Source organism: Solibacillus sp. FSL W7-1324 (genome assembly GCF_038008025.1).
In the GTDB taxonomy this organism is placed as follows: Bacteria; Bacillota; Bacilli; order Bacillales_A; family Planococcaceae; genus Solibacillus.
The window spans coordinates 2880514-2938184 of record NZ_JBBOYH010000001.1 but is presented as its reverse complement, the minus strand read 5'-3'; the positions used below and the strand labels follow the sequence as shown (position 1 = coordinate 2938184).

65 protein-coding genes, 1 pseudogene and 1 riboswitch (1 of these 67 running past the window's edge) are annotated in these 57671 nt (G+C 35.9%); of the genes and pseudogenes, 39 read left to right on the top strand and 27 right to left on the bottom strand.

The features are described from left to right. Positions 1–128 carry the 3' portion of a RidA family protein gene (locus MKY71_RS14670; protein WP_340733116.1) on the top strand. It extends 256 nt beyond the left edge of the window, so only the last 128 of its 384 coding nucleotides appear in the window; its start codon lies off the left edge, out of view; it ends in the stop codon at positions 126–128. A gap of 83 nt (positions 129–211) precedes the next feature. Next, complete coding sequence (locus MKY71_RS14665) at positions 212–1189, top strand: alpha/beta fold hydrolase (RefSeq protein WP_340733115.1); 978 nt, start codon at positions 212–214, stop codon at positions 1187–1189. Positions 1190–1582: 393 nt separating this feature from the next. Here MKY71_RS14665 and MKY71_RS14660 read toward each other — a convergent pair whose 3' ends face one another. Continuing rightward, the gene (locus tag MKY71_RS14660) at positions 1583–2557 is read right to left on the bottom strand and encodes an Abi family protein (protein WP_340733113.1); all 975 of its coding nucleotides are present in this window, start codon (positions 2555–2557) and stop codon (positions 1583–1585) included. Between the two features lie 542 nt (positions 2558–3099). Here MKY71_RS14660 and MKY71_RS14655 point away from each other — a divergent pair. Continuing rightward, complete coding sequence (locus MKY71_RS14655; protein ID WP_340733112.1) at positions 3100–3609, top strand: sigma-70 family RNA polymerase sigma factor; 510 nt, start codon at positions 3100–3102, stop codon at positions 3607–3609. Next, positions 3596–4702, top strand: a complete 1107-nt coding sequence (locus MKY71_RS14650) for a hypothetical protein (RefSeq protein WP_340733111.1) — start codon at positions 3596–3598, stop codon at positions 4700–4702. Before MKY71_RS14655 ends, MKY71_RS14650 begins: the two co-directional genes overlap by 14 nt. On the opposite strand, the gene MKY71_RS14645 is transcribed toward MKY71_RS14650, so the two are convergent. Then, positions 4608–4925: a hypothetical protein gene (locus tag MKY71_RS14645; RefSeq protein WP_340733110.1), complete on the bottom strand. Its 318-nt coding sequence runs from the start codon at positions 4923–4925 to the stop codon at positions 4608–4610. The two genes, MKY71_RS14650 and MKY71_RS14645, sit on opposite strands and share 95 nt — an antisense overlap. Beyond that, positions 4903–5112 (bottom strand): hypothetical protein, encoded by a 210-nt coding sequence (locus tag MKY71_RS14640; protein ID WP_340733657.1) that lies wholly within the window; start codon positions 5110–5112, stop codon positions 4903–4905. The genes MKY71_RS14645 and MKY71_RS14640 overlap by 23 nt, the downstream gene beginning before the upstream one ends. Before the next feature lie 538 nt (positions 5113–5650). Between MKY71_RS14640 and MKY71_RS14635 the strand changes: the two genes are divergently transcribed. Beyond that, on the top strand, positions 5651–6397 hold the full coding sequence (locus MKY71_RS14635) for an ABC transporter ATP-binding protein (RefSeq protein WP_340733109.1): 747 nt from the start codon (positions 5651–5653) through the stop codon (positions 6395–6397). After that, positions 6394–8352, top strand: coding sequence for an ABC transporter permease (locus MKY71_RS14630; RefSeq protein ID WP_340733108.1), 1959 nt, complete (start codon positions 6394–6396; stop codon positions 8350–8352). Before MKY71_RS14635 ends, MKY71_RS14630 begins: the two co-directional genes overlap by 4 nt. A gap of 2 nt (positions 8353–8354) precedes the next feature. Here the strand turns inward: MKY71_RS14630 and MKY71_RS14625 are convergent, their stop codons facing one another. From MKY71_RS14625 to MKY71_RS14610, 4 genes are all read right to left on the bottom strand, one after another. Then, entirely contained in the window at positions 8355–9350 is a 996-nt protein-coding gene (locus MKY71_RS14625) for a sensor histidine kinase (protein ID WP_340733107.1), read from the bottom strand. Beyond that, positions 9347–10021 carry a response regulator transcription factor gene (locus tag MKY71_RS14620; protein ID WP_340733106.1) on the bottom strand — a complete coding sequence of 225 codons (675 nt, stop codon included), beginning with the start codon at positions 10019–10021 and terminating at the stop codon, positions 9347–9349. The genes MKY71_RS14625 and MKY71_RS14620 overlap by 4 nt, the downstream gene beginning before the upstream one ends. Positions 10022–10205: 184 nt before the next feature. After that, a complete protein-coding gene (locus MKY71_RS14615) occupies positions 10206–10823 on the bottom strand; it encodes a GGDEF domain-containing protein (RefSeq protein WP_340733105.1) in 618 nt (205 codons plus the stop codon). Positions 10824–10929: 106 nt separating this feature from the next. Continuing rightward, the gene (locus MKY71_RS14610; protein WP_340733104.1) at positions 10930–11403 is read right to left on the bottom strand and encodes a DUF2062 domain-containing protein; all 474 of its coding nucleotides are present in this window, start codon (positions 11401–11403) and stop codon (positions 10930–10932) included. A 259-nt stretch (positions 11404–11662) separates the two neighbouring features. Between MKY71_RS14610 and MKY71_RS14605 the strand changes: the two genes are divergently transcribed. The 5 genes from MKY71_RS14605 (at position 11663) to MKY71_RS14585 (ending at position 16366) form a co-directional block, all read left to right on the top strand. After that, positions 11663–11920: a UDP-glucose 6-dehydrogenase gene (locus tag MKY71_RS14605; protein WP_340733103.1), complete on the top strand. Its 258-nt coding sequence runs from the start codon at positions 11663–11665 to the stop codon at positions 11918–11920. Between the two features lie 288 nt (positions 11921–12208). After that, complete coding sequence (locus MKY71_RS14600; protein WP_340733102.1) at positions 12209–13729, top strand: AbgT family transporter; 1521 nt, start codon at positions 12209–12211, stop codon at positions 13727–13729. A gap of 69 nt (positions 13730–13798) precedes the next feature. Continuing rightward, positions 13799–14992: an amidohydrolase gene (locus tag MKY71_RS14595; protein ID WP_340733101.1), complete on the top strand. Its 1194-nt coding sequence runs from the start codon at positions 13799–13801 to the stop codon at positions 14990–14992. Between the two features lie 536 nt (positions 14993–15528). Then, the gene (locus MKY71_RS14590) at positions 15529–15681 is read left to right on the top strand and encodes a YrzI family small protein (protein WP_339173212.1); all 153 of its coding nucleotides are present in this window, start codon (positions 15529–15531) and stop codon (positions 15679–15681) included. 310 nt (positions 15682–15991) lie between these two features. Then, positions 15992–16366: a hypothetical protein gene (locus tag MKY71_RS14585; RefSeq protein WP_340733100.1), complete on the top strand. Its 375-nt coding sequence runs from the start codon at positions 15992–15994 to the stop codon at positions 16364–16366. An 83-nt stretch (positions 16367–16449) separates the two neighbouring features. On the opposite strand, the gene MKY71_RS14580 is transcribed toward MKY71_RS14585, so the two are convergent. Together MKY71_RS14580 and MKY71_RS14575 are read right to left on the bottom strand one after the other, a co-directional pair. After that, positions 16450–16740, bottom strand: coding sequence for a hypothetical protein (locus MKY71_RS14580; RefSeq protein ID WP_340733099.1), 291 nt, complete (start codon positions 16738–16740; stop codon positions 16450–16452). Between the two features lie 126 nt (positions 16741–16866). Beyond that, positions 16867–17687 (bottom strand): annotated as a pseudogene (locus MKY71_RS14575) (tyrosine-type recombinase/integrase). A 688-nt stretch (positions 17688–18375) separates the two neighbouring features. On the opposite strand from MKY71_RS14575, the gene MKY71_RS14570 reads away from it, so the two are divergent. After that, positions 18376–18720: a hypothetical protein gene (locus tag MKY71_RS14570; protein ID WP_340733098.1), complete on the top strand. Its 345-nt coding sequence runs from the start codon at positions 18376–18378 to the stop codon at positions 18718–18720. Positions 18721–18784: 64 nt separating this feature from the next. After that, a complete protein-coding gene (locus MKY71_RS14565; RefSeq protein WP_340733097.1) occupies positions 18785–19765 on the top strand; it encodes a ketoacyl-ACP synthase III in 981 nt (326 codons plus the stop codon). 321 nt (positions 19766–20086) lie between these two features. On the opposite strand, the gene MKY71_RS14560 is transcribed toward MKY71_RS14565, so the two are convergent. Beyond that, positions 20087–20401 (bottom strand): helix-turn-helix domain-containing protein, encoded by a 315-nt coding sequence (locus MKY71_RS14560; RefSeq protein ID WP_340733095.1) that lies wholly within the window; start codon positions 20399–20401, stop codon positions 20087–20089. A gap of 196 nt (positions 20402–20597) precedes the next feature. On the opposite strand from MKY71_RS14560, the gene MKY71_RS14555 reads away from it, so the two are divergent. The 3 genes from MKY71_RS14555 to MKY71_RS14545 all read left to right on the top strand — a co-directional run bounded on the left by MKY71_RS14555 (position 20598) and on the right by MKY71_RS14545 (position 23576). Beyond that, positions 20598–21341, top strand: coding sequence for a DUF6973 domain-containing protein (locus MKY71_RS14555; protein WP_014822440.1), 744 nt, complete (start codon positions 20598–20600; stop codon positions 21339–21341). Between the two features lie 143 nt (positions 21342–21484). Beyond that, on the top strand, positions 21485–21880 hold the full coding sequence (locus tag MKY71_RS14550) for a hypothetical protein (protein WP_014822441.1): 396 nt from the start codon (positions 21485–21487) through the stop codon (positions 21878–21880). A 616-nt stretch (positions 21881–22496) separates the two neighbouring features. Next, complete coding sequence (locus tag MKY71_RS14545) at positions 22497–23576, top strand: S-layer homology domain-containing protein (protein WP_340733094.1); 1080 nt, start codon at positions 22497–22499, stop codon at positions 23574–23576. Between the two features lie 102 nt (positions 23577–23678). On the opposite strand, the gene MKY71_RS14540 is transcribed toward MKY71_RS14545, so the two are convergent. The 3 genes from MKY71_RS14540 to MKY71_RS14530 all read right to left on the bottom strand — a co-directional run bounded on the left by MKY71_RS14540 (position 23679) and on the right by MKY71_RS14530 (position 26148). Next, positions 23679–24188, bottom strand: coding sequence for a hypothetical protein (locus MKY71_RS14540; RefSeq protein WP_340733093.1), 510 nt, complete (start codon positions 24186–24188; stop codon positions 23679–23681). A 246-nt stretch (positions 24189–24434) separates the two neighbouring features. Continuing rightward, positions 24435–25613 (bottom strand): anti-sigma factor family protein, encoded by a 1179-nt coding sequence (locus tag MKY71_RS14535; protein WP_340733092.1) that lies wholly within the window; start codon positions 25611–25613, stop codon positions 24435–24437. Beyond that, the gene (locus MKY71_RS14530) at positions 25603–26148 is read right to left on the bottom strand and encodes an RNA polymerase sigma factor (RefSeq protein ID WP_340733091.1); all 546 of its coding nucleotides are present in this window, start codon (positions 26146–26148) and stop codon (positions 25603–25605) included. The genes MKY71_RS14535 and MKY71_RS14530 overlap by 11 nt, the downstream gene beginning before the upstream one ends. 463 nt (positions 26149–26611) lie before the next feature. Between MKY71_RS14530 and MKY71_RS14525 the strand changes: the two genes are divergently transcribed. The 5 genes from MKY71_RS14525 to MKY71_RS14505 all read left to right on the top strand — a co-directional run bounded on the left by MKY71_RS14525 (position 26612) and on the right by MKY71_RS14505 (position 30500). Then, the gene (locus tag MKY71_RS14525; RefSeq protein WP_339173200.1) at positions 26612–26812 is read left to right on the top strand and encodes a hypothetical protein; all 201 of its coding nucleotides are present in this window, start codon (positions 26612–26614) and stop codon (positions 26810–26812) included. A gap of 241 nt (positions 26813–27053) precedes the next feature. Beyond that, the gene (locus MKY71_RS14520) at positions 27054–27542 is read left to right on the top strand and encodes a magnesium transporter (protein ID WP_340716287.1); all 489 of its coding nucleotides are present in this window, start codon (positions 27054–27056) and stop codon (positions 27540–27542) included. A gap of 551 nt (positions 27543–28093) precedes the next feature. Then, positions 28094–29332: an IS110 family transposase gene (locus tag MKY71_RS14515; protein ID WP_340716285.1), complete on the top strand. Its 1239-nt coding sequence runs from the start codon at positions 28094–28096 to the stop codon at positions 29330–29332. A gap of 427 nt (positions 29333–29759) precedes the next feature. Then, positions 29760–29987: a hypothetical protein gene (locus MKY71_RS14510; RefSeq protein WP_339173198.1), complete on the top strand. Its 228-nt coding sequence runs from the start codon at positions 29760–29762 to the stop codon at positions 29985–29987. Between the two features lie 333 nt (positions 29988–30320). Continuing rightward, positions 30321–30500 (top strand): aspartyl-phosphate phosphatase Spo0E family protein, encoded by a 180-nt coding sequence (locus tag MKY71_RS14505; protein ID WP_339195828.1) that lies wholly within the window; start codon positions 30321–30323, stop codon positions 30498–30500. Between the two features lie 538 nt (positions 30501–31038). Here MKY71_RS14505 and MKY71_RS14500 read toward each other — a convergent pair. Then, positions 31039–31245, bottom strand: coding sequence for a hypothetical protein (locus MKY71_RS14500; protein WP_340733090.1), 207 nt, complete (start codon positions 31243–31245; stop codon positions 31039–31041). Between the two features lie 242 nt (positions 31246–31487). Between MKY71_RS14500 and MKY71_RS14495 the strand changes: the two genes are divergently transcribed. The 3 genes from MKY71_RS14495 to MKY71_RS14485 all read left to right on the top strand — a co-directional run bounded on the left by MKY71_RS14495 (position 31488) and on the right by MKY71_RS14485 (position 33230). Continuing rightward, a complete protein-coding gene (locus tag MKY71_RS14495) occupies positions 31488–31910 on the top strand; it encodes a hypothetical protein (RefSeq protein WP_340733089.1) in 423 nt (140 codons plus the stop codon). Positions 31911–32230: 320 nt separating this feature from the next. Beyond that, positions 32231–32788 carry a hypothetical protein gene (locus MKY71_RS14490; protein WP_340733088.1) on the top strand — a complete coding sequence of 186 codons (558 nt, stop codon included), beginning with the start codon at positions 32231–32233 and terminating at the stop codon, positions 32786–32788. A 256-nt stretch (positions 32789–33044) separates the two neighbouring features. Next, entirely contained in the window at positions 33045–33230 is a 186-nt protein-coding gene (locus MKY71_RS14485) for a hypothetical protein (protein WP_340733087.1), read from the top strand. Positions 33231–33471: 241 nt separating this feature from the next. Here the strand turns inward: MKY71_RS14485 and arsC are convergent, their stop codons facing one another. The 3 genes from arsC to MKY71_RS14470 are packed head-to-tail and all read right to left on the bottom strand — an operon-like array spanning position 33472 to position 35485. Further along, the gene (arsC, locus tag MKY71_RS14480; protein WP_340733086.1) at positions 33472–33885 is read right to left on the bottom strand and encodes an arsenate reductase (thioredoxin); all 414 of its coding nucleotides are present in this window, start codon (positions 33883–33885) and stop codon (positions 33472–33474) included. A 20-nt stretch (positions 33886–33905) separates the two neighbouring features. Beyond that, a complete protein-coding gene (locus MKY71_RS14475) occupies positions 33906–35195 on the bottom strand; it encodes an arsenic transporter (protein WP_340733084.1) in 1290 nt (429 codons plus the stop codon). Beyond that, positions 35183–35485, bottom strand: a complete 303-nt coding sequence (locus MKY71_RS14470) for an ArsR/SmtB family transcription factor (RefSeq protein WP_339173184.1) — start codon at positions 35483–35485, stop codon at positions 35183–35185. Before MKY71_RS14470 ends, MKY71_RS14475 begins: the two co-directional genes overlap by 13 nt. 514 nt (positions 35486–35999) lie before the next feature. Here MKY71_RS14470 and MKY71_RS14465 point away from each other — a divergent pair. Together MKY71_RS14465 and MKY71_RS14460 are read left to right on the top strand one after the other, a co-directional pair. After that, a complete protein-coding gene (locus tag MKY71_RS14465; protein ID WP_339195817.1) occupies positions 36000–37148 on the top strand; it encodes an asparaginase in 1149 nt (382 codons plus the stop codon). A 597-nt stretch (positions 37149–37745) separates the two neighbouring features. Then, on the top strand, positions 37746–38180 hold the full coding sequence (locus MKY71_RS14460; RefSeq protein WP_340733083.1) for a GNAT family N-acetyltransferase: 435 nt from the start codon (positions 37746–37748) through the stop codon (positions 38178–38180). A gap of 340 nt (positions 38181–38520) precedes the next feature. On the opposite strand, the gene MKY71_RS14455 is transcribed toward MKY71_RS14460, so the two are convergent. Then, positions 38521–38979 carry a hypothetical protein gene (locus tag MKY71_RS14455; RefSeq protein ID WP_340733082.1) on the bottom strand — a complete coding sequence of 153 codons (459 nt, stop codon included), beginning with the start codon at positions 38977–38979 and terminating at the stop codon, positions 38521–38523. A gap of 152 nt (positions 38980–39131) precedes the next feature. Between MKY71_RS14455 and MKY71_RS14450 the strand changes: the two genes are divergently transcribed. After that, complete coding sequence (locus tag MKY71_RS14450) at positions 39132–39656, top strand: tubby C-terminal domain-like protein (RefSeq protein WP_339173174.1); 525 nt, start codon at positions 39132–39134, stop codon at positions 39654–39656. A 303-nt stretch (positions 39657–39959) separates the two neighbouring features. Next, positions 39960–41435, top strand: coding sequence for an S-layer homology domain-containing protein (locus MKY71_RS14445; protein WP_340733080.1), 1476 nt, complete (start codon positions 39960–39962; stop codon positions 41433–41435). A 104-nt stretch (positions 41436–41539) separates the two neighbouring features. Here MKY71_RS14445 and MKY71_RS14440 read toward each other — a convergent pair whose 3' ends face one another. Continuing rightward, on the bottom strand, positions 41540–41716 hold the full coding sequence (locus MKY71_RS14440) for a multidrug transporter (protein WP_339173169.1): 177 nt from the start codon (positions 41714–41716) through the stop codon (positions 41540–41542). Positions 41717–41783: 67 nt separating this feature from the next. Next, positions 41784–42146 carry a DUF2294 domain-containing protein gene (locus tag MKY71_RS14435; protein ID WP_339199736.1) on the bottom strand — a complete coding sequence of 121 codons (363 nt, stop codon included), beginning with the start codon at positions 42144–42146 and terminating at the stop codon, positions 41784–41786. Positions 42147–42638: 492 nt separating this feature from the next. Between MKY71_RS14435 and mntA the strand changes: the two genes are divergently transcribed. Beyond that, a complete protein-coding gene (gene mntA, locus MKY71_RS14430; RefSeq protein WP_340733079.1) occupies positions 42639–43049 on the top strand; it encodes a type VII toxin-antitoxin system MntA family adenylyltransferase antitoxin in 411 nt (136 codons plus the stop codon). Next, on the top strand, positions 43042–43449 hold the full coding sequence (hepT, locus tag MKY71_RS14425; RefSeq protein ID WP_340733648.1) for a type VII toxin-antitoxin system HepT family RNase toxin: 408 nt from the start codon (positions 43042–43044) through the stop codon (positions 43447–43449). The genes mntA and hepT overlap by 8 nt, the downstream gene beginning before the upstream one ends. A gap of 146 nt (positions 43450–43595) precedes the next feature. On the opposite strand, the gene MKY71_RS14420 is transcribed toward hepT, so the two are convergent. Beyond that, the gene (locus MKY71_RS14420) at positions 43596–44144 is read right to left on the bottom strand and encodes a cupin domain-containing protein (protein ID WP_340733078.1); all 549 of its coding nucleotides are present in this window, start codon (positions 44142–44144) and stop codon (positions 43596–43598) included. Between the two features lie 225 nt (positions 44145–44369). Here MKY71_RS14420 and MKY71_RS14415 point away from each other — a divergent pair, with 225 nt between their 5' ends. Both MKY71_RS14415 and MKY71_RS14410 read left to right on the top strand, forming a co-directional pair. Beyond that, a complete protein-coding gene (locus MKY71_RS14415) occupies positions 44370–45833 on the top strand; it encodes a phospholipase D family protein (RefSeq protein ID WP_340733077.1) in 1464 nt (487 codons plus the stop codon). A gap of 124 nt (positions 45834–45957) precedes the next feature. After that, positions 45958–46380: a hypothetical protein gene (locus tag MKY71_RS14410; protein WP_339173156.1), complete on the top strand. Its 423-nt coding sequence runs from the start codon at positions 45958–45960 to the stop codon at positions 46378–46380. A 56-nt stretch (positions 46381–46436) separates the two neighbouring features. On the opposite strand, the gene MKY71_RS14405 is transcribed toward MKY71_RS14410, so the two are convergent. The 3 genes from MKY71_RS14405 to MKY71_RS14395 form a co-directional block, all read right to left on the bottom strand. Further along, on the bottom strand, positions 46437–46787 hold the full coding sequence (locus MKY71_RS14405; RefSeq protein ID WP_340733075.1) for a hypothetical protein: 351 nt from the start codon (positions 46785–46787) through the stop codon (positions 46437–46439). A gap of 131 nt (positions 46788–46918) precedes the next feature. Further along, a complete protein-coding gene (locus tag MKY71_RS14400) occupies positions 46919–48106 on the bottom strand; it encodes a SpoIIE family protein phosphatase (RefSeq protein WP_340733074.1) in 1188 nt (395 codons plus the stop codon). Beyond that, positions 48099–48947, bottom strand: coding sequence for an alpha/beta fold hydrolase (locus tag MKY71_RS14395; protein WP_340733073.1), 849 nt, complete (start codon positions 48945–48947; stop codon positions 48099–48101). Before MKY71_RS14395 ends, MKY71_RS14400 begins: the two co-directional genes overlap by 8 nt. Before the next feature lie 317 nt (positions 48948–49264). Between MKY71_RS14395 and MKY71_RS14390 the strand changes: the two genes are divergently transcribed. Then, on the top strand, positions 49265–49666 hold the full coding sequence (locus MKY71_RS14390) for an MFS transporter permease (RefSeq protein ID WP_340733072.1): 402 nt from the start codon (positions 49265–49267) through the stop codon (positions 49664–49666). Positions 49667–49785: 119 nt separating this feature from the next. Here the strand turns inward: MKY71_RS14390 and MKY71_RS14385 are convergent, their stop codons facing one another. Beyond that, positions 49786–50655 carry an RsiV family protein gene (locus tag MKY71_RS14385; RefSeq protein WP_340733071.1) on the bottom strand — a complete coding sequence of 290 codons (870 nt, stop codon included), beginning with the start codon at positions 50653–50655 and terminating at the stop codon, positions 49786–49788. Further along, entirely contained in the window at positions 50648–51145 is a 498-nt protein-coding gene (locus MKY71_RS14380) for a sigma-70 family RNA polymerase sigma factor (protein WP_340733070.1), read from the bottom strand. The genes MKY71_RS14385 and MKY71_RS14380 overlap by 8 nt, the downstream gene beginning before the upstream one ends. A gap of 312 nt (positions 51146–51457) precedes the next feature. Here MKY71_RS14380 and MKY71_RS14375 point away from each other — a divergent pair, with 312 nt between their 5' ends. Then, the gene (locus tag MKY71_RS14375) at positions 51458–51751 is read left to right on the top strand and encodes a hypothetical protein (protein ID WP_340733069.1); all 294 of its coding nucleotides are present in this window, start codon (positions 51458–51460) and stop codon (positions 51749–51751) included. Positions 51752–51899: 148 nt separating this feature from the next. Here MKY71_RS14375 and MKY71_RS14370 read toward each other — a convergent pair whose 3' ends face one another. Continuing rightward, positions 51900–53126, bottom strand: coding sequence for an IS110 family transposase (locus MKY71_RS14370; RefSeq protein WP_340733068.1), 1227 nt, complete (start codon positions 53124–53126; stop codon positions 51900–51902). 214 nt (positions 53127–53340) lie between these two features. Between MKY71_RS14370 and MKY71_RS14365 the strand changes: the two genes are divergently transcribed. The 5 genes from MKY71_RS14365 to cobT all read left to right on the top strand — a co-directional run bounded on the left by MKY71_RS14365 (position 53341) and on the right by cobT (position 57610). Next, positions 53341–53931 carry a hypothetical protein gene (locus MKY71_RS14365; RefSeq protein WP_340733067.1) on the top strand — a complete coding sequence of 197 codons (591 nt, stop codon included), beginning with the start codon at positions 53341–53343 and terminating at the stop codon, positions 53929–53931. Positions 53932–54620: 689 nt separating this feature from the next. After that, positions 54621–54920, top strand: coding sequence for a hypothetical protein (locus MKY71_RS14360; RefSeq protein WP_340733066.1), 300 nt, complete (start codon positions 54621–54623; stop codon positions 54918–54920). Between the two features lie 26 nt (positions 54921–54946). Further along, positions 54947–55285, top strand: a complete 339-nt coding sequence (locus tag MKY71_RS14355) for a 4-aminobutyrate aminotransferase (RefSeq protein ID WP_340733065.1) — start codon at positions 54947–54949, stop codon at positions 55283–55285. 21 nt (positions 55286–55306) lie between these two features. Next, positions 55307–56269: an MBL fold metallo-hydrolase gene (locus MKY71_RS14350; RefSeq protein ID WP_340733064.1), complete on the top strand. Its 963-nt coding sequence runs from the start codon at positions 55307–55309 to the stop codon at positions 56267–56269. Positions 56270–56279: 10 nt separating this feature from the next. Beyond that, positions 56280–56457, top strand: a riboswitch (cobalamin riboswitch). A 94-nt stretch (positions 56458–56551) separates the two neighbouring features. Continuing rightward, positions 56552–57610, top strand: coding sequence for a nicotinate-nucleotide--dimethylbenzimidazole phosphoribosyltransferase (gene cobT, locus MKY71_RS14345; RefSeq protein WP_340733063.1), 1059 nt, complete (start codon positions 56552–56554; stop codon positions 57608–57610). Positions 57611–57671: the final 61 nt, after the last annotated feature.

Sequence of the window (57671 nt, the reverse complement as noted above, 5' to 3'; positions counted from 1 at the left end):
GGCCGGCGATCCAAATTTTCAAGGAATATATGGGGGAGCATCGCCCAGCCGGCAGCCTGATCGGCGTCAATTATTTGGCTTCTCCTGAGCAATTGATCGAAATTAGCGCGATTGCGTATACGGAATAGTGGAGTGAATTAGCTCAATATAAACCCTTGATACAGCTAGCAAGTTCTCTGTATCAAGGGAATCATTGAAGTCATAGGGAGTTGTGAACGTAATTAAAGGCAAAAAGAAGTTCAGATTGTGGACTATTATTAAGACTATTTTATTAGCTGCAGTAGCAGTGGCGGTTATGTGGGTCATCTACAGTAAGATTATGACCGCGTATGAACAAAGAAAATACCCGGCAATCGGGGAATTCGTCGAAGTAGATGGTAAAAAGATGCACGTTTATACAAAGGGCCAAGGAGACAATACAATTGTGTTATTAAGCGGTCTTGCAACGCCAGCACCGGCACTTGATTTTGAGCCGTTGATCAATGAATTGTCCAAGAAAAATCAGGTAGTCGTCGTGGAACCGTTCGGATATGGCTGGAGCGATCTGACAGATAAAGAACGAACAGTTGAAAACATCGTAGAGGAAACAAGGGCCGCACTCAAAAAATCGAACATAAACGGTCCATATATATTGATGCCTCACTCGGTCTCGGGTATTTATAGTTTGTATTATGCGAATCATTATCCTGAGGAAGTGAAAGCCATCATAGGAATAGATCCTACCTTACCACAGATGTCGGAGTATTTTGGTGATGACCTATTTCCTGCGATGCCTAACTATTTAGGATATATGGCACCAACCGGCATTGCCCGATTATTGGCCTATGTAGCACCAGAAAATATTCTGCCGTTAGCTGAAAAGGGTACGTATCCAGAAGTGAATTTAAAAACGGCAAAATCGATAGCTGCTGCGAAATACATAAATAAAACAGTAGTGAACGAGACGAACGAGCTAAGGGATAACTTTGATATAACGACAAATATGACATTCCCTTCTGATTTACCAGTGATGATTTTCACTCCCGAAGAACAATACGTAGAGGGGAAGTCCAAAATCGATTTTTATCATGCACAGTTACAAAATATAAAAACTAATAAATTAGTCGTTCTAGAAGGGCAGCATTATTTACATTGGACGCATTATGAGGAAATGAGCGAAAATCTGAACGAATTTGTAGAGGGGAAGTAGATTTAAAATGGAGGAAATGGGGCAGCTAGATGAACTGTTAAAGCATGAAAGCAATTTCGTTGAGTTTACTCGTGTTGTAGATACTTTTATCAGAAATCATGATAAAGGAAGAATTAACGAGAGCGAGTTATAGAAGGAGAAGATAATAAAAAAGCTTATTTAAAGGTGTATCAATACGTATATAGAAGGCACAGGTATCCTGGGGAAATTGAATAATACTTCTGAAACATGCTAATAGCATTCTAAATAAAAATATGTAAATAGTTGAAATATAAAATCATAATTAAAAGAGAGCCAGACGCATCCAGCTCCCTTAAGTGCAAGCCGAAGCTATACACCGCAATTAGTTGTATTTTATGATACTACAAGTAATATTATACGTAAAGTTTTTACTCAGATATAATTAGATAATTTATTGATTTTTTTCTTGAAGTCTGACCCCATAATAGAGGTGTGTATAGGGACAGGGATCCCATCACGTAATTGTTCAGATTCATTATGGAAATTTTTAATGATTTTCTTGAGTTCTGTTTTAGTAACACCTAATTTTTTTAACAAGAAAATAACCAAGATGAAGTAATCTATAATATTATCAAAATTAATATTATCAATATTGGTTTCACTCTGTAAATATTCCTTTAGTCTTGAGGGAGGGTTAGTTTTCTTAAATCTACAATCAAATACAACCGAATTATGCGCTACGGCATTGCGCAATTCTTTAATTAAGAAAATAATATCTTCAACAATTCTGCCGTTTTGATTATGTGAGGTAGTATGAAGATTTAAGTCTTCAGTAATTTTAATTCGAGTATCTTTATTTAAGCATTGTAAGAAGAATCCGAATACACCTAAGTTAATTACTTCAAATATAGCCCACAGAGGCATTTGTTGATTCGTGTGAAAGAAATGTTGAATAACCGGGACTTTATCGGAATAATTATAGCTGATGGCTTCATTAATTTTATTTCTAAGTTCTAAGCGCTTCTTCATTTTATCACGATATTTGCTATTGCCTGTATTTTCACTTTTATAATCATTTAAGAGAATAGTGAAAACATGTTCAAAGTCAACAGGACCTAAATTAATCAATGTATTTAAAGTATAGTTTTTAATGGCAGTTTCTATAAACATAATATTTGGGTAAAAAATTGTTTTTAAATTAGAGTCAAATTGATAGACCGCTACAACTTCATCAAATTTAGTATAAGGAATTTTATTTTCTGATTGACCGATAAAGCGGTAACCTTTAAAACCATGATAATAGCCCATATTTAGTAAGTCTTTTTTATTCTTGCTACCATTTATTTCAATGCCATGAGTATCTCTCAAATGTCTCATTAGCCCATTTACTGTTTTTCCACGAACCATTTAATTCACTCCAATATTTTAAATATTTCTTTTGTTACCATGTTACTAATCTATCAGTTAATGCATGATTATACGTACGTATTTCAATAAAATCAATCTTTGCATTTTGCAATATTTTCTTAACTCATTATATAATTAATTTTAAAAAAACTCACATAGAGTAATAAATGATTTTAACGAAATATAGGGGAATATGAAGAAGATAATGTATTTACGTAGAAATTGAAACTTTTAGGGAATAGGTACAGGTACAGCGACTGGAATGAATCTATTGGCAATTGAGTTTAATCTGACAAGCTCCATAAACATAGACAATATAATAGATAATAACGAACCGGGTGCACGAACAATTTTAATAAATCATTTATGCACCTGGGTTACATTATTGATTTAATTATCCTACATAATATATAAGGCATGTTTTGAAAATTTTCTTCAAAACGTGCTTTTTTGATGAATAGGTTTAACTATTTTCAATAAGTTGAACAATTTTATATAAAATAAACGTCTAAGTAGTAAAAGATAAAGGAGGTGCATGTTCGTTGGATCTGAATGCTGAACAAATCATAGAACTATATGGTGAATATTTATATCATCTTAATTATTTATATATGAAAGACTATCAGCTTGCAGAAGAAGTTACGCAGGACGTAATAATGAAGTTTTTATTACATAAAGACAAATATCGGAAGGATGCTTCCTTGAAAACATATCTAACTCGAATTGCTATTAATTGTTGCCATGATGAGCTTAGGAGAAAAAAGAGAAACGCCATTATTTCAAAGTTTTGGCCTATCCGTAAAGATGAGCCTTCCGTGGAGCAAAGGTATATTTCTACTGAAGAACATTCAACATTAAAACAAATTGTTTTTTCCTTACCACTCCATTATAGAGAGGTGATTATCCTGTTTTATTATGAGGAATTTAGTGTACCTGAAATTTCAAGTTTCTTAAAAATATCACAAAATACCGTTCGTACTAGGATTCGTCGAGCAAGGGAGTTATTAAGAACCAATCAGGATTTGGGGGAGATATTTTATGAAAGGGTTTAAAGACAGGTTACAGGATGAATTACGAAAAGATGCACCCTTTACTAAAGAGATACAACGGAGAATCACGCAACCTAAAACAAGAAAAAAGAGTAACTGGCAAGTCCTCACAGTATCAATTGTAGCTTGTATTATGATTGCTTTGCTATTTTCTATGGAGCTTTTTCAAGAAAATAATTTACAAACAGCTAGTGAAAATAATGAATTGCTTCCCATTATCGATGATGTCACAACTTTGGAGGTAATTGACCCACAATACGCCAATTTACTAGGGGAACAATGGATGTTGCACTTTTTGCCGATGATTATCGATAAGAAAGCATCAGTTACTTATGGAGATTATGTTGCCTATTATGGATCTGAAGGGCTATTAGTTTCAACTGTTTTAGGTTTAGAAAATGATACCGTAACAATGAATCACGGTCAGATTCTAGTGGATAATCAGGCATTAAAAATACATGGTTTAAATAAAGAAGTAACTAATGAGGAAGATCCGTTTAACAATCCATATTTTTTCCATAATAGAGGAACAAAACAAGAACCATTTATCAAAAAATCAATTTCTACGAAAGAAGATGAAGTTGTTGTTTATCAACATAATGATGGGCACTCCATTTTAAAAATTAATAAAGAAGATTTAGTAGGAAAGATTATTGGCTTCCAAAACTTTGAGTTATCTTTTGAACTAACTGAACAAGAGCAACGAGTTTTTGATGGCTTTAAAACAGATTACGATGTGAACCGGTTAAAAGATGTGACACCACAAGCGATTACTAAAATGTTTTTATTAAGTGATATTGAAAAAGATTATCAAACATATGAAGCATTGTTCACAACAAATGTTAATACCGAAACAAATAGTGTCCGAAGATATTATGAGAAAACAAAAATAGTACGTCAGAAGTTGTTAACAGAGGAAGTAAACAGACTTATAATTGCAAGATTGTTTGATGGTTTAGAAAACGCAGAATTTGAGCAGTTAACAGATACACAAGGGGTTATTAAATATATTTCTTATGAAGGCCCAACAGAATTAAAAATGGAGAAGAATGATCAAGGAATTTGGCAGCCAGCATTTGGTAGAGGAATATACTAACTATAATTTTTGAACTCACTTTAATTTTTGTGGGTTGCTGAAGAAATCTCAATGCAAATAGACTATCGCAAATAATAGATTTCTCGGATAGGCTGAGTGGTTCGCCATCCAACCGGTAGCCCATACGATCCGCTTGTGTCGTTATTTGATGGGGGTTCGAGAAGAATGCTTGTTGGCTTCCGGTATCGAAACGCTCAAACTCAGCTCCATGTAATACCCTCATCGTTTGTTTTTATCAAATAATAGAAACTTTGTATAATCGACAGACCAATTAAAGTGAGTCGTCCTAATTGCGAGCTGACGAACAAATACCCGACTGATTGGATTGGACTCTCCGTTGTCCAGTACATCTCCTTTTTGCAATGCTCTGCCTTGAGCCCTTCAATAGCTGCACGCAAATACTCTTGCATAAGTTTTAGGATACTCTTTCCTTACTGAGAGGGATTGGCATGTTTAACACAAGCCTCTACATTCGTGAAAATGGATTGTTTCTTTTCTTTTCTTTTCTTTCTATCACTTATTACTAAAAGGTACATTTAAGATAACGAACTGGTTACTATTTTCAAGCAATCAACGAAAAAGTAATGGGCCAAGACTGTAGGCGGGAAACTATGCTTTACTACGAAATCGAGTGTAGTAGTTGTAGACAAACATTCAAATTATATGAAGGTACATTGAGATATAGACAATTCAAAGAAAGGGAAAGTAAGACTTCTCGTTGTGAAGAGTGCAACTCAACAATATGCATGGTTGCAATAAAAAATTTCAGGAACAACTTCAAGTGAACGGTGCTTACTATTCCATCCGCAACAATTGGATTTGTACAGTAAAAGTGAATAAAAATTAGTTCTGACTCGCAACATGACAGAAATGTCACTTTCGATTTTGGAGCATCGATGTTAGGGGGAAATGAATTCGTATAGTATGGTTGTGAAGGGAGTGTTAACCGTGACTACAATTATACAAACAACAAACTTATCGAAATCTTACGGAAGAACACAAGTCTTAAAAAACATAGATTTGACGATTAAACAAGGGGAGTTCACTGCGATTATGGGACCATCCGGCTCGGGGAAAACGACATTGATGAATACTTTGTCGACAATTGATTCCTTCGACGGCGGTGACATTTGGATCGAGGGGAAATCCCTGTTGGATATGAAAAAGAAAGCTTTACGGGATTTTCGCCAAAAGCGAATGGGATTTATATTTCAGGATTATAACTTGCTGGATACGTTAACGGTGAAAGAAAATATTCTATTGCCTCTTTCGTTACAAAAAACACCTGTTGCTGAAATGGAGAAACGATTGGAGAAAATCGTGGAAGCATTGAATATCGAAGCGATCTTAACCCAATATCCTTCTGAAATTTCCGGAGGGCAAAAGCAGCGGACGGCAGCTGCGCGGGCGATCATTACAAATCCTGCCATCGTGTTTGCCGATGAGCCGACGGGTGCGCTCGATTCAAGGTCTGCCACACAGCTCCTTGAACAAATTCAATTGCTCAATCAAACCTTCCAGACAACGGTTTTGATGATTACTCATGATCCCTATGCAGCGAGCTACTGCCAGCGTGTTATTTTTCTGCGGGATGGAAAATTCGTGAACGAAATGTTTAAAGGAGAACAATCGGAAAAAGAGTTTTTTGATAGAATTCTCACGATCCAGAGTGCGATAGGGAGTGACAAACGATGAACTTGATTGATTTATCGTGGCGGAATATGAAGCGGAATTTCCGTTTGTACACAATCTATTTCATTTCGATGCTTGTCGGGGTTGTCATATACTTTACGTTTTCCGGTCTCATGTTTAATGAGGACGTCGTTGCAGCCATCCAAAATAAAGAAAACTATCAAACCGTTATTTTGATTGCTTCAATTATCGTCTTTTTATTTGTTGTATTTTTTATTTTATATGCGAACTCGTTCTTTATGAAACAGCGGAAAAAGGAATTTGGGATGTATTTGCTTTACGGGATGAAAGAAAGACAAATTGCCGCAATGATCTTTTTTGAAACATTATTCCTCAGTGCCATTGCCGTATCCAGCGGAATTTTAATTGGTGGATTACTATCGAAGTTTTTCGGTGCCGTACTAATGAATCTCATGCGCTACAATGAGGACATTTCATTTTCTTTCCCGCTTGAAGCCATCGCGTTAACGATTCTGTTATTCGCTTTACTCATCGTCATTATTACAATTCAAAGTTATTTCAGTGTTCGTCGGGTACAGTTAGTGGAGTTATTTCATGCAAAAGAAAAAATGGAAAAACCGATTAAGTTTTCTTTTTCGTTAGCGCTCCTATCCGTTATTTTAATCGCCGCGTCTTACTACACGATCATGATGGCGAGCGAAACGGACATCTGGAAAAATCAATTTACGGGAACATTTATTGCTACTACCGCCGCATTGATTGTCGGGACGTATTTATTTTTCCGCCAGTTTTCCGGTTGGATTTTACAAAAAATGAGTCAAAGTAATCGATACTTTTCCGGGAATAAAATGCTGTGGATTTCTTCACTCCGCTTTTCCATTCGCGGAAATACATTAAACTTTACCTTTAATTCTTTGATTAGTGCGGTGATCATCTTTACGGTTGGATTTATAGCGGTAGACTACGCCATTAAAGAAGAGGTTGTAAAAAAAGAGTATCCGAACCATCTTGCCTTTTCAACACAAGATGAAGAAACACAAAACGAAATTGAACAACTCATCAAAAATTCACATGCGATTATTGCTCATGAAACGATTACGGGTATTCAAACAGGGAAAATCCAAAATCGAAATGCATTCTTAACGTATCCTGAATATTACACAGAGGAGTTTTACCTTTTCCCTGAGTCCCAGTTAAATGCGATTGTTGACTTACGGGGAGTGGGTGAGAAAGTAGAGTTGGAAGGGGAAGAGGCCATTGTTTTAACTAGGGGCATCGACGAACCGACTAAATATAAAAGTCCTCAGCCTGAATTGGCCGCGTTTGATAATGAAACATTTCGTATTATTGAAAAAATACGTTACCCGTTGCTAACTATCCCAACGAATTCAGGGCAAGGTTCGAACCTTCAACCATCTGTACTCGTAATTTCAGACGAGTCATTTGAGCGTGTAAAAGAAAACCATCTTCTGTCTTCCTTTGAAATATACCAAATTGAAGATGCCAAAACTTCCAATGATGTATCGAGGGAAATCCGCGATATTGTCATGCAGACAGAAGGGGCCTATTATTCGGCATTTGTCGATATGTATAGTATCGATACGGAGTCATCCTCTTTAGTATTGTTCTCTGTTGCGTTCTTTGCGGTCATCGCTTTGTTTGCTCTAGGAAGCGTCATTTACTTTAAACAATTAAGGGAAGCGACAGAAGAGCGGGAACAGTACAGCATTTTAAGAAAAATGGGTGTTGAGGAGAAGGAAATCAAATCGATTATCCGAAAACAATTGCTGTTCGTATTTCTGCCGCCACTTATCCTTGGGATGGTACACAGCTGGTTCCTTCTATACTATTCGGTCATCCTTGTCATAAAGGATCTGCCTTCCTTAACAACGATCATCTTTTCGGTCATGGGGCTTTATGTGTTAACGTATTTAATCTTTTACGTATCCTCCACAACGATCTACTACAAAATTATTAGTGAAAAAAACACACGGTGAGCTTAATCATCGTGTGTTTTCTTCAGCTGTAAATATAAATCATCGTCTTTTGGAAAATGAATGATAAATTGGGTATACACGCCGACTTCCGATGTGCAGCTTATATAATGGCCGAGCTTTGTTGATAAATTTTGAGCCAAATATAATCCCATTCCGGTAGAATTTGTATGTGTTCGTCCGGTTTCTCCGGTAAAGCCATGATTGAAAATTCGCGGAAGGTCTTTTTGACTGATGCCGATTCCGCTGTCTTGAATGACCAGTCTTTTTTCCTTTGGTGTTTCTGATACGGAAATGGTGATTTCTCCGCCAGGTTCTGTATATTTTAAACAGTTTGTTATGAGCTGATTGATGATAAACTGAAGCCATTTCGGGTCACTTTGCACGTCAAGAGATGCTGCATTGATTTCGATGCGGATTTTTTTGGAGATAAACGTTTTCGCATGCGCTTTAATGGTCTCTTTCACAATCCGGATTCCGTTACAGTTCTGAATATCGTAATCCTGGTTAAAGCTATCTAGTTTGGCGTAATAGAGCGCCTGATCCACAAAGTTTTCAATTTTTGTGATTTCTTCCCTTAAACTATCCTTGTCCATATCGGTTTGCTGGAGTAGACGGAGGACGGCTATCGGTGTTTTGATCTCATGGAACCAGGAGACGATGAAATTGTAATGTTCCTTCTGCTTATCTTGAATCCGGTTCATCTCACGGATATGCTCACGTTTCAGCTCATCGATATATCCTTTAGCAACTTCTCCTTCCAGCGACAAACTCTCATACTGTTCACTTTTCATTTGTTGGATTACCCTTACATTTTGCTGGTAGCGGAATACTAAAAAGCCGATCAAAACAATTACGGATAGGGCAAACGCATAGAAAAATGTCCCCCAGTCCAATCCGTCATGGCTATCGGTAAAAAATATGGCAGCCACGACTAGAAAACTGACGAGATACAAATAAATATAAGGCTTTTCATAGTTGAGGTAGCGCAGGAAGTTCATTCGATTAAATACCCCATTCCTTTTCGGGTAACGATGAAATCTTCCACTCCGAGCGCGGCAATTTTACGGCGCAACCGATTGACATTCACGGTGAGGGTGTTATCATCGACAAATTGTTCATCATTCCATAGTGCCTGCATCAGATCCTCACGCGAAATGATTTTTCCGATATTGCGCATCAGTAATTGTAAAAGGATAAATTCATTGCGGCTGATTTCGGTCCTTGTTCCGTTAAATTCAATCGTTGAATTTGTGACATGTAATTTCAACCCCCGGTGGAGCAGTTGGCTATACTTATCTTCTTCATACGTATATTTCCTGCGGATAAGTGCATTGATTTTCGCAAGAAGGATATCCAGGTCAAACGGCTTTTGAATAAAATCATCGCCACCCATATTAATCGCCATAATGATATCCATATTTTGATTTCTGGATGACAGAAATATAATCGGCACTTTGGAACAGGCACGGATTTGCTGGCACCAGTAGTAACCATCAAAAACCGGAAGATTAATATCTAGTAAAACAAGGTGCGGACTGTGGTTCTCGAATTCTGTAAGCACGTTATCAAACTGGGTCACTTCCACGACGTCATACTGCCACTTTTTCAGAGTCTCCGCGACAATCCCTCTAATTTTTCCATCGTCCTCGACAATCATTATTTTATACATAAAATCCCTCATCATCCTAAATGGTTATTCCTTTTATTTTAGCATATTATATAGGAAGTTTTTATTTTGGGACGGCTCCGGTGATTTAACATAACAATGCATGCATCCCGTTTGTACAATATAAAAACGCCCGCTGAAAAATCCAGGTGGGCGTTTTTTATGACGCAAGTTCAACTAAGTTACGTCACTTTTCCTTTTTGTGTTTATACATATACGCATCCGCTTCTTGCACAAGCTTCTGAAAACTTTTTCCGTGCTGTGGGTAGATCGCATATCCGACAGAAGCCTCCACATCCGGAAAGTTCTCGGCATTTTTCAGCGTGATCGCTTGCTGGAGTTCTTTTACGTAGTCGTCGGCTGTATTTACCTTCATATTGTCTACGATAACGACGAACTCATCGCCGCCCCATCTTGCCACTAAATCGTGTTTCCCGACAAATGTATTTAATGCTGCGGCAACTTGTATGAGCAGTTCGTCGCCTTTATTGTGACCGTATTCATCGTTTACTTCTTTAAAATTATTCAAATCAAGCATGATAATCCCTAATGATTGTTTCTTTATATCACTTATCATTGCAGTTTTGTGAAAGAATTCTTCTATTGTACGACGGTTAAATGTACCGGTTAACGGATCTCTTTCTGACAAGTATTTTACTTTATCGAATTGTTTACCGGCCCACCAGGCGATACCGAGAAAAATGGCTGTTAAAACAAAAAATGACCAATAAAAGGGCAAATCTAAATACTCATGATAGTAGAAATAGCGGATTATATTAAAAAAGAGAACGATTCCTGTTGCCAATATTCTTCCTCTGTAGGGCATGTTATCACCTTGCTTATCTCATTATTCTAAAAAGTATTCTATAGTATTGTCGCATTTCTGCCAAGGGTAGGGGATAATTTCCAAATTAGCGAATTTTATTTAATATCCTCACGCGGTGCGTCTTAAACATGATATACACCATGAAATAAATAAGAAACGAGGAAATCACTATATTGCACATGGCCCCTGTTAGAAAAGTGAATCCGCTTGAATGGGAATTTACAATGCCGGTATACGTATGTTCGACCGCATCGATATATTCGACTTCTTCGACCTCTTCGACTCTAATATTTCGATCGAGTAGTAAGCTCCCGACCTTATAATTCAAGAAAAATAGCAGGGGCCAAATAAAAGTGCCCAGGACACCGCCGACAAGTGCGGAAACAGTATTGGCCTTCACGAGTCTTGCCAAACCGACCGAAAGAACAGGGCCGAGTCCAAAAGTAGGGAGCCAGCTAGGGATAAAACCGATCGTTATACCTGAAGCCACATGATGCGGTCCAGATTTAAGCCGAAATAACCGGATTAAGTTATATTTAATGACGCGTGTTATTTTCATAGATGTCTTTCCTCTCCAAGTACTTCGTCATAAACGTAAAACAGTTTTTATAGATATATTATACCGGATTTATAGGATTCGAGTTTCACTTTTCTGAATAATTTTATTAATAGGGATTTTTTTGACTGATTAGTGATTCATTTTGCAGAAAATGGGGTAATGGATAGAAGCCGTATCAATAAAGTGTATTAAAAACGGGCTGAAACAAGCTCATCAAAAGGTGACATCACGATACTAAACAGAAAAGGGGATATGGACGATGCTACAACTATTTTTTAACGACAATCATTTAATTTCAATTACGGGGGATCAGGATATTTTAGCAAAAGTACCTGACAACTATAAGCATTACGATTTAATTAACATCCGAAGTGAATCGGTTAATACGGAACATTTAGTCGAGGCATTCGAATTTGCTATGCGTAAAAAAGATGTAGGGGCAGTACATGCAGCAGCCTACTACGCGAAATTAAAAAATATGTACGTTCAGAAAAAACGTGCACTTTCTAAAAACTAATTAGTGTGAGCCTATTAAAAGAGTATTCGCTTTTACATAGGAACATCACTGAAAATATGAAATGGAAAGCATGGGAACATGGCACACCGGATGTGCCATGGTATCGCCAGGCTTTTTTTATTTGGTGAAAAACATTCATCCAGGAAAAAGCTTTACAACCAAATTTCTCCTAAAATATACAAAATTACTATATAAATATAAAGAAAAATCTAAAAATTTGCATAACTTATTGCTATCCTCTGTTTAATTTGTTATTGTATAAAACATTAACTTCTAGGGGGACACTTTATGGAAAGTAAAGTTGGTAAGAAAAAATTGGTTGATAGGTTTCTAGACGGAATTGAACGAGCGGGGAATAAGCTACCCGATCCGGTCACATTATTCGTCATTTTAGCGTTCTTTGTACTGGCGCTATCACTTGTCCTATCAAAACTTGGGGTTTCTGCTGTAAAGCCGGGAACTGATGAAACGATTGAAGTAATCAATCTATTGAATCGTGAAGGACTTATTCAAATCGTGACAAACATGGTAAGTAACTTTACGAGCTTTGCGCCACTAGGTATCGTGGTCGTAACGATGATCGGTATCGGGGTAGCTGAAAACAGTGGCTTAATATCGGCATTAATGAAAAAGACCGTGTTAAGTGCTCCGAAAAAAATCATCTTACCTGTTATTTTATTTACAGGTCTTGTCGGGAATGTTGCCGCAGATGCAGCCTTCATTATTTTACCGCCAATCGCCGCAATGATTTTCATGAGTGTTGGACGAAATCCGTTAGTCGGATTAATCGCCACTTATGCAGCAATTGCCGGAGGATTCAGTGCAAATATTATCATTTCGTCTTTAGACGTATTATTACTGGGCATTACACAAACATCAGCCCAATTGGTTGATCCTACATATACTGGACTTGCAACAATGAACTACTACTTCCTGATCGTTTCGACATTTGTATTAGTTGTTGTCGCAACTTGGGTAACAGGTAAATTCGTAGAACCTCGCTTTGGTAAATACAGCGGGAAGATTGAAGTTGCTGAACCACTTACAGCTTTAGAAAACAAAGGGCTTCGCTGGGCAGGGGTTGTAACATTAGCGTACATCATCTTAATGGCGATTTTAGTTGTACCGGAATCAGGGCTACTGCGTAATCCGGAAGATAACGGCTTTTTAAATTCCCCGTTAATGACGGGTATCGTACCGATTATGCTGTTCTTCTTCTTACTACCGGGCTTAACATATGGTATCGTGACGAAGAAAGTAAAATCGGACCGTGATGTAGCGGAACAAATGTTTAAATCAATCGGTGACCTTTCTTCATTCATCGTATTGGCATTCGTTGCAGCACAAATGATTGCTTACTTCGGATGGAGTAATATCGGACCGATCTTAGCGATTAAAGGCGCAGAGTTTTTACAAAATATGAACTTTACAGGCGCACCGATGTTTATCGGATTCATCATTATTTGTGCATTCATCAACTTACTGATTGCAAGTGCATCGGCTAAATGGGCATTACTTGCTCCGATCTTTGTACCGATGTTCATGTACTTAAACTACTCACCGGCTGTAACACAAATGGCGTACCGTGTAGGGGATTCAATTACGAACCCGATCACACCAATGCTTGCATATTTTGCGATTTTACTAGCATTTGCTCGACGCTACGATAAAAATATCGGAATCGGTACATTAATTTCAGCGTTATTGCCGTACTCAGTATTCTTCGCGATTATGTGGATTATTTTATTCGCAGTATGGTTCTTACTTGGCCTGCCATTAGGACCTGGCGATGGCATTTTCTTAAAATAACATTCCCGGGTTTGAGGGAATAACGAGCTATTCGAACAACAGACAACTTAGAAATTGGGGATGGAAAACATGACAAATGTATTTGACATACTAGAACAGCATTATGATGAAATGGTAGCAATTCGCCGTTACCTGCACGAAAATCCAGAGCTTTCACATGAAGAAGTGGAAACACCAAAATATATTGCAGAATACCATCGTGCACTTGGACATGAAGTACGTGAAGGTGTAGGGGGACGCGGGGTAGTTGCTACATTACGAGGTGGTAAAACTGGTAAAACGGTTGCGTTACGTGCAGATTTCGATGCACTGGCAATCCAGGAGCAAAATGATGTTCCTTATAAATCGAAGGTGGATGGCCGAATGCATGCATGTGGTCATGACGGACATACGGCATCACTGCTTGTATTGGCTAAAGCGCTGAACAAGATCCAAGATGAGATTGAGGGGAATGTCGTGTTCATCCATCAATTCGGTGAAGAAATTGCACCGGGTGGAGCGACTGCGATGATTGAAGATGGCTGCCTGGACGGGGTGGATGTAATTTTCGGTCAGCATTTATGGGCACCGGTCGAGCAGGGGAAAATCGCAGTTTGCGAAGGGCCATTAATGGCTGCAGCAGATGCTTTCTACATTACGATTAAAGGCAAGGGCGGACACGGGGCAAAACCACAGGAAACGAAAGACTCGATTTATATCGGTTCCCAGTTTGTTGTAAATGCTCAGCAAATTTTAGGTCGTCGTATTAGTCCAGTGAAACCGGCTGTTGTTTCGGTTTGTCACTTTGAAGCATTAAATCCATTCAACGTAATTGCCGATTCGGTAAAAATTAAAGGGACAGTTCGAGTGTTTGATGAAGAAACACGTGACCAAATTGAGCGTGAGCTGGAAGATGTGCTGAAGGCGGCATGTTTAGTGATGAAGGCTGATTATGATTACGATTATGTGCGCGGCTATTCGGCTGTTATTAATGACCGTGAGACAACAAAGTTTTTCATCGAGCAGGCAAAAGAAACACCAGGTGTTGAAGAAGTAGTCATTTGTGAGCCGGAAATGGGCGGAGAGGACTTTGCCTATTATTTAGAAAAAGTACCGGGCACATTTTACTTCACAGGTGCACGCGATCCTGAAAAAGAAGAAGCGTACCCGCACCATCATCCGAAGTTCGATATCGATGAACGTGCGCTTCTCGTAGCTGCAAACACGCTTGCGAAGGCGACATTGGAGTATTTAAAGAAACATTCGGTAAGTAGCGTTATATAAGGCAATGAAGGGACATAACATAGTTCTGTGTTATGTCCTTTTTGAGGCTTAACAATAAGTAGGAACAAATTCGAAGCTACTTCATATACTAAAAAAGTGTGCTGGTACTTTGCGTCTTACACGTTTAGGGATGCAACAATATGGGCATCAATAGAATGGAAAGAATGTTGTTAATTCAACATTTATATACTTTTTTTAATAAGTTTTTACTTAATTTTGAAAATTTGCAAAAAGATGTTTACAAACAAAGTGTGAGGGAATATACTTACACAGTAATCAAAAAAATTCTAAGGAGGTCGAAGAACATGATCGTTATCAATAAATTAATGTCACTAGATATTACAACTTCAATGAAAACAAAAATCACACATTCGACCAGACTGGAATGGATTGCTTAAACTCTTTAATTGATTAAGTATGCCCATACCGCAGGGAGAAGTGTGCCCCTGCGGTATTTTTATGCCTTTTTTTAACCGCAGGGGAAGTCTCTCTGCGGTTTTTTCCATTTTCAGGGCACTTTAAGGAGGTGATAATCCATGGTACTAAACTTTTTTACACTTTCAATCGCTATTTCAAAGCGGGAGCGTGAAATCTCTCGTGAGCAAGCACTACATGAAGAAAAAGTAAAACGAATTTTTGAAGAGAACAAGCGAAAAGTAGAAGATTACACGCGTCATCGTCATTACTAATTTAGTTATTTAAAAACAGTGAAAGGTGGAATTGGAATGATTTATATGAGTAAGAGAAGGTATGCAGCTTTATGGTTGGAGAAGGATTCCACCTAGCTACGAATAAAAATGTTGATGTTGATGCTTAGGTCAAGTGAAGGTATAGCTTTAAAAAAAGAATCCATTTTGAAAGATTGATCAAAATGGATTCTTCTATATTAGATAGAAATTAGTTTTTATAAAACGTCGAAACGATTTCACAAGAATGAAAAAGATGTTTTGTAAAAGTAAAATTGCTTAGAGGTGAATTATTCTGAAAAAGATTCTTTTAATGCTGATGTCTATATTAATTGTAAGTGGCTGTGTAGAAGTAACGACAACATCCATATCTATCGAAAAAAATTTACCTAAAAAAATAGAAAAGATTCTTCAAGAAAATTCTATTGATAAAGAAAATCTTATACAACTTTTTTCTAATGGAAAAGACACTTATTACATTGTTTATGAAACGAACAACCGAATAGATGATATTCCTGGATATAGTTATACATTCGATTCAGAAGTGACAATTAATATTAGCGAAGGGGAAGAAGCGGACAAGATTTCACGTTATATTTTTAAATTAACTTCAAATATTAATTATAAGACGATAAACCTTAAATTAAATGGTAATCCAGCTTCATTTGATGTTGTTACACATTATTAAAATAATAAGCTTATTAAGTAAAATCCAAAAACGCTCCATTCAAAGTTTGGAGTAAATTTGTCTGATTGAAGAATATCTTTTACTCATGCAAAGTTTGCACCAAACCAGAAAAAGAAAATCACCACACCTACATTTAAGAAAGTAAATACGGCAGCTATACTAGGAATCAATTTCCGTTCGTCCTTAGATGTAAATGTTAAAACACCGAGTAAGACAGACACGAGATTCCCCGCCAATATTAGTAAAATTATACTCCCTGTCAGCTTTTCTTTTGTGGCTATTCCAATTGGTTCTAATAAAATCATAAGAACCGTAACGATCACACTAACGGTTAAATAAACATAGCTTTTCCAAGAATGATATCTCGTTTTCAAAATTTCTCCCTCCACATGCGTTTTTGAATTAAAATGAATGTCATCTGAGTGTTATATAAAATGGCCCTATAACGGAAAGAAGCGAATTTTAAATATTGCACTTCTAGGATTGCTTAAATTTTAATTTCAAAAGTATTTACTATAGTAATCCTGTCTTATTTTACCGCTTAACTGTGTATAGATCTTTGTTGTCTCGCTCTTTTCATGTCCCAGTAAACTTTGGATGACATCGATGGGCGCACCGTTATTGATCATATGTGTTGCATAACTGTGTCGTAATTGATGCGGATGTATACACTTTTTTATACCAGCCCGATTTGATACGCGCTTAATAATATATCTCAAGTTATGTTTCCTGTTCGTAATAAATAAACAAGGATCTCCATCTTCTCGTTCGTCTAAATATCTTTTTAACCAAATAGAGCAGCGAGTATTAAAGTATACTTCTCTTTCTTTATCACCTTCCCTTGTACAATGACCGAATTTGTTCGAAAATCAATATCATGGCGATCTATTTTTACGACTTCCCCAATACGGCAGCCGGTCGAATACATAAACTCAAATAGCGCATTTTCCATCGTTGTTTGGCAAGCTTCCCTTAAATGTTCAATCTCTAATTCTGATAGAAACTTAGGAATTCTTTTTCCTAATTTCGGCTCTTTCAATTTAGCGGCAGGATTTTTTGGAATATATCCCTCTTCATGTGACCATCTAAATAGTGATTTCACAAATCGAATCCTATGCCCTAAACTAGAAGGCTTCAAGTGTTTTCCTGTATGTAGTAAGTATTCTTTTAATTTTTCTGTACTAAATCCATTCATATCAATATCACCAAAAAACCGCAATAAAAGATTGTATTGAAAAGAATATGTTTTTAATGTAAGTGTTGAATACCCCTCGATTTTTTTATCTTGTTGATAATTTTTCCACGCTTCGGATAATAACATTTCTTTCACTCTCCCACATAGGTTAAAACTAGTAATCTAAATTCTAGTATGTACAGAGTGAGAGTTTTTCATACAGAGATTCCCCAAAGATATTATTGATTTTCTAAAGCATTTGAAAATAGAAAAGGGCATGCCTTTTTTCAAGAAAAGCGCCCAGATTATTGAATAACAAAGGCTTTCTATGAAACAAATGCTGTAACTATTTCCATTGCACTTGACACATTTCCACTTCAAATTTTCATTTTGAATTACAAAACTGCTGTAGTGAGTATGCTCAGAACGTAATTCCTCGATTTCCTGGTTTAGCCGATTCAACTCTGAATTCATATTCCTACCTCCTATATAACTCTTACACTATAATAGCACCAAAGAATTAGGACTTTAAGAATGCGTAAATCAGAAATTAAAGACGTATCTACTAATAAAATGAGGGGGTATTTTTTATATTACCAAAAGTAGAAGAGGCATTGGTCGCCATGATAATGCTTCACTCAACGATAAACATATTAAAAATGCCACATCGATTCGTTAAAAGTGAAGTAGTATTATACTATTATGTTAAAATAATCTAAATACTCTTGTACTAATTAGGCGATAACATTATGAGAAAACAGGGTCTTTTTGCATGATTATTTAAGAAATGTTACCATAAAGATGGTGAAATAAAAAATTGAAAAGGTGAGAGATTATGAAAAAAGCAAATATTTTATTAAACACAGTGAAGAAAACAGTAAGTATTCAAGTAAAAGGAAGAATGACAAAAGAAGATTCAGCGTTGTTCATTGAAGAATATAGCAAGAAAGTTAATTCAATTAATCCGGCGGAATATACATTAGAAGTTGATTGTGTAGAGATGCCAGTAGTCACACCTGAGATGGCTGAAGAATTAACAGGCGTTATGGGGCTTTACAAATCAACTGGATTTAATAAAGTGATTTTCCAAATTAAAGATAGTAGTGTTTTGAAAATGCAATTGTCACGGATTGCTCGAACTGCGGGCTTAACAAATGCTACAGTAGTAGATTTAGCTTAATATTACCAAAAGGTCAGAATGAAAATTTTTGACCTTTTTTTATGAAAAGGGGGATTGTTTCAACATGAGAAAACACATTAAAATCACAGGTTTAGGTATTTATAATCCAGAAAACCAAGTAGAGAATGACTACTATTTAGAACACTTCAAAAAACAAGGCCGAGACATTACAAATCTATTAACAGTTTTAGGTCGAGAAAAACGTCACATCATTGATAACAACCATGAGAATAGTTTAACAATGGGGATCGAAGCGGCTAAAAAAGCATTAGAAGATGCCGGTATCAAAGGGAAAGATGTTGATATGATTATATTCGCTTCGCAATGTCCTGAATATACATTACCTACAAATGCTGCATTCCTTCATAATGCGATTAGTGCCGATAATCATACAATCATCTTCGATACCAACGCGGCTTGTGCAGGTATGACCATTGCTGTTGAGACAGCTTCACGCTATATGCTGTCAAATAAACGTGTAAACCGCGCCTTAGTCGTAGGTTCAGATGCGAATAGTTTAATTTCAAACCCAGAACAAGAAATTACATATGCGAGTTTTGCAGACGGCGCAGCTGCCATTATCTTAGAAAAAACGGAAGAAGAAACTGGATTCATCGATGCAGTACACTACTTAGATTCAACGAAACGCGAAAACATCCTTTATCCGCCAAAAGGCTTCTCTAAATCAAATGGAGAGAAAGAATATATCGACTTTAAACCATTCGACGGAACACCTTCCATTATGATTGCATGTGAAATGATTGAAGAATTTCTTGCGGAGAATGGTTTAACAATCGATTCAGTAGATGCTTTATGTTTATCTCAATTTGCAGTATCAAACATTGAAATAATGCAAAAACATTTCGAGATTGCTGCGGAAAAGATATTATATGCAGGGGATGAAGTAGGATACACTTCTACCAGCAGTCCATTCTTTGCTCTAAATAAAGGTATTGAAAATGGACAAATTAAACGTGGTGACACTGTATTGTTCTGGACAGTGGGGGCCGGAGACGAAATGATAGCCATGCTATTTAAATACTAATATCGGCAGTTGCTAAAGCAAATATTCTATTAGTGAGTTAGCTCACAATTAAGCGAAAATACGATTATCAAAAATCTCGTTTCACTTACAAAGATAATGGCTATCTTTTAGCTTATGAAACACCTCGTAACCCCTTATTTAACGATAAATAAGAAGAATCCATTTTGAAAAAAGATTGATCAAAACGGATTCTTCTTTAGCAGTTTTAAGTTTGTTTTTTATAAAAAAGTTTGATCAATTTCTACCTGTGTTACTCTACAAATGCGCCCTTTTGTGGAATATTACCGCTTTTTACTTGTTAAACTAAAGCACTCCGTTAGTTTAATTAGTTAGTATCAAGTAATAGTATTTTGTATCTTGTAATAATCTAATTAATTCAAAGGATGATTTGAAGGCAATATATATTGCAATACCTGATAACATAGTTGTAACTACACCGCTATCTTTAAGCATAAGTTCTTCACTTGATATTTGGAGCTGGGACAGGAGGTGCATAAAGCTAAATGAAAGAATATCAGTTTTAGCGGCTTCAAAATTTGAATAAGTTGCTTGTGTAAAAAGGTTTGCCGCAACTTCCTTTTGAGTATATCCTTTATTTTTCCTAATAGACTTTATCGTTATACCATAATTCGACATTTTATCCTCCATTTATAATATTTATTATAAATTGTAATTATATCATGATTTCCATTTATCATAAGAGCATAAGGAGGGGAAATTCATAATGGATATTTTCATTGCATTATTAGATATATGGTTGATTTCAGGTGGGTAACATTTTAATACTAGTGTTAATATATATTGCTCTTACCACAAAAAGGAGATGGATTTTATGAAAAAAATTACAAGTACGGCTTTAGCGTTAACTCTTGCTTTATCGATCGGTGCACAAACTTCATTAGCAGCAGGAAAAGAAGATAAAATTCCTGTCGAAAACCCTGGCTTAGAACAACTACAAGGGAAAGATATTTATACGATTATTGAAGAAAATCAAGATTTTCTTACTCAAGAGGACATTGATTTATCCCTATTAATTATTAAAATTAAAGATGAAAACCCCTTAATTTCTACAGAAGAAATTATTGGACTTGTTCAGAGTGATTTCTCTGACATTAGCGCTTTAAGCTTCGAATCTGCCGGGAAAACATGGACTAATTTAACTGCTGCTGAAAAAAAGCTAGTTGTTTTATTCCCAGCTGATGCTTTGCTTGTCAAAGCTGCTCAATCTAAAACAGATAAGCTTACAAGTGAGCGTTATCCGAAGTGGAAAGATGGCGATAAAGGTAATGCTTTCAGACATGCTCTTTGGAATGCAATTATGTCAAAGGACATTGGGAAATACTTAGCAGAACAATTCGCTACTGCTCATGAAGATCATGGTGTAACTGATGCAGTACTTAAAAAAGAAGTATGGAATGGATTTAATGGAGTACAACATAAAAATATGGATCTACATAATAACCAGATGGGTAGAGATTGTTTTTATTGGTATGATTTATTACCATTTGATACAACATTAGCTGATAGAGTTGATGAAAAAATTAAAAATGGTGAAGCAAAAATTCTCGTAAAGTGATTTCATCCGCTTTATTTTAAACCAATCAACAGGTCTAGTTAAATACTAGACCTGTTGATTTATTCTTTATATATGAAACTTTAATTATACGGATACGTTATGATTTAAAATGGAGTGCTAAATAATGAACAGGGGATGATTATTTGAAAAAGATTTTTGTAATTTTACCGATTTTAGCTGGAATTCTACTATTAGCTGGATGTCAATCGGATGAAGAGAATCTTAACTTCTATGGCTCTAGTGATAACTGGACAGCTGAAATAATTACTGAAATTATAGACGGGTCCGAGAAAAATGAAATTATCTTAAAATACAATGGTGACGGAGCAGGAACTATTAGTAAATTTAATTACTTAGTTGAAAATAATAGCAACAATCAGAGTTTTGGAGCAAATGATGTTTCATTAAAAGAAGACGGTACTTATACTAATGCAAATTTAGCTTCTAATAGTGCGTCAACCACTAAAGACGATCAAATAGAAGTTACAATTGACTGGAATGACCAAACTGAAAGTATTATTTTAAAGAAAAAAGAATAAATATTTTGTTATTGTTTTGGTTCAATTTTGGTTTAAAATCATACCCATAAAGGAAGGTAGACTTGTTTGCGATTCAAGTTTACACTTCCTTTTTTGGTATAGTGTAAGTATAGAGTGAATTCTCTAATAAGAAATATTATTAAGGTTTTTTGTTATGTTTGATAAGATATTTGTATAAATTTGTATCTTCTCTAAGACTCCCCCAAGAAAAAATGTTGCTCTACAATATGGCCCTTAAATTGAATAAGGCCCATTCCTTATTAAAGAAATGCGCCCGATTGTGGAATAATGAATGGTTTTACAGGGTTATGGACAGCAATACTCTCAATCGTACTTTAGGGACTTTTATAATACATACAATGTTATTATTGTTAATAATAGAGTTTTTAACAGCGAATTGAGGATATGGATTTATGAGTAATCGAAAAAAGTTATTTAGAAATATTAATTGTTGTAATTATTTTTTTTACGATATTCGATTTTTCAATTTGCGGAAAGAAACTTTAATGATAGTCGGTGGAATTGTTATTCTTAATCTCACAGTTTTTATAAGTCGAAGTGGTACAAATAAAGAAACAAAAAAGAAAATATTTAAATGTAGTTGGAGGAAATTAATTTGAAAAACAGCAACAAACTTTTATTATCTACACTTGCGTTAGCGATTGCTACACCAGCTTTCGTTATTCCTTATGACAGCGCATCAAATCAAGTAGAGGCGGCAACTACATACACTAAGACATTTAGTGACGTATCGAAAAAGAACGTTTACTACGATATTATTCATGAAATGACTCAAAGTGGAATTATTAGTGGATATGAGGATGGTACGTTTAAACCTAGCGAAACGATCTCTCGTAAACATGCTGCGGCATTAATCAGTCGTGCAATTGACAAATTACCAAAAACAACGACTTTTAAAGCACCGAAAGATTTATCGTCAAAAAATGCTTATTACAATGATATTAAAAAGCTGATGGAAGCGGGATTATTAGCTGTCGATTCAAAAGGCAATATTAACCCAAACAAAGCTTTAACGCGTGGAGAAATGGCAAAGATTTTGGCTATTGCATATGACTTAGAAACAACTGGTACAAATCCATTAAAAGATGTCTCGAAAGAAAATGCAAATTATGTAAGTGCATTGTATAACAACGGTGTAACTACTGGGTATGAAGATAAAACTTTCAGAGAAAATGAAACATTAACTCGTGCTCACTATGCTGTATTCATGTATCGAGCAAAAGATATTAAGCGAGTAACTGCAGAAGATATTAAAAACATGAACGATGAAGAATTTAAAAAATTAACCAATGAACAGATTGCAAAGCTTGTACTTCCTTTCGAAATTGAATTATATAAGGACATTCCGCTACCACAAGGTCAAACAGATGCAAAATATTTAAAAGAAAAGTTACAAAAAGAATATAATGCTTACTTTGTAAAGTATGGAATGAATTTAAATATTAAAGAAAAGTTTTTTAAAGAATCTAGTTATTCTGCCTATGATTCGTTTACAAATTATTTTAATTTCCTTATGAAAATATCTTCTGTAGAAGCAGTTGAACTTGTAAATCGGGCGTATACAACAGGAACACTTATTACAAATGAAAATTCAGGTGTGGTAACAGATGTTAAATTCGTTATGTTCTTCGACTATGTAGAAGGTAAATTACACTTTGGATTATTAAACAAATAACCTTTTTAAAATAAAGTGGGTGCCATCCTTTTATTCAAGGAAAGCGCCCAGATTGTTGAATAACAATTACTTGTTTAGCAACCTTCTACATTACTTCTATAATCACAGGTCCTCAATTGTATCAAAGATCCTTGAGTAGGCATCTTGAATATTTTGTTCATTTACTATGTCATTATATAAACCATATCCCCAATACTTTTTACTCTTACTATCGTAAAGATAAGCATAAAAGCCTGAGTCAACATCTGGATAATTTTCGAAATCAGCTTCTTCACTAATGAAAGGAACATATCCTTTTTGTGTCTCAATAAATAGGAATGGTAGAGGACTGTTATTATAAACAGTTGCATATTGCGCTTTATCTGCTTCTTTTAGATTTTCCTTTGTAATAAATACAGCATCATAGTGTTCTAGGCTTTGCAAATCAGTAAAATCTATAGCTGTAAATTTTATATGTTCTTCTCTAACTTTTGGTTCTTCACCTATAATACCAATATGTAATGGTTTTCCGATATAGGGTTCTGTTTCTATACTTTCATTCTGCTTAGAACACCCGAATGCTATAAATAGAATTGAAATCACTAAAATTGGAAGATTCACTTTTGACTTCATATTTTCACCCCTTTTAACTAATAATAGCTTTTTTTAAGTATATTATTTCATCAGTTTAAACTTTAACATATTTATCCAAAGTCAGAAAAAGTTTTTCAACAATATGGCCCTTAAATTGAATAAGGCCCATTCCTTATTAAAGAAATGCGCCCGATTGTTAAATAGTAAAGGTTATATCTCTTTCGTTTTAAGCGGAGGCATAGCATAGATGGCTACTTCGACTTAAACGGTTACTGAATGAATGATTTATTTTTCTGCTGTTTCCTTTAAATCTAAAATAATTGGTGATTTAAACTTTTCTTCTAAGAGACCACGATAAGGGAGTAACGTCATTTCCTCTGGAATTGTCTCCATTTGCCCTATAGTAACAGTAAGGAATGTAATATTGTTCTCCACTTTATCAAAAGTATAGATATGATGATGTTGATCAAGATTTTTTCCATCAACATTAACCTGCCATCCATAAGGGATGATTTTGGGTTGTCCTTCTACTTTGATATGGAGTTTTAGGTCGCCATCTTTTAATTGTGTATCATAAATGGTGTACAAATGGCCTAAATAGTTGAAACTAGTTTTTTCATTTCTTTTAAAAGTAAATGGCTCGGTGTATGTGAGTAGTTGAACAAAGTAGCTTTCAATTTCAAAAAAAGTTGGGTCAGTTTCAACGGGCAATGAAAAATTCGTTATTTCCTCCCCGAGTACTTCTGTAGATTCATGGTATGTGCTGACAAGCGGATAAATCGGTTTAATATTTTCACTTTCTTTTATTTCAAAAGTTGTTACCACTTCGTTTCTATTGTTACGGATGAGTATAGAAATAAGTGAGTTCCAGCCGAGATTAAACAGACGCTCATCTATGTCATAGGTACTTACTAACTTCTTAAGTGTTGCCTCTGAATATTGCTGAATGGCTTCGTTGTAGTTACGACGATAGGTAATTTCCTTCATACCGTTTTTTTCAATAACGCTATCAATTTTAATATCAAGCACAGGTCCTTCATTTAGAGGAATATCATGTGCTTTGGATTCTTCTATTGTGTTTGCAAAGTTTTGTTGATCTACATCCATATTTTCATTTGTATTGGGTAATACTGTATCAGCCTGCTGGTTTGAATTATTCATTGTGGCCATTAAAGTGAAGCTAATCAATAAAATGGCGGCAGCAATAACCATCATATGGTATCGTTGGCGTTTCGCTTTAATTTTGTTATGATTCTTGATTTTTTGCATTAAATCGTCAGTGAGATTACTTCTTAATTTTGGCTCATTTAATGTGGTAGTAAGTATTATTTGCTCGGTTCTTAAGTTTTCAAGCGTTTGCTGGCATTTGCTGCAACTGCTTATGTGTGTTTCAAGCTCAGTCCTTTCAGCATTAGTTAAAAAACCTTCGACATAATCCTCCAATAAGAAATCATTACATTTCATGAAAATACCCTCCTTTTGTAGTAGCTAGTTCTCGTAGCTTACGTTTACTTCGATGTAGTTTGTTGCGCACTTCATTTAATGGTATTTGCAGTACCTCGCTAATTTCATCATACCGGAGCTCATTTACATAGCGTAAAAGCAAAATGAAATATTCGGTTTTATCTAATTGATGTAGAAGCTGATCTAATTGATGGAGCTGCTCTTTTTGTAAAATTATTTTCTCAGGGTATTGTTTTTCAATAAACTCAGTATCTTCAAGTACGGAAGATTGCTTCGGTTGCCTTCGTAAATAGTCATAGCATTGATTAACAACTATGCGATAAAGCCATGCATTAAAGGAACCAATAGCTTTGTATTTATGTAGGTTATAAAAAACTTTGATAAAAATTTCCTGCACTAAATCCTCTGCAAGATCGTGATGGCGGACTAGGCGAAATACAGTGGTATAGATCTTGTTTTCATAATATTTCACAATATACCTGTAGTCCGCTTCTTTCCCAGACTGCACATTTTGAACAGCTAGTTCAATGTCCACTTTAATCACCTCCTTACTACTATAACGAAGGAAATTTCATTTCCTCTCAAAATAAATTTTTTTTTCAATAAAAAAAGATAACCCTGCAGAGTTATCTCGATAAAATTATCTTTAATAAGATTCATTAAATTATATTTAGTAAGCAAATTTCTTTTTTACAGCCTTTTAATCTATAATATGACCCTTTAGCTGAAAAAGGATGTTGCTCCACAATATGGCCCTATAACTGAAAACGCGATCTTCTTATTGAAGAATCGCGCCCAGATTGTGGAATAAGGGTTCGTCATATTCGTGTGGTCTACTACCTTACATAAAAAAGAAGCACAAATACGATTTTGAGTACAGGACTAGAAAATTATGTTACCAAACGTCGGTTTGGGTACGTTTTGGAATGTGTAACACACGAAGATACTTTAATTCAACTATGATATAATTTACATAAATTGTATAGTGAGGTGATTTTTTGGAGGAAGAAAAGTTAGTTTGTAAGATTTGTGATAATGATTCCTTTACACAAGGTGAATTAGGTGGTTCTATGGCTAATGTAAAACCCATCAAGCATGATATGTTGCATTTTTCAAGTTCACCATTAATTTTAACTATTTGTACAAATTGTGGAGAAGTAGCTTCAATGAAGGTCAAAAATCTTCAAAAGTTCAAGTAGTCCTTTGCGTTCTATCTAATTGGTCATTTCTAAATGGAGTGACCTTTTTCTTTTTACAATTATTTCACGTAAACGTTCCCAAATGACACTTTGGGGACCAATACCCCTTATTCAATTGTTATAATGGGGCGTATTTTGGTTACTTGTGAACGGTAAGTTCTCAAACTATGCTTTGGGAATGTTATACTTAAATCCAAAAAGTGAAATAATGTTATAAATTTTTTATTTTGGAGGTATTTAAATGAGCTCTTGTTCATTTATAGCAACAAATTTTGAAATGCCTGAAATAGAATCCAAAGCAAAGTATATTACGGTCAAAGAAGCTATTGAATTAGAAATAAAACCGCATGAATTGGTGCCTTGGGAGAAGATGGACCCGAATACCCAAGTATTATTTGTTGAAAATGAAGAGGATTTAAATGAGTTAGTCATAAAAAAAGACAGTTATTATAATGTAAGTGAATATACAGGCTATCCATTCATTTATGAAGTAAATTTTAGCTATTCAGAATTAAGAGTAAAGCAATTATTGGATTACTTAAAAGACAATATTAGAGAAGGACAGATAATAGAATTATGGCGAGTATGGATTGGTCATGATGATAATGAACTAAATATACCGTATAGTAGGTTTAATTATAACGAATTATCTCTCCATCATCTGTTACAAATGTACAATTGGAACCATGAAAACTATAAAGAACAATATTGTATAGTATTAGAAAAATAAAATTATTCTTATTCAAAAAGTATATACAATCCCATTCAAATAAACGTTCCCAAATCAAAGTTTGGGGACGCAAAAAAAACAGACAAACGTTATTAAATCAACGTTTGTCTGTTTTTTTATGGAACATTGTTTATACGCTATTTTATGCAAGTCTCCTAAACCCTTGATATAAGGGCTTTTTGCTTACTCGGTATGATCTTTAATTTGCATAAAAACTTGTATAGCCATTCTTTTATCGTTATAAATCTGCATCTTTTTTTTACACTCCCCCAAAAAAATGTTGCTCCACAATATGGCCCGTTCGTAATATGAGGTTAGCCAGATTTTTCTGGTTGACCTTTTTTGTTTAGGTCTTATTATAACGGTAGTCGGGGTAGAACGTCTGGCCCGTGGGACTTGATCCCGTCCGCAAAACTGTTCACCCCCTACTTGTATAAACATGTTTCGAGCTGGTTGGGACAAGGATCCCGTTTAACAAGCGAACCTATGACATTACAAGCAGCTATAGGGGTTACCGACGAATTTAGTTTTCTTTAGGAGGAGATGTAATTATGAATCCAGTCGTTGGTCTGGATGTTTCAAAAGGAGAAAGTCAGGTTCAAGCCTTTTTAGATAAAGGCAAACCATATCGTAAGAGCTTTAGTATTAAACATACTCTTGATGGTTTAGATAGTTTATTAGAATTTCTAAAGGAAGTAGAGAAATTAGCTGATGGTAAGCAACCTTCGGTTATTTTAGAATCTACAGGTCAATATCATATGCCCGTTATTCAATTTTTGGAGGAGCAACAATACGTCTATATTATTGTTAATCCACTTATCTCTCATCGAGCTAGAAGTACAAATTTACGCAAGGTAAAGACCGATGCCATTGATGCCTATCATCTATGCGAATTGTATTACAAGGAAGAGTTAGAGCCATATAAAAAGAGAGGTATACAACTCTTAAATCTTCGTAATCTCACTAGACAACAAGAAACAGTATCAAGCACAGCTGCACAAACAAAGTTACAGCTACAGTCCATCTTAGATCAGGTTTTCCCTGAATACAGAGGTGTCTTTGGAAATCTCTATTCAAAAATTTCGTTACAGATTCTATCCATCTTCCCAACCTCCAAAGAGGTTTTAAGTGTTAGCGAATCAGAACTTACTAATAAAATTGCGGAATTATGTACAACCCGTTCAGAAAGATGGGCAAAAGAAAAGGCAATTAAATTGAGAGAGGCTGCATTACGTAATCCATTTCAAAACAACTTGTATCAAAGCCATATCTTTAACCTAAGAATGTTTATTAACATTGTTCTTCAATATCAAGAGCATCTATCAAAGTTAGCAGCAGAAATAGATGCCCTCGCTAAAGAAATTGAAGAATATGAGATAATCCAGTCTATTCCTGGTGTTGGAGAAAAGATTGCGGCAACAATCATCTCTGAAATTGGAGAGATAGAACGGTTTAACCATCCTAAAAAGCTAGTAGCATTCGCCGGGATAGATCCTAGCGTTTACTCTTCTGGTCGATTTACTGCTTCCATCAATCGTATAACCAAAAGAGGTTCCAGCAGGTTAAGACAAGCGTTATTTATGGCTGTACAATGCGGTATAAGAGATGCACGTAAGCAAAAAACAAGTGATGAAATACTCCCTAGAAATAAGAAATTACGAGAGTTCTACGATAAAAAACGCGAAGAAGGAAAGCCATTTAGAGTAGCAATCATTGCATGTGCTAATAAGCTTTTACATTGGATATATGCCCTACTTAAAAGGAAAGAAGCCTTCCAAAATGCGGTTTAAAAAGTATATTTAAGTGGATTAAACAAAACCTTCCAATTTTAAAGAGGAAGGCTTATTTGGTGTACCCTTTTTTAGTATATCATGTAGGATTTAATATTTTTATCGAAAAATCTTGACAACTATTAGCTGGTTTTGTTGAATAACAAAATCTACATTCATTCCCTACATTTTTTATCTACCTGTATTAAAAGACCACAGAGAGACATTGAAAAGAAATTTCAGCCAGCACCCATATCCCTTTAATTCCATCTTAAGTAACAATTAAAAAGCTTTCGATCTACAGCTTTTGATGCAATTTTTCCATAACTGTAATTTATGGCAAGTTATCCTAGTTTATTGAGATAAAGTTATTGTATTATATTTAAGTGTTGTGGGATGGCTAAAGCCCATTTATGAGAGCTGAAAGACTACAGAGTGGAGGGGAACTATGAAATTCTTCAAAAAGATGTCTAAATTTGAGCAAAGTAATTGGGGAAGTGGGGCCATGCTTGGCTTTTATACTTATATGTTGCTGCTTTTTATCAATTATATTTGTGGTTTAATATCGGAAAGTGAGCCACTGACTTCAGGAATAATTTTTTGGTCTGGAATTTTAGTAGCCTTTGGATACGAGTTAGTACTAAATGTAAAGTCTAAGAAGGATATAAAAAATTAAACGGATAGGAGTCATTGCTTTAATAATCCATCGAACAATCTTCTTATATTCAGATTCTTTTTCAGAAACCTACCATCGCGCTTTCCATAAAGTTTCAGGATATACATAAAAAATGGATAAATAGAATTCCAATAAAAATGCGTAAATCATTAATTTGAGAATATTTACGTATTTTTATTGTGCTTCTAAACTACAAATTAAAATTTTTTCCATATTTTTGGTTTAGATAGGTTTAATAGTTCGTTTTATTGTGTATTTACATAATATAAGCACTTTGTAAATTATTGTATTTGGTTGATATAAAAAATTATAAATAATGAGGAGAGATTCCCAATGAATAATATATTTGAAAAAGTAAATATCCGTAAAAATGTAGAGGTACTTAGAAATGCTATGATTAAGTCTGGTATGGAAAATGGTTTAAACCATCCTACGACTGTTAGTTTAAGTCAAAAATTAGATAAGTTACTGAATGAATACACTGTAATTTTCAGCAATGAAGTTAGTGCATAGCAGTTGTTACCTTACTTAATAGCAGGTGTTCATAAATAAATTAAAAGACATGAATGCTGTGTAAACACCAACTTTCGTGTCTTTTTAGACGTTAGGGTTCATTTGTTTATGGTAATATTAACTAAAAACAGGTGAGGTAAATGGGATTCTTATTAAAACTTTTTAGGATTTTCTTCATTTTTGTAGTTCCGATGATAATCGTAGGGGCTGTTTTTAAGAATATCTATACATATATAGATATTGGTGCTGAAAAGTATAGTTGGATCAGTTTGATTGCAATTTTTATATTTATGTATGTATTGTATCGAAACAAATATCAATTTAATGGATGGGATGAGCTGAGCTGAAACGGAAAGAAAAGTTATCAATCGGAATTTCATTAACCCTTATAACTCTTTCAGCAATTTTACTTTCGTTACCGTTCATTTTTAGCTATTTAAATATTTGAGGTTATAAAAAATATTTACAGAGAAAATAAAAACCGGTAAATGCTGTAGTAACAGTGTTTACCGGTTTTTTTGTAGCTGAATAAGGGAATTTAGAATTTTTCTTCCCGAGTAATCTTCTTCCCCTTTAATTGCACAATCATTTTACTAACTAATGTAGACAATATTATAAACATAGTGATGGTAAAAATACCCATGATTAAACCACTTACCCCGATATTGTAAAGTACGCCTAAAAACATAAGAGACAAACCGCCTAAAATAGCAACGAGTATGCCTAACTTCTGACTTCTATCCATATTCTCAACCTCATTCTTTTATATCCTTAAAATTTATGCTACACAAATATTATCATAAGACTTCTTTATTTACTAAAAAAAGGTAAAATAGTGTGTATCAGGATTTCCACCATATTAGTGAAGATTGTTTTTTAAATAAAATCTTCTTTATTTTTATTTAGCCATGTAATAGAAATTATTAAATCCTTTATATTGTACGTCCTTTTACGAACTCACTGATTTGAAAAAAGGGGGGAGATTCCTTGCATCCAATAGAAATCATTCAATTATTGATAGCTAGTAGCATTGTAGTTTTTATTTTTTTCATTTCTTTTATTTTCAAGGGGAAACAAAGGAAAAAAATTCAGTGGTTGGCTCTTTTTCTTATCGTGTCATTTAGCGTCATTTATTTTGTGCGTCCATTTTGGATCGATATGCAGGTTGAAAAGAAAATGAGTTATATCCAGCTGCACTTGGAAAAAAAATATCCTGATGAAACGTGGGAATTTCAAATTGTGCCTCATCGTGAAGCAGGCTATGAATCATCGAATCCGTATCTTATAGGGGTCGTATTTGAGAATGAACCACAGGTGGTATATAGCTATTTAGCTCGCAATAAATACGATATTACGATACAAGGATTTTCTACATCAGACCCCAATAGTGAATTTTTGCATCTGGAATAAAAATTATACGGATTTAAGTTGTTGAGATGAAAGTATAGATGAGGAGGGAAAGTTATTAAAATAGTACATTCAGTTATAGGATTCTTCATTCTCATTGTCGGTATGTTTTTCTTTAGTATTACGGTAGAAGGCGAAATGGTTCAAACGATAGGATATAAACTTATGGGAATCGTATTTATCACAATTGGGGCCTACTATGTATCTAAAGTAGCCAAGATTGGTTATAAGAAAAAGTAGTTGAATAAGGGAACGAAGCATACTTGGCGTGACCTCATGAAAATGGGGAAACCTTAAGAATCGCCCGCATAAGGAGGCAAATTGTGTATTTCAGACGATATGAGGAAGCAGAGAAGAACCTTGAACGAGCTAAGAAATTATTAAAGCGATTTGAAGTGTTGAGCCTTATCAATAAAGAGTTTACCTTGAATGAAATAGAAGGAATTTTTGAACGTAAGTACTTAGCGAAAGAAATAGAAAACGATCCTACATATATGGGGTTAATGAATGACCCAATGGTTAACGTAAATAACATTGTAAAAATGTATTCAATATCAGAACCGAATATATTAGAGGGGCTATATACTGAAGAAGAGCGTCAAACACAAAACGTATTGGCAAACGAAGAATTTATAGCAGAAACGGAAAGTGAATTATTATCCGTGAAAATTATGGGAGGGAAATTAATTCGAATTGCACTAGAAAGCACAGATGAGTACAAATTGTCGGGATTTACACAACAAGGTGAGTGCAAAAAAATAGCGGCCGAGTTGTTTATGGTAGGAGCAAAAGTTACTGAAGAGGATATAGATATTAATGATGCCTGGTTTCAAGAATATCTAGAAGCATTAGTGTTATCAGGGTATCTATCTGATTTATAAATAAACTGTTTGAAATCCCATCATTATTTCTACAAGTGAACGATTTTCTTAAATTAGGGCATTCCATATTAAATGAATAATATGGAATGCCCTTTTTACATATACTGTCTTAATTTCCTGTTGACTAAGGATACATCTTTATCATTTTACTAATGTTGTTAAAATATTCCTATTTTTCTGTAAGCAAAATGATAATTAATAGTGCTCATGTATCTTTATTATGGTAAAGTTGAACAAATATAAATGAGGTGCTTACTTGGATATGCTTGCGAAAAAGAAATGCTTGGACGGTATACGGCTCCATAAAGTACGCACTAAGAAATTACAAATAATGATCGCTAAAACTACGAATGTTGACGTTAAAAAGCATCTAACTAAAGGCTTAATCTGGCATATTAAGTGCAAACGGGCATTACTGCAATTGCTGATCAATGAGGATTAATCGGCTAGAGGTTGCATTATAGGTAATTCCATTTTTCCCCTTCATTTCCTATAAATAATTTGAAGCGCTTGTTTAAAATTAGCAAGCGTAATACTACCGAGTGATGAGATATCATTTTGAAAAAAGTGATGGACCATATATTTTTCAAGATGTTCCACGGAACTGATGTTAGCTTGTAAAACGAGTTGCATATAAGCCGTGAAAAATTCGACTGATTTATCGCCCGATTTGTGTATTCGCATCAGTTTTGGTCGCTAGCAAACAACTGGATTTTTGTTTCAATCGCATCGCGCACTGTTTGAAATACAAGCCATTTTTCTTCTTCAGTTCCAATCGCCTTTGCTGGATCATCAAATCCCCAATGTTCACGTTTTACATGCGGTGGTGTGACAGGGCATTTGTCGGCTGCATCACCGCACAAAGTCACAACAAGTGTTGCGTTATTTAAAATTTCTTGGTCAATGATATCCGAAGTTTGCTCTGAAATATCGATGCCTTTTTCTGCCATTGCTTTGACAGCATTTGGATTTAATCCATGTGCTTCAATCCCGGCACTTTTAATATTCCAATCAGGTAAATACTTTTTGGCAAAACCTTCAGCCATTTGTGAACGGCATGAGTTGCCTGTACATAAGAAATATAATGTGTTTTTCATATAAAATTAGGCTCCATTCCTCAAAAAATAGATAGCGTGATATAAAGACCGACTAAAGTAAACAGTAAAATAGGAATCGTTAATAATATCCCTGTCTTGAAATACGTCCCCCATGAAATTTTAATGCCTTTCCCTGAAAGTACATAAAGCCAGACAAGAGTGGCAAGAGATCCGATAGGCGTAATTTTTGGACCTAGGTCAGAACCGATAACATTTGCATAAATAAGTGCTTCTCGTAATGTGCCATTGGTAGTTGTTTCTGCAATTGCTAATGCATTAATCATCACAGTCGGCATATTGTTCATGACAGATGATAGAAGAGCTGCAATAAAGCCCATACCAACCGTTGCGACAAATAAACCTTGCTCTGCTGTCCATTCAATAAGTCGAGCGAGTACAGATGTCAAACCTGCATTCCCCAAGCCGTAAACGACAACATACATACCGATTGAGAAGAACACAATATTCCAAGGCGCCCCTTTAACAACCGCTTTTGTATCAACAGCTTTACTTCGACGTGCTATTACTAAAAAGAAGATTGCAATTACCCCTGCAACGAGTGAAACGGGGACGCCAATCCATTCGCTTGAAAAATAACCAATTACTAATAATGCGAGGATGAACCAAGATAACTTAAATAGTTTCATGTCATTAATGGCAAGGCGCGGTTCCTTTAACATTGCTTCGTCATATGCCCGTGGAATCGATTTATTGAAATAAAGGAGCAGCACAACAATAGTTGCCACAAGTGAGAATAAGTTAGGAATAAACATTCGTGAAGCATATTCAACAAAACCGATGTTAAAGAAGTCTGCAGAGACAATGTTCACTAAATTGCTGACGACAAATGGTAAGCTTGTCGTGTCAGCGATAAAACCACTTGCCATAATAAATGGGAAAATCATTTTTTCACTGAATTGTAAGTTACGCACCATCGCCAATACGATCGGTGTCAAAATCAGTGCTGCTCCATCATTGGCAAACAATGCAGCGACAACAGCACCAAGTAAACTAACGTATACAAACATTTTGATACCACTGCCTTTTGCGGCACGTGCCATATGTAAGGCGGCCCATTCAAATAAACCGATCTCATCTAAAATCAATGAGATTAAAATAATGGCTATAAACGAGAGGGTAGCATTCCATGTAATGTTGATAACTGACCCAACATCAGAGAAGTCCACAATGCCTACAAGTAATGCAACGACAGCACCAGCCATGGCAGACCATCCAATATTCAGTCCTCTAGGCTGCCAAATAACGAAAATTAATGTGATGATAAAGAGAATACTTGCTAATACGAACATGAACTTCCTCCACAGCGACACCCATCATCAGCTTGTAATTCGTTAATCACAGCTTCGACAACAGGGGAAAGTTGTTCTGCAATTCGGTAATATTTCCAAGTACCTTTTTTTCTTTCCAAAATGATGCCCGCATCTTTTAATTTTTTTAACTGTTGGCTCACAGCAGGCTGTGAAATACCAAGAACTTCAACAAAATCACAAACACATACTTCACCATTTTTCATACAAGCTAAAAGCGTAAGTCGATTTTTATCAGCCAAAGCCTTTAGTTGTTGTTCTAATAAATCCAAAGGAAACCCTCCAATAAATACATAAGTAATTGCTTATATATAATATACATTGACATTGAATATAAGTAAATGCTTAAGTATTAAAATCACCTTCAATGTGAAAAAGCTGTGAAGTGAAATTTAAAGGGGACTTAGTGAACAGCTATTTTCAAAAGTTATTCCAAAAAATTAATGAGTAATTAAATGATAAAAAAGAAGCTCTAAAAGGTAAGCAATACGTTTAATGAAGATACTCAAAAGGTGGGGGCAATAGCACCTTTTTTATTTTGTTGATTTTTCAAAAAAAAAGTTCATGGCAAATTAAACAAAAGAAAAATAATATGTTAGGTTTTCTTACATTATTTCAATAAAATGATTGACTTGGGAAAAAATATCATTTATATTTGTCCTTAAGAAAGGAGGTTTCATAACATAACTATAAAAATTCATTAAAAATCATCTATAATTAATGAATTAATAAAAAAATCATATTTTTCTGTGTTAGATAATCTAACGTAAAGTGGAGGCTGGTCAAATGAAAAAAGGTCAAAAACGTATGAATCAATTGTTAGCACCGATTTTAGCCGCATTATTATTTATTTCAATGTTTACTCCATCATCATTTGCACGTGCAGAAGAATTAGTCGAGAAAAAACCAGTAGTAACAGTTATTGCAACGGGTGGTACAATTGGCTCGTTAGGCACATCTCGAGTAAGTTATTTAAGTTATGGCCAATCTCGTATTGCCATTGAAGATATGGTTAAATATATTTCTCCGGAAGTTTTAGAATATGCAGACGTAAAAACAATTCAATTTGGAAACAGAGGATCAGGCTCTTACACAATCGATGAATTCCGTGAATTATCATTATTAATTGATGAAACATTAAAAACTTCTGATGGTGTTGTTGTAACGACAGGTACAGACACAATGGAAGAGTTCGCTTATTGGTTCGATCTAACAGTACAAAATCAAAAACCAGTTGTTTTAACAGGGGCGATGCGTCCTTGGGGGAATGCAAATGGCGATGTAACAATTGGTGGCGATGGCCCAATCAATTTATTAAATGCGATTAAATTAGCAGCTAGTCAAAACACATATTGTTACGGAACGGTATTAATGTTAAATGATGAAATTCATGCAGCACGTGAAGTAACAAAGACAAACACATACCGTACAGATACATTCCAAAGCGGTGAATATGGTATTTTAGGCTATATTGACGGTGACAACATTAACGTAGAACGTGCTCCAGCTCGTGTGAAAGCATGTAATACTGAAGCGTGGGCAACTCCTTTTGACTTAGCAGAAGTAAAAGATAAAGAATTACCACGTGTTGAAATCGCCTATACGTACCAAATGGCTGGTGGCGAAGTGATCGAAGCATTTGCAAATGCGGGTGTGAAAGGAATCGTAACAGCTGGAACAGGTGCAGGTGGAACTTCTTCTTTACAATCTGAAGCACGTAAAGCGGCAGCAGAAAAAGGCGTCGTTTTTGCTTCTACAAGCCGTGTAGGTTCGGGTGAAGTGTACGGTGGATCAGGTAATATTATTGCTGCGGGAGATTTACTAGCACAAAAAGCACGTTTATTGCTTTTATTAGGCTTAACATTCTCTGATGATACACAGCAAATTCGTACATGGTTTGAAACGATTGGTAACCGAAATTTTACAACGAAATAAAATTACAAGATGACTCCAATAAGTTGCTGGAGTCATCTTTTTTAGTGTTTAAAAACGAAACGCCTTACAAACCCGTATATTATTATAGAAATTATCTAGCAAATATTTGTTATACTGTTTTTGGAAGGAGTGCTAAACTTTGATATTTGTAGTATTAATAAGTTTATGCGTAATATTTTGTACCAATCTTGTAAAAATAATAAAAGAAGAGCAGTCCAATTCTATTCATACAGTTTGGCTAACGGCATCTTTTACGCTAATTGTTTGTATTATTGCTTTAATTTCTATGATTGAATAATAAATTATAAAGTTTTGTAAGAAGGTGTGAAATTATGAAATTACCAAGACTTTCTCAAATACGTTTTCCCAAATTAATAGTACACGCGCTGCTATTAATTATCATTTTGACAATCATGTCAATCATTACACAAGGCTTGATTAAATGGATATTTAATCTGAATTTCGCACAAGTAGATGGACCTGCCAGTACCTTAGTTTTGATTTGGATGTTCTTTGCTGTTCAGAATAAAAAATATCAGAAGGACGTTTAACGCATAATTATATTATTAAAGTTTATAGTGGAAAGGTGAAAATACTATGCAAATTCGTTCAATGACCCGAAATGATATTAATAATATGGATGTCCTAATGAATCAACTAGGTTATCCTTCTACCAATCAAAAAATCCAAGAAAGATTGGGTAAAATTTTGGATTTACCGAATTACGAAACGTTTGTTGCGGAGATGAACGGGGAATTAGTCGGTTTTGTAGGAATGTGTAAGCAAACTGCATATGAATTTGATGAGCCTTATGTAAGAGTGTTGGCACTAGTAGTTCACAAAGATTATCGTAGAAAAAATATTGGACAGAAGCTTATGTCAGCAGTGGAAGATTGGGCAATAAAGAACGATTGTATAGCAATCACATTGAACAGCGGGAATCGAGAAGAACGAATCGCAGCGCATAATTTTTATAAAAAATTAGGGTATTTAGGAAAGAGTACAGGTTTTAGCAAAACTCTTAATAAATAACCCATCCAAAAAGGGGGGAAGGTTATTTTTACAAATAAATATATACGGGCTCTTGTATTTCCAAGTCTTTTGTTTATAAATATGACTATATTGGATATCTATAATGGTAACGGAATTAAATGGGGAGATAATCTTTTTCTCTTCTTATTTACATTAGTTTTTTACAACCTAATTTTATATTTGCTTAAACGGTCTAAAGAAACACCCCCCTCAAAATAACATTTTATTAGTGGTGTTATTACAATATCAAAGTGTTCCCAGATTAAAGGTTTGCGATAAAAAATCGGTAAACGTTGTTAGGCAGCGTTTACCGTTTTTTTTATGGGGATATTGGAGAATTTCACTCAAAAGGCTCCACTAATTTCTCTTCAGAAGTTTTAAGGAATTCATTATATTGTTCATATCGTCTCTTTAAATTTATGTAGGCTTGTTCACGATCTTGAGCCGTGGATGCAGCTATATAATTTTTAATAAGATGAGAATAAGATAATACCGCATCATTATAAGGGACAAAATACTCTGCACGTATTTGAGGTTCTAATTGCAAACCTATTCCGGTGACATTGAAAAAATCTCCAAACGTCTCATCTAAACGCTCTAGTTTTTCAGTACGTTCTTCTTCATTATAGCGATCGGCTTCTTCATGAAAAGCAAGTATACGTTCTACCGGAACATTTATTCTACTCATTTCAAAATAAAGTAAACCGCGATAATCTTTAATTAATTGATTTTGTTGATATATCGTAAATATCATAAATAGTAATATTAAACTTATAGGAATAAGCCATCTTTTTTTCACATCTCTACTCCTTTTACGAGAAAGTCTTTCATTCGATTTTAACACTATACAGGGGAGAGAAGTAGAGAAGGCTATATTTTTTTGAAACTATCACTGCAATAAAACGTATTAGAACTAGAACTTTAGTTAAGCATTTGGAGAGGATATTTTTAATGAATACATATACATATAAACTGCCTTTAACAAAATCAAGTACGATAACGATTCAAATTTTAAATGACAAAAATGATCCGATTTATACAATGAAAAGAACATATAAAACAATTTTACATCAACTATTTGATTCGTGGATTGGTGAATATAAATTAATCTGTGAATATGAAGGTAGAAATCAAAATGGAGATTTAATTGTAAAATCGGGAATTAAGCATGCCTTGATTAAGCGATCTGAGTCAATTTTAGTAATGGGATCCGATGTATTCCGCGCACAAATAGAACATGGGGATATGATTACTCCAACTTACAATATAGCGGGTTCAGGTGTTCAATTGAAAGTTAAAATAGACTTTAACCAATACGTTCAATTTTATGAAAACGGAATAGTTATAGCCAAAATCCAACTCAATTTTTTAAACAAACAAAAGAGCGAGTTAGTAATAGAGGAGCTAGCAACCATTCAATGTCCATTATTCTACGCGATTTATGCTCAGATGTTTTATTTTGTAGGTGAATACTAAACCTAAACAAGTTAAAATTAAAATTTCAATTTAGGGATTATTTTGGAGCTAAAAAAGAGTCAAACATTTTTAAAAGCGTTTGTCTCTTTAACGAGTAAATTAAATCTACGTAAACTGTCTATAATTTTAATTCGTTGTTTCGTTTATAGAATTTGTTGTAAATCCCAATGATTCTAATAATGATGTGGGTGCTATTAAGTAATATAAGGAAATGGTTTTCAAAAAAAGTTAATTAAATCTGAAACTAATTTCCATTTTTTCCGTCAGTACAGCACACTACGGAAAAAGAGAGGAAGCTTGAGAATGAAAAAGAGACTATTTGCAGGATTGAGTGTACTAGTGCTGGCATGTACCTTGCCCATGACTAATACGTTTGCAGTAAGTGGAAAACAATTTTCAGATGTACCATCATCAAAGTACTTTGCCGAAGCAGTTTATGATTTGGCAGAACGGAATATTATTGGAGGCTATCCGGATGGTACATTCAAACCAGGAAACTCCATCACGAGAGGACAGGCAGCTGCAATAATTGCCAAACTGATTAAATTGGATACGGACAATGTGAAGAGTTCGGCATTTAAGGATGTAACGAAGGGGAACGGTTATTACAAAGCCATTGCAGCAATGGCAGAAAAAGGGATCATTAGAGGCTACGAGGATGGACGTTTCGGTCCGAACGATCCTATTACCCGTGGACAAATGGCTTCGATTCTTGTAAAAGCGTTCGATCTGCCACGCTATGACTTCTCATCGAATAAAAGTCCATTCCAAGATGTGAAAAGGGGAACAGGTCATGATCCAAATATTTTGAGCATCTACCGACTTGGCATAACGGGAGGAACATCTGCGGATAAATTCAGTCCGAATGTTTCCATAACAAGGGGTCAAGCGGCCAAAATGATGAAAGCTACAGAGGAAGCGAAATCACAGATTGTGACATTGCGGGCAAGCGACTACAAATGGGAGGAGTTTAAAATGTATGATTCCTATCAGGAGGATACGAATCTTTTCCATTCGGTTGCAGGGAGCAATGAACTAAATGACAAAAAAGCAGATAAAATTCACTTAGTTCCGGTCAAAGAAGGGACGGGAACATTGCAGGCCGCTTTAGTGTATTCAGGGAATCCAGATAAGAAATACTATCGGAAATTTTATGTCCATGTCAAAGAAGTGAATGGCAAACTAAAGTTGACCCTAGAGGAGACGCAAGATTTTCTCACTACGCCAGCTATAATAGATGTAAAAGGTAAAAAAGATGTCCAAAACATTTCCCTTTCCACAATGGATGGAGAAAAGCTATCTGATAGTATAGCGTTCGAAAAATGTCCGACATACGGTTCATCCGATTGTTATAAGAGCGAAAGTACAAATGAATATAATACTGTTCAAATCGGAATTGATAAGCCAGGTCAATATATTGCCACTCTCCGCTTCGTTGATGGAGAAGAAGTTCGGTACGGGATTGAAGCGGTAAGTCTTACACCATCTTTCCGTTATAGTGTTCGAACACTAGAAGAAAAGCCAACTGCTACAATTGATTTTGGAACAGAAGACTATATGGGGAAGCATGTCCTACCAGCAGATTCAGATAAGATTGCCACGGTCACACGAGAAGGGGAAACCAACTTACTCCGCATTGAAGGAAAGAAATATGGACACTTTTATATTAAGTTTCCGGATCATAAAAAGACCAATTTTATAGACGTTGGAGTAAAAGTCGGACAGATTGGCTCTATTATTAATGTCAATGCTTATAAAAATTATGAGGAGACATACTAACATAACCTCCAGAATGAAAGTTTAGGTATACATTCAAGAAGTACGAACGTTATTCAATCAACGTTCGTGCTTTGTTATGGACATTGGGTTATGCCCTCACTCCATTATTTTTTATTACCGTTAGCAAATCTATACGATAGAATTTCGCGATTTTCCTCTATGATTTCTTTATTTTTAGCGATCGTTTCCTTTATAGTTAAATGAATTTCATTATCGTAAATATCAAGGTGGTTTTTTAGTTTTGTATCTAAGTGAGGTACTGAAGTCTTATTCTTTTCCATATCAATTTAAACCTCCTTTTATAGGGATATAAATCTTTTCTTTAGAGACTACTGATTCCCTGTTCCATCATAATTTACTTTGCAAATCCTCTGAAAGCTTAAAGACCATAATGCGTTCTCCGGTTATTGTGCTCAAATCACTATAAAAACTGACCACTTCTATTCCTGTGATGCTTAGAATGGCTTCTTTTATTTCTTCCACACCTGATTCCACCAAGCTATTTCGCATTTTTTTGACTGACAATAGGCCCTCTTTATCTTGGCATACGGCATATTCAGCAGGTGTTAAAACCCCGCCTAACACCACAACTACCATATCTCGCAAAATATCCGATTTAACCGATACGGAACCGCGCCCTAAATAACTTTTCTCCCAATTCGTTAATACTTTACTTATTTCAGCTTCAAGAGCACCTTTTGTTTTATCCATCATGACTTCCATCCCTTCAATGAGTAATCGCGATACGTTTAATTTATAGTTTGTATTTCCTCTAGTTTTTTCCATAAGGTATATATAAATTTTATTTCTCTGCACCATTTCTAACAAGTCCAAAGCATTCATTTCTCTAAAAAACAAAAAAACCGACAATCTAAAATAATGGTTTCAAATATCAAACCATTTACTTTAAGAATTGTCGGTTTACTTTTAACTAACCTCTTTAAGGTCTTTTAAAATGTCTACCTACTGTTTATTATTCTAATTCCTTTTTGAATGGATAACCAATGTCCAAAATATTGACTACCAAACTAAGGATAAAAATTTACTTATAATATATAAAAATATTAATACTTCGTTAAATCTCTGTCAAGTTCAAGATAATTAATTTTATATGGAATGAAGAGCTATGAAAGGGTTCTCCGTAATAAGTATAAGTGCGGTTTTTTTCGTCTACGTTTATAATAAAAGAAAGGTGGTGATAACATGCTTGAAAAAAACATTGAAAAACAGCTAATTAATTTAATCCAAACTAAAATAAATCCGGATTTCATTATATTGTTTGGTTCATTTGCTAAGGGAACATATCGTGATGATAGTGATATCGACTTAGCATATTTCAGCAAAGAGCAGTTATCATCGTACGAACGTTTTTTACTTGCAGGCGAGCTGGCCGAGATGGCTGGACGTGAAGTAGATCTAGTTGATATCAAGCAACTTGATACAGTGTTTACTATACAGATATTTTCACAAGGAGTACCTATATATATTCAAGATGAAAATGAATTTACACGTCAAAAAATGCGCGCATATAGTATGTACGCAACGTTAAATGAGCAGCGTGCGGCCGTAATTGAAAGTATTAAAGAACGAGGAAGTGTTTTTGGCGATGAATGATATCATTTTAAATAAAACAGCTACAATTGAGCGTTGTGTCCATCGTATTCATGAAGTATATGAGGGGAATGCTGAGAATCTAAAAGATTTTACAAAGCAAGACAGTATTATTTTAAATATCCAACGCGCATGTGAAGCAAGTATAGATTTAGCCATGCATGTCGTAAGTGAAAGAAAACTTGGTGTTCCAAAAGCTAGCCGTGAAGGATTTAAATTACTGCAAGAAGCAGGGTTAATAGAGGAACAATTAGCGAAAACGCTTATGAATATGGTAGGTTTTCGCAATATTGCCGTTCATGACTACCAAGCACTAGAGCTTGAAATTTTAGAAGCAATTTTAGAAAAGCATATTAATGATTTTAAAGATTTCACAAAGGTAGTGTTACAACTTGAATCCTGAAGCGAAAACTGCAAAATATATAAAAACTAGAAAACTAGAAAACGAAGGAAACTAATATGGTTCCTTCGTTCTTTTTATAGATTGCACTTATTTATGATACGCTTCATCGTAATAGCTCTAAATGAAACGTTAGCTTTGCATTATGATTAAAGCGATTTGCCAATATATTTTTCAAAGCCTTTATAAGCATTCTTTTTGTGGCCACGCTTTACGAGCCATGCAAACAACTTGCGCTGCAACCAAAATGGAATACCCGCAACTAATGTATTTTGCATCGATAAAATTAAAGCCGTATGTGCGATATTTTTCGGATTACCTTTCGCATCACAAAGCCCATCATCAATTAAACCGTAATGAATGCGTACGGACTGCTCAAACTGACTTGGTGGTGTTAAACGTACTCGAAACACAACCGGCTTATCATGATTATTTGTAAATGTATGTACGGTCTTTAATGTGACGAACTTTTTATCGCCCGGCTGTAATACATATTGTTCTTTTCCTAATGTCACCGTTAACTGACCTGAAACAACTTCAAACTCCTCTTCAAATTCATCGTGGCTATGTAATGGGGGACCATCCCCTTGTGGTGGCAAAGTAACTTCAATAGAGAGGTACTTCCCCTGTGTTTCCTCCGTTGTTTCTAAAAATGTAATTTGTTCACCGGTAATTTGGTGTCTTACGGTACGATCCATGTCTTTTATCCCCTATCCAAAATATTCATTATAATAACATAATTTTCTATTTAAAACACTTTTAATAATGAGCATTTTATAGCAAAAGAACTTCCCTCACTAAAGGAAAGCATAGATAGTAGTAACCCACATTTTCTTGAAATTCCCAGCCTCCACGCAAGCAAGCGCTGTTTAACTTTGCCTGTTCGCGGGAAATTGAAGTACAAGAGTATTGGGGGAATTTCAATGAAAAAAGTTCAGAAGAAATGGGACAGCTGGAGTCGTAGGAAAAAGGTTATATACGTTCTTATACTTCTTTTCATTTTGCTATATATAGGGGTCATGTTATGGCATACATATAAACCGTTGCCAAAAGGTATTTCCTATGCTGGAGACTTGCATAGGACGGACAATATTGAAATGATCACGGATTTAACTTATGCGCAGGATATGGATGGTACGGATCGAAAACATGAGAATCATATATTTGATGAAGTGTATCGATTGATTGATGATGCCGAACAGTTTGTTGTGATGGATTTCTTTTTGATGGATGGTTATTTTGATGAAGAAGAAGATTTCCCGCCAATCGCCGATAACCTCTCTGACAAACTTGCCGAGAAAAAGAAAAACAATCCGGATATGCCGGTTGTTTTCATTACCGATCCGCTAAATAAGGGTTACGGTTCCTATGAAACACCGTGGTTCCAGAAGATGCGTGAAGCAGGGGTGGAAATCATCTACACCGATTTAGAACCACTGCGAGATTCCACGCCGATTTATTCGGGCTTATACCGAATATTTTTCCAATGGATTAACCGCGACGGCGAAGGATGGATTGCGAACGCCATGTCGAGCAAAGCCCCAAAAATGACCGCATCCTCCTATTTGGAACTGCTCAATGTAAAAGCCAATCACCGCAAAGCGGCCGTTTCGGAAAAGGAAGCGATTATCACATCGTCAAACCCGCATGATGCAAGTGGTTTCCACGGAAATCTTGCATTGAAAGTGACGGGATCCGTTATAAACGATATTTTGGAGGCGGAAGAAGCGGTAACGCTCATGTCGGGTGGTCCGAAATTGCCGAGAGCTGAGATTCCCGAGCAAGAGGACGGTCAGTATACTGTGCAATATTTGACCGAGAGGAAAATTTTAGATGCCTTACTTGAAGATTTGGAGGCGACAAAAGAGGGAGATAAAATTTGGATTGGCATGTTCTTTGTTGCTGAGCGCGGCATTGTCAACGCTTTAACAGATGCAGTAAACCGTGGCGTGCAGGTAAATATGATTCTAGATCCAAATGAAAACTCCTTTGGTCAGAAAAAGTCCGGTTTGCCGAATCGACCGGTTGTCAACGAGCTGCTTGAAGATACAGATGAACAAATCAATATTCGCTGGTACAATACTGTCGTTGGCCAGTACCATACAAAAGTCATCTGGATTCAAACAGCGGAACAAACGATCATTTCAAACGGTTCTTCCAACTATACGGAACGAACATTGGATGATTACAATCTGGAAAATAACGTCCGCATACTCGCTCCGAATGATAGTGCGCTCGTCTTGGATATGGAACAATACTTCGAACGACTATGGAAAAATGAAGATGCGCTCTACACTTTGGATGTGCAAGAATTTCAGGATACCTTATCCTGGTGGCAGCGCTGGATTTACGCCGCTCAAAAAGCAATCAAAGTAACGACTTATTAATAGTAGAAAGCAACAAACGCCATGATGTTTGTTGCTTTTTTGTTAGGTCTTTATTTTTGATATAATAAGGAAAATAAAGGATATTTTAATGGGAGGGATAGCGATTTCGAAGAAGAAAATATGGTTGCTATTAATAGTAGTAATTGCGGTAGTCTTAATCGTTTTATACAGTAAGCGCCAAATTGCTTTTATTGACGTCACTGAATTAAATATAGCGACTATTGAGAGTGCTCAAACTTCATGCCCGGAAGGATTGAATTGGCATAACCTTACTGCAGACGAACTTGAGCAACTGAGTGTACTATTGAATAGCCTGGAAGTGAGGAAGAAATTAATCCCTAACGTACAGGCGTTTAATGCTGATTCATATATCGTTATATATGCTAAAGAGCCGGAAACTACTTTTAGTATAAAATTTGATTACGAAAGAAATATAATCGGACTCATCGAAGGTCAGAAAACTATGGAACAGTATATTGTAGAAAGCGATTCAAAACTGTTTCTATTCGTTCAAAATCTCATTAAAAACAATGTGAAAAAATTATAAAAGAGGGAGTCGAAAGGGCTTCCTCTTTTACATTAAGTAGTTGTAAGGTATCCCTTCTATTCCTCATCAAACACCGTTATTTCTTTAGCTGTAAATGTCAGCTTTTCAGACTCCACACTTGCTGTTGGCTCATCAAAATATACTGAAACGATATCATTAATATTTAATTCATCCAATGTTACTATTTCGCCAACCTGTGTTTTAATAATCGTTTCATCGGTTATTTTTATAACGCAAGAATACCCGATGTCATCTTTACTATGAGTGTTATTCGCTTTTTTCACAAAATCTGAACACCCAACATTGATGCGATTTTCTCCAATAGAACGGATTTCTCCGAAAAGAGAGGATTCATTGGAACAAGCCGTTAAAAGAAGGAAACTGACTATTAAAATTAAATTCTTCAATTAGCACCTCCATACACTCAGATAAGTATTTTTATTATCCTTCATTTTGTAATGAAAAGGAAACGTTATGGACAGGTAGTCACAGCATAGTAGGAAATAAAAAAACAGCGGGAAACTGCTCCCGCTGTTTTTTATAATTCTACCAATATAAAACATTGGTCATCGTGATTGTATTTACTATATATATTTTCTTTGTTTTCAAGTGCATGTTGAATGGTTTCTTTTGTTTTTGCTAATGGGTTCGAGATGGTGTCATTCAGCAAATGATTTAATGTGTTTAGCTCAAATGCTTCTGAAACACCGTCCGTATACATAAGAATTCTTGTCCCGGGTTTATAGCGCAATGTTCTTGACGTAAATTGAATGTTATCGAATGTTCCTAATGGCGGATTTGTTGTCTTTAGTTCATTCTGCACCCCGTTTTTTCCTTGCGCAATGGCAGGGGGGTGACCTGCATTAATATATTCAATCGTCTGTTCACTAATATCGATATTTAAGTAGATCGCTGTACAGTAATGCCAAGCGTCTTCATTATTTTGAAATAAGTTGTGCAGAAATTGGTCCAATTCTTTTAACACCATATCCGGTGCCACACCTTTGGAAATCAGTTTCTGGAACATCGATTGAAGCGACATCGTAATGAGCGCAGATGAAACACCATGCCCCATCACATCCAATAAAATAATCCCGTATTTTTGCGGTGTTATTTGATAAAATCCAAATATATCTCCGGATAAAGATTTGGATGCATGATAATAGGACAGGATCTGGATATTATCATTAATGATGTCTTTCGTTAATGCGGTTTCCTGAATTTTTTTGGCAATCTGTAAATCGCGTTCCGTTTCTCGCATGATTTTCGTATTGACTTGATTGGCCTGTTCGAGATCCTGTTGCTTTGTTTCCAATTCCAAAAGGGCCTGCTCTTTTTCCAAATAAGCATCTTCCATCATTTTTCTGGCGTTAATGAGCGCGTCTTCCAATGCACTGCGATTACGGATTGGGAAAATGACGCCGATGATCTGACCATTATCCTGGACCGATGCGTTTAATAAGATAGGAACTTCTTCTTTCATTACGGTTAGTAATGTAAGGAACATTTCCTCTACAGCGTGCTTCACTTTAATCAGCGGCACTAAATAAAGCTGACAAAAAATCTGAGAAGAAGGAGATAACAGCACATTAAAATGCTTTCCAATAAGATGCTCAGATGTATGATAGTGCAGCAAATTTAGCAATGTCTTGTTGATAGTAAGAATTTTACCTTCTGAAGATAGAGTGATAAACCCGCATGGAGCGTTTTCTATGAGTTCATCCATTTATATTGCCCACGCCCTCACCGATAAGGGGCACAGATTGCTCCAATAAATAATTTTTAATTACTAGAATTGTTTCCTCTGGGTCGCTCATATGTGGACAGTGACCGATTGCATTCATATAGGTAATCTTACTGTTTGGCATATGCTCATGTAAGTACTCGCCAACGACCCTTGGCGCAATGACATCTTCAGTACATTGTAAAATAAGGGATGGGACAGTTGCTTTCGTAATCTCTTTACGATTATCAGTAAAGAAACAAGCCTTTGCAAACGTATTCGCAAATAAAGGATCTGTTGAACAGAAACGATCTTCCAAATTTTTTGCCACACCTGCTTTTGCTGTATTGTTTAATAATGTAATCGAGAAGGCATTTGCCCAACCGATATAATTTTTTTCCATTAGGTCCATTAAATTGAGTAAGTCTTTCATTTCAAAGCCCCCGTAGTATGCAGGAGGATCATTTACATAACTTGGTGATGGAGCGATCATGATCATTTGTGAAAAATATTCTGGTTTCGATAAAGAAGCCAATAAACCGATCATACTACTTACCGAGTGACCGACAAAAACAGCGTCCTTTAAATCGAGAGCCTCACAAACGTCTAATAAATCCTGTACGTAACCGGACAGTTCTCCATATTTCATAAGGTCAAAAGCTGTAATATCTGAATTCCCAAACCCGACATAATCAAATAAAATTATTTGATAATCTTCTTCAAAAGCAGGAAATACATCATTCCATACCGTTTGGTCGCATCCAAATCCAGCAGCGAAAATCAAAGGTTTTTTACCTTTCCCACGAATATGTACGTTATTTCGCTTCATTATATTTTGGACCATGAAATACACTCCCTTCAATGGTAACTTATAACGTTTTGATTTATATATGTGTAAACCTTTTTAAGTATTATGTTTACATCCTATTTAACAATCATTCTGTATGAAATTAGGATATAAGTAAAGGAATATGACTGTTTTATACTGGTATTCTATGAATTTCTTTTTTGAGAATATCATTTGAAAGTAGAAATAGGGAGGGAAGTTTAATGAAAAATCAACAATGTGTTCAATATTGTACATTGCTTCATCCACCCATCCGTCTTACAATTAAACCATGGAAATGAACAATGTGTTCAATTTTGAGGAGGAAGCAAATAATGAGTAAATTATCAAAACTATTAATGGCAATTGCTAGTATTATACTAATCGGATTTGTAGGGAAAGCATTTATTTTAGATGAAGCAGTGAAAGGATATTTAGTAACATTCTTTTTTGTCGGATCGGGATTGGCGTTATTACGTTTATTTATTAATGCGATGATTGGTAAAATGAAAGGGAAACATATTGTAGTGAAAATCGGATTCTTCGCTGTACTTTTAGGTCTTGGTATACCGTTCCAAAGCTGGTTCCGTACAGAAGTCATTTTCTCCATGAGTAAAGCGTTTATTGTTCCTAGTATTTCAGTGATGGTCGCAAGTGTTGTGTTGATGACAATTGTGTATGGCATCATTGGCAAACGTATTCAAGCAGCGCGTGTTGAAAAACTGCAATTAAATTAATAGAAAGAGGGAAGGTCCTCTTGTCCACAGAATGAAAGCCGATTCGTACTTGAAACTTAGTACGAATCGGCTTTTTAGGTTGAAGAAGTTTAGAGATAAATGTGTTTTTATATCCCCAATTATTTAATATATTGATTGCTCATTAGTACATCCTGTAGTAGCTCGGTAGGAATCTCGACTGTGACAACGCCCATAAAGCCTGGTGCAATTTCGTAGTCGTTAAAGGACATGACAAGCTTGCCGGCATCAGTAATATAAAAGTTTTGTTCAGGCGTAATCCCTTCAAAGACACCCATTGATGCGTCATGATACTCAGTACCGCCAATCCAATACATTTCATCGCCCTTTGTATCAATCATGCGATTTCGTAAATGGTCCTCAATATACGTATTTATAATCTCTATATAACGATCGTCTTTAAACAGGCTTGGCAATGTAATCACCGTCTCTGATTTTTTATCAATCGTCGTGTACTTCATCACAGTGGAAGATGAAACAACTGTCACTTCTACATAACGGCCAAAAGACAACAATTCATCGGTATCTGTTTGGACGATGTAACCGCTGTTAACTGCCATATTGCCAGCTTCCATCTCCGCTATTTCTGTTTTGAATTGTTCATACAGTTCTTTGCCTTCCGCAGCATATTTTTCGTTTAATGCTTGGATTTCACTTGATGAACCAGAGATTTGAGGGACTTTAATATCGGCACTATATTTATCTTTTACCATTTCATACTCCGTAAATGTTAACACCTTCACGACAGGTCCAATGATCGGAACATCAGCTAGACTTTTAGCCATTGTCGGACTTGTGTTTAGTCCTGCAGTAAATAGAAGTGTCGCCGCTGCAGCAGATGCTAGAAATATTGGCCATTTGCGTTTTTTCTTTTGTGGACGCTGTAAATTTTTTTCTACGATCATTTCTAACTCCTTTGGAATGGAAATCGCTTTGTATTGATCTTTTAAATCTTTTAATTTTTTATGCATGATGTCCCATATCCTCCTGTTCCAGCTCGATTTTTAGGAGCCTTAATGCTTTATATAACCTTGATTTGGCTGTACTTACGGGAAGCGTTAAAATGTGGGCTACCTCGTCAATTTTCAGATCCTCAAAATATCGTAATACGATGACCTCTCGCAGTTGTAAAGGTAGATGCTGTAACGCTTGCTGCAAATCCAGGTTTTCATATGTATCATGCTCAGGCAATTGCTGTAACGCCTCATCGCCAACTAATACAACTCGATTATGCTTGCGTAAAAAATCAATTGCCGTGCGCACCAGAATTGTAAAGAACCAGCTTTTCATTTGTTCTGTATTCGTCAATTTTTCAAGTGCCAGCCATCCTTTTTGGATACTTTCTTGTACGATATCAAGCGCATCCTGTTCATTTTTTGTATAGTTGTATGCAAGTCGGTAAATAGACTGTTGCTGCGATCGGATAAATGTAATAAATGCAGCTTCTAATGGTTCTGTCATTCCGTGAATCTCCTTTTTTTGGTGTCCATACTTATAAGACGGCCAGGGATGTATAAAAAGTTTAAACTAAAATAATTATTATGGAATTTATGCTGCACCACACTTTGTAATTGAAAATATAAGTGCAGATGCATCGCTGTTTATTTTAAACGTCATGCTAACGGTTAGATTTATCTTGTAGTCAAGTATTGAGCGCTTAATAAATACCGGTTTAATGAGTTATTTGAACGGAATGTAGACAAACTAGAGTAATTGACGTTTAATGAATCATAGAAAAATACTATCAAATTAAGTTTTAATAGAGGTGAAAACATGAGTGGAATCAAAAAATACTTCGGTCAGTTTACTATGACCTGGCCGAGAGTTATTTTTTTTGCTCTTTTTACAGCAGTATATACTGCCCTTATCAATCAAGTGTCATTACTAAAGGATACCTCTTTTCAAGATATTGCAATTTATGTGGACTGGTGGATTCTGTTTGCTGTATTCATTATTGTGAACTGCGAAAAGTGGTGGGAAGCTGCACTTAAGTGCTTCGTATTCTTCCTTGTGAGTCAGCCCCTCATTTATTTAATCGAGGTGCCGTTTCTTACCTCCAGTCAATAGCTTTTTAGAAAATATTTTAGGTGTTGAATAGATTTTTGGGTAAGGGAGGGGGTACCCCCTCCCTTACCCAAAAATTGCGCACGCCAAAAAGACCTCCCGATTTTTATTTTTTTCGAAAGGTCGTTGTGATATAGTTTAATTAGATGTATTACGATTTCTGAGCTGATAATGCGGACTCATAATCGTAGAGGATATCGTGTTTCAGTAGCTGAAACGTCATTTTCAGAAACTTATTGATACACGCCACAATCGCGACCTTGTGAGGTTTCCTCTGAGGTTGCGTTTTTAATTTATCATAATAATCGATGAGATGGTTATCGGTCTTTTTCCGAAGCGTAATCATCGTACAAATCATAAAAAATAAAATCTTTCGTAATTTTTTATTACCTCGTTTGTTGATTCGATCACGATATTGTGTATTACCTGACTGATAGCGCATGATATCAATACCGGCGTACGCATTGAGCTGTTTGGCATTTTCAAAGCGTCGAATATCGCCTAATTCACCAATTAATCGGCAGGCGGTCGTATCCCCAATACCTGGAATCGAACGGAATATGCGATATTCATTTCTTTCAGCTGACATACCGACCATTTGTTTAATAATAGCTTCCTTTTTTTCAACTAAATCCATAATACGAGCTGCGTAATCTCGAATTTGATCACATCGAATATCATTATCTTTCATGGCTGGATAACTATTTTGAGCAGCCTCCAATAATACTTCTGCTTTTGCCTCTGCACGTGCCAATGATAGCTTTTTACGTGTATTAGCCTTCAAACGATTTTTAATCACCGTTTTCGAATGTGCTAATAGAAGAGCTGGATGTGGAAACAATTGGACAATATTTAAGAATAGCGCTGAACTTGGTGTTATGAGTTTCTCTAATTCTGGAAAACTCAGATGTAAAAGGGCGTGCATTCGACTTTTTAGTGTAATAAACTCCTCATCAATTTCATCGTAATAACGCGTTAACGCACGCATTTGTTCATAATAATCATCCTGTACATAAGTTGACTCGCGTTCGCTTTTAAAATGTGTTTTGGCCAGCTCATGGGCATCAATGACATCCGTTTTATTACGGCGCATTGTAGCCATTTGTAAGTTCGCTTCAAGCGGATTCATCCGGCAATATGTATAGCCATAATCAATAAAAAACTTTTCAACGGGCTTTGAATAGACGCCTGTTGCTTCAAAGACGATTTCTGGCGCTACTCCATCTTGACGTGCGATTTCTTCCATCTGCTCATGTAACCGTTCAAAATCAGCACGTGTATGATTCAATTCACCTTCGAACTCGCATTGGCGATAGCCATCATAAATCACAAGGTTGCTTTTTCCTTTACTTATATCTAAAGCAATGACATGTTTCATTGTATTTTCTCCTTTTTAGCCAATCCTAGAAGTCTTCACATGACCTTATCGATTCCATTTTCTTATACACGATCTCTTTGGACCCAACATACTAAACTGATTCTAATAAGGGTGTGAAGTGGGCCTGTTTTTTATACGGACTCTGAAATGGTCCCTGGCACCTCTCGACCTTTCTTCACTTCTACTATAAAAAATAGTAGCACAAACCATGGCCTTGGTTTGTACTACTAATGTTAGTATGTTTTATGCGCAAGGTTGGGAGATTTTCCGTTATTATGATTACTGGTTTAAAGTCACGCTTCTCACTTTGCCAGGTGCTGTGATCGCGTTCCAACTAAAAAGGAAAAACTGGATTAGTGTTCTAGTTTTATCGGTCGCAACAGGTTATCTGGCATACGCGAGCATCAATTATTTCAGAGCGGCAATGGCAAATTTTCCAAATCATTTGCTCAGTGCTATATTTGCTCTTGGTCTTGCCATTTTCTTTGTTTTTGTATTATTAGATAAGAAAAAACATCGCATCGTGGCGCTCTCGTTTATAATTGTAGTTCTTATTGTGTCTGTTTTCTTAACGAGACTAGACAATACGTGGGAAATTATACTTGATGAGGGAAGCTGGACTTATACGCTGGAGGATGAGTTTGTTGTCGAGTTAGAAATTAAAGACGGAAACCATGCCACGTTGACGGCAAAGCAGGATGGTCATACATTCATCCGTTTTGAAAATAGTGAGGGTACGGAGGTAAACTATTATGTCACGGTAAGCAACGGCAGCATTTGGATTAATCTGCTTGACGAAAGCTAACTGCTTTACTATAGGCTACTCGTACAAAGTTACTGTCCAATCGAGTAAAGGGGCGCGATTCTGTAATAAGAATCAGCGCCCTTTTTAGATAGTGGGTATTATTGATCAACACATTTTTTATCATTGAAACATTAAAGAAGTCTTAGAACGAGAGCCCCTAATCCCACACTTATTATATCAATAAAATACCCATTTATTTTTTAAAATGTGCTACTTTATAAAGTGTTAATTAAGAGAGGGTAAACCAATAATGGGTTCGCAATTTTTTCGTGCCGGTTTTTATATTGGTTGGATGTGCGCGGAGAGTTTACAAAGCTGTGGAGAGAGAAGCAGAGTTTTTACTTATTTATTACACCCGGTTGCAACTGGATTCCATACTACCTAGACTTAGGGGAATATGTTAGGATAGTAAAATAATGGATTTATGGTTGTGGGAGGGGTGTTATGGATCACGGAAATCCAAAGATGATTTCTATAAGTCTTAGCTTAATCATATCCCAAATTATGTGCGCAGGTTTCTTACTTAAAAATATACAGCTTTTTATTAATGAGCCGTCATTCGTTGCTAAATGGCTTTCCGGAATTTCTTTTATCCTATTTTTGTTTTTATTCATCGTAAATTTAATAGCGATTTTAAAGTTGGGGAAAATTAATGAATCAAAATCAACTTTCTAAAGTGAGGGATTGGCATGATTGGATGGATAATGAGTGGCTTATTGTGGGTATTTTTGATTATGAAAATTTATAAAAACAAAGAGATTTTTAAACAGCTTTCAAAAAAAGAGTGGCTACAAGGGGGCGTCGGATTTTTAATAGCATGGGCTGTAGCTGTATTCATAATTATTGGTGGTTCCAATATAACGGATATGATTCAAATAACTTGGTTAAATAAAGTATCGGAAATTATATTGATTTTGCTAGGATTGGCTTTGGCAGGCTACATTATGAATAAAACGTTGCCGGAAAAATTAAGAGAATTTTATTCGTGATATCCAAAGAAACGGAGGGATTGCAAATGGATGAAATCATCGGGTATTCAGCAGTTGGGATCATTATTGCAGGTTTACTTTATGCTTTATTAAAACAAATTAAAGATACAAAGCATAGCGGAAACGATGTGGGCAGTCCGCTGTTTCGTAAACAAGTGACAAGAAAAAACAATGTGATGACAGCTGCGTTATTTGGAATTCTCGTGTTTTTTACATTAAATATCGTGAGCGGTTTAAATATCGCTTCAACTAGATTAAACAGCTTCACTGGCCTCGGAACAATGATTAGTTTTTTGGTTTACCTTTATGCAAAGTTCGTAATGAAACCACAGCAGGTCGAGCAGTGTAGGAAGTTATATAATTAAGCTTAGTAGGAGAGTGCTGCGATGAGAAAACGCTTTTCAAATTTAGACGGAAATGATCGGCTCGGTACTTTTAAAGATGTCCTGAAATGGCAGCGCTCAAAGCAAAAGAAAGTCGTCGATTACGAAGTACCTCAGTGTGAAGAAAAGCAGATTGCCTTTTTACAAAGTAATCGCTCGGAGCAGTCTGTTACTTGGATTGGCCATTCGACATTTTTGATTCAAAAAGAAGGACTTAATATTTTAACGGACCCGGTTTGGGCATATTGGATGGGTATTGCAAAACGGTTAACCGAGCCGGGGTTGCGGTTGGATGAATTACCGGACATTGATATCGTACTTATTTCGCATGCGCATTACGATCACCTGCACATACCGACATTAAAATCGTTGAAGAAACGAAATCCGAATGTATTGTTTCTCATTCCGGAAGGGCTCGGTTATTTGATGAAACGCCATAAATTGCAAAACTTTATCGAGCTTTCTTGGTACGATATGCATGAAGCGGGCGTGCTTGAAATTCATTTCGTTCCCTCTCAGCATTGGACAAGACGCATGCTTTGGGATACGAACACATCGCATTGGGGCGGCTTCGTATTGCAAACGGCATCGGATGCGCAAAGTATTTATTACGCCGGAGATAGCGGGTATTTTAGGGGCTTCAAAGAAATCGGCGAACGCTTTAACATTCATACAGCATTAATGCCGATTGGTGCATACGAGCCGGAATGGTTTATGCATGCCTCCCACGTAACACCGGAAGAAGCGATTCAGGCATTCTGTGATGTAGGAGCGCAAGTGTTCATCCCGATGCATTACGGTGCGTATATGCTGGCAGATGATACACCAAAGGAAGCGATTGACCGGCTGCATGATCATTGGCAGCAGGCGGAATTGGAAAATGTGGAGCTGAAAACGCTGGCGATTGGGGAGACGTATAAAAGCTGCATGCAAGCACCCCTTGACGAAAATACATGTTCAAAGTAAAGTAATGTTAAATTCATCAAGCATTAGGTGCCCGTTAAGGGAGAATAGGGAATAAAGTGAAAAGCTTTAGCGTAATCCCAACACTGTATAGAGGAGTTGCATAGCAAAACCCACTGGATTTACATCTGGGAAGGGGCTATGAAATCGTGAATCTGAGCCAGGAGACCTGCCTAATACGCTTACTGTTTATAGACACTGGATATGTCTGTAGTTTATTTGTTATCGAATAAACTGCAGGCTATTTTTATTGTCAAAAATTCATTCAGTTGGGGGAAACGAAACATGCAATTATTACAGAAAACGATTGAACAAATTCAAGGAATCGACCGACAAATGGAAGAAAAAGCACGCAAGTACATAGACTCTTTAGCAAAACCGCCGCAAAGTTTAGGGAAGCTCGAATCGCTTGCCTTGCAGATCGCCACAATCACGGGTGATCTTGCTCCGGAAATTGATAACAAAGCGATGATTGTCATGGCTGCAGATCACGGCGTGTATGAGGAAGGGGTTACGCCAAACCCGCAAAGTACAACGGTTTTCCAAACACTTTCATTTCCGAAAGGGACGACAGGGATGTGCACGATTGCGAAAATTACGAATGCAAACGTCATCCCGGTGGATATCGGTGTAAAAGAAGATTTACCTCAAGATGCTGGGGTAATCATTAAAAAGGTCAAATATGGGACAGACAATATGGCGAAAGGACCCGCGATGACGCGTGAAGAAGCGATTCAAGCGATTGAAGTGGGGATTGAAGTCGCAACAGAAGCAATCCAAAACGGTGTCAATCTCATCGGTACCGGTGAAATGGGTATCGGCAATACGACACCGAGTGCTGCGGTGCTTTCGGTACTTCATGGCTGTGATCCACTGGAGGTTACGGGCTTCGGAGCTGGTGTTGGAGCTGGCGGTATCGAGTATAAAGCCGAAGTTATTCGAAAAGCGATTGCGATGAATGAGCCGAATGCGGAGGATCCGATTGATGTTGTAGCAAAAGTAGGGGGACTGGAAATCTGCGGGATGGCGGGAATCTTCCTGGCAGCTGCCGCAAAACGTGTGCCGGTCGTAGTCGATGGGTATATATCGACGGTATCGGCATTGATCGCCTATAAATTGAACCCGAATGTGAAAGCGTATTTGATTCCTTCGCATTTATCGGAAGAGCCAGGTGCAAAAATTGCGGCCGTGCTTTTAGGACTGGAGCCGATGCTGCATATGAATATGCGACTTGGTGAAGGGTCCGGAGCTGCACTGGCATTCCCGATTCTTGACGCGGCTTGTTCGATGATTACGAATATGGTCACGTTGGAAGAAGCAGCGGCACTTTTAGTAGCCAAGTAGAAAAGATTTTCAAGAAATTCATAAAATAAATTTTAAGAAACAGGCTACATTAAAAGTAACA

What these genes read in the sequence shown, in the direction of transcription:
- MKY71_RS14565 (WP_340733097.1), top strand. Translation starts at nt 18,785, where the DNA reads ATGAGAAAACACATTAAAATCACAGGTTTAGGTATTTATAATCCAGAA.
- MKY71_RS14385 (WP_340733071.1), bottom strand. Translation starts at nt 50,655, where the DNA reads ATGCATAAAAAATTAAAAGATTTAAAAGATCAATACAAAGCGATTTCC.
- MKY71_RS14520 (WP_340716287.1), top strand. Translation starts at nt 27,054, where the DNA reads ATGAGCTCTTGTTCATTTATAGCAACAAATTTTGAAATGCCTGAAATA.
- MKY71_RS14590 (WP_339173212.1), top strand. Translation starts at nt 15,529, where the DNA reads ATGGTACTAAACTTTTTTACACTTTCAATCGCTATTTCAAAGCGGGAG.
- MKY71_RS14600 (WP_340733102.1), top strand. Translation starts at nt 12,209, where the DNA reads ATGGAAAGTAAAGTTGGTAAGAAAAAATTGGTTGATAGGTTTCTAGAC.
- MKY71_RS14560 (WP_340733095.1), bottom strand. Translation starts at nt 20,401, where the DNA reads ATGTCGAATTATGGTATAACGATAAAGTCTATTAGGAAAAATAAAGGA.
- MKY71_RS14445 (WP_340733080.1), top strand. Translation starts at nt 39,960, where the DNA reads ATGAAAAAGAGACTATTTGCAGGATTGAGTGTACTAGTGCTGGCATGT.
- MKY71_RS14515 (WP_340716285.1), top strand. Translation starts at nt 28,094, where the DNA reads ATGAATCCAGTCGTTGGTCTGGATGTTTCAAAAGGAGAAAGTCAGGTT.
- MKY71_RS14540 (WP_340733093.1), bottom strand. Translation starts at nt 24,188, where the DNA reads ATGAAGTCAAAAGTGAATCTTCCAATTTTAGTGATTTCAATTCTATTT.
- MKY71_RS14625 (WP_340733107.1), bottom strand. Translation starts at nt 9,350, where the DNA reads ATGAACTTCCTGCGCTACCTCAACTATGAAAAGCCTTATATTTATTTG.
- MKY71_RS14585 (WP_340733100.1), top strand. Translation starts at nt 15,992, where the DNA reads ATGCTGATGTCTATATTAATTGTAAGTGGCTGTGTAGAAGTAACGACA.
- MKY71_RS14475 (WP_340733084.1), bottom strand. Translation starts at nt 35,195, where the DNA reads ATGTTCGTATTAGCAAGTATTCTCTTTATCATCACATTAATTTTCGTT.
- MKY71_RS14360 (WP_340733066.1), top strand. Translation starts at nt 54,621, where the DNA reads ATGATTGGATGGATAATGAGTGGCTTATTGTGGGTATTTTTGATTATG.
- MKY71_RS14660 (WP_340733113.1), bottom strand. Translation starts at nt 2,557, where the DNA reads ATGGTTCGTGGAAAAACAGTAAATGGGCTAATGAGACATTTGAGAGAT.
- MKY71_RS14350 (WP_340733064.1), top strand. Translation starts at nt 55,307, where the DNA reads ATGAGAAAACGCTTTTCAAATTTAGACGGAAATGATCGGCTCGGTACT.
- MKY71_RS14505 (WP_339195828.1), top strand. Translation starts at nt 30,321, where the DNA reads ATGAATAATATATTTGAAAAAGTAAATATCCGTAAAAATGTAGAGGTA.
- MKY71_RS14395 (WP_340733073.1), bottom strand. Translation starts at nt 48,947, where the DNA reads ATGGTCCAAAATATAATGAAGCGAAATAACGTACATATTCGTGGGAAA.
- MKY71_RS14535 (WP_340733092.1), bottom strand. Translation starts at nt 25,613, where the DNA reads ATGAAATGTAATGATTTCTTATTGGAGGATTATGTCGAAGGTTTTTTA.
- MKY71_RS14400 (WP_340733074.1), bottom strand. Translation starts at nt 48,106, where the DNA reads ATGGATGAACTCATAGAAAACGCTCCATGCGGGTTTATCACTCTATCT.
- MKY71_RS14450 (WP_339173174.1), top strand. Translation starts at nt 39,132, where the DNA reads ATGAATACATATACATATAAACTGCCTTTAACAAAATCAAGTACGATA.
- MKY71_RS14420 (WP_340733078.1), bottom strand. Translation starts at nt 44,144, where the DNA reads ATGGATCGTACCGTAAGACACCAAATTACCGGTGAACAAATTACATTT.
- cobT (WP_340733063.1), top strand. Translation starts at nt 56,552, where the DNA reads ATGCAATTATTACAGAAAACGATTGAACAAATTCAAGGAATCGACCGA.
- MKY71_RS14640 (WP_340733657.1), bottom strand. Translation starts at nt 5,112, where the DNA reads ATGCAAGAGTATTTGCGTGCAGCTATTGAAGGGCTCAAGGCAGAGCAT.
- MKY71_RS14570 (WP_340733098.1), top strand. Translation starts at nt 18,376, where the DNA reads ATGAAAAAAGCAAATATTTTATTAAACACAGTGAAGAAAACAGTAAGT.
- hepT (WP_340733648.1), top strand. Translation starts at nt 43,042, where the DNA reads ATGAATGATATCATTTTAAATAAAACAGCTACAATTGAGCGTTGTGTC.
- MKY71_RS14645 (WP_340733110.1), bottom strand. Translation starts at nt 4,925, where the DNA reads ATGAGGGTATTACATGGAGCTGAGTTTGAGCGTTTCGATACCGGAAGC.
- MKY71_RS14610 (WP_340733104.1), bottom strand. Translation starts at nt 11,403, where the DNA reads ATGAAAATAACACGCGTCATTAAATATAACTTAATCCGGTTATTTCGG.
- MKY71_RS14460 (WP_340733083.1), top strand. Translation starts at nt 37,746, where the DNA reads ATGCAAATTCGTTCAATGACCCGAAATGATATTAATAATATGGATGTC.
- MKY71_RS14465 (WP_339195817.1), top strand. Translation starts at nt 36,000, where the DNA reads ATGAAAAAAGGTCAAAAACGTATGAATCAATTGTTAGCACCGATTTTA.
- MKY71_RS14605 (WP_340733103.1), top strand. Translation starts at nt 11,663, where the DNA reads ATGCTACAACTATTTTTTAACGACAATCATTTAATTTCAATTACGGGG.
- MKY71_RS14370 (WP_340733068.1), bottom strand. Translation starts at nt 53,126, where the DNA reads ATGAAACATGTCATTGCTTTAGATATAAGTAAAGGAAAAAGCAACCTT.
- MKY71_RS14630 (WP_340733108.1), top strand. Translation starts at nt 6,394, where the DNA reads ATGAACTTGATTGATTTATCGTGGCGGAATATGAAGCGGAATTTCCGT.
- MKY71_RS14650 (WP_340733111.1), top strand. Translation starts at nt 3,596, where the DNA reads ATGAAAGGGTTTAAAGACAGGTTACAGGATGAATTACGAAAAGATGCA.
- MKY71_RS14415 (WP_340733077.1), top strand. Translation starts at nt 44,370, where the DNA reads ATGAAAAAAGTTCAGAAGAAATGGGACAGCTGGAGTCGTAGGAAAAAG.
- MKY71_RS14595 (WP_340733101.1), top strand. Translation starts at nt 13,799, where the DNA reads ATGACAAATGTATTTGACATACTAGAACAGCATTATGATGAAATGGTA.
- MKY71_RS14375 (WP_340733069.1), top strand. Translation starts at nt 51,458, where the DNA reads ATGAGTGGAATCAAAAAATACTTCGGTCAGTTTACTATGACCTGGCCG.
- MKY71_RS14380 (WP_340733070.1), bottom strand. Translation starts at nt 51,145, where the DNA reads ATGACAGAACCATTAGAAGCTGCATTTATTACATTTATCCGATCGCAG.
- MKY71_RS14355 (WP_340733065.1), top strand. Translation starts at nt 54,947, where the DNA reads ATGGATGAAATCATCGGGTATTCAGCAGTTGGGATCATTATTGCAGGT.
- MKY71_RS14390 (WP_340733072.1), top strand. Translation starts at nt 49,265, where the DNA reads ATGAGTAAATTATCAAAACTATTAATGGCAATTGCTAGTATTATACTA.
- MKY71_RS14500 (WP_340733090.1), bottom strand. Translation starts at nt 31,245, where the DNA reads ATGGATAGAAGTCAGAAGTTAGGCATACTCGTTGCTATTTTAGGCGGT.
- arsC (WP_340733086.1), bottom strand. Translation starts at nt 33,885, where the DNA reads ATGAAAAACACATTATATTTCTTATGTACAGGCAACTCATGCCGTTCA.
- MKY71_RS14440 (WP_339173169.1), bottom strand. Translation starts at nt 41,716, where the DNA reads ATGGAAAAGAATAAGACTTCAGTACCTCACTTAGATACAAAACTAAAA.
- mntA (WP_340733079.1), top strand. Translation starts at nt 42,639, where the DNA reads ATGCTTGAAAAAAACATTGAAAAACAGCTAATTAATTTAATCCAAACT.
- MKY71_RS14510 (WP_339173198.1), top strand. Translation starts at nt 29,760, where the DNA reads ATGAAATTCTTCAAAAAGATGTCTAAATTTGAGCAAAGTAATTGGGGA.
- MKY71_RS14620 (WP_340733106.1), bottom strand. Translation starts at nt 10,021, where the DNA reads ATGTATAAAATAATGATTGTCGAGGACGATGGAAAAATTAGAGGGATT.
- MKY71_RS14555 (WP_014822440.1), top strand. Translation starts at nt 20,598, where the DNA reads ATGAAAAAAATTACAAGTACGGCTTTAGCGTTAACTCTTGCTTTATCG.
- MKY71_RS14435 (WP_339199736.1), bottom strand. Translation starts at nt 42,146, where the DNA reads ATGGATAAAACAAAAGGTGCTCTTGAAGCTGAAATAAGTAAAGTATTA.